At 42.2% G+C, this 48,728-nt stretch carries 46 protein-coding genes and 2 pseudogenes; 31 read left to right on the top strand and 17 right to left on the bottom strand.

The features are described from left to right. Nucleotides 1–227: 227 nt before the first annotated feature. On the top strand, nt 228–713 hold the full coding sequence (locus ACIQXH_RS16865) for a GNAT family N-acetyltransferase (RefSeq protein ID WP_403124845.1): 486 nt from the start codon (nt 228–230) through the stop codon (nt 711–713). A 439-nt stretch (nt 714–1,152) separates the two neighbouring features. Next, on the top strand, nt 1,153–4,062 hold the full coding sequence (locus ACIQXH_RS16860) for a S8 family peptidase (protein ID WP_403124843.1): 2,910 nt from the start codon (nt 1,153–1,155) through the stop codon (nt 4,060–4,062). A 141-nt stretch (nt 4,063–4,203) separates the two neighbouring features. Here the strand turns inward: ACIQXH_RS16860 and ACIQXH_RS16855 are convergent, their stop codons facing one another. The 3 genes from ACIQXH_RS16855 to gltC form a co-directional block, all read right to left on the bottom strand. Then, nucleotides 4,204–4,788, bottom strand: coding sequence for a hypothetical protein (locus ACIQXH_RS16855; protein ID WP_402957055.1), 585 nt, complete (start codon nt 4,786–4,788; stop codon nt 4,204–4,206). A 126-nt stretch (nt 4,789–4,914) separates the two neighbouring features. Beyond that, complete coding sequence (locus ACIQXH_RS16850; protein WP_402987301.1) at nt 4,915–5,436, bottom strand: spore coat protein; 522 nt, start codon at nt 5,434–5,436, stop codon at nt 4,915–4,917. 82 nt (nt 5,437–5,518) lie between these two features. Further along, nucleotides 5,519–6,421: a glutamate biosynthesis transcriptional regulator GltC gene (gltC, locus tag ACIQXH_RS16845; protein ID WP_402875078.1), complete on the bottom strand. Its 903-nt coding sequence runs from the start codon at nt 6,419–6,421 to the stop codon at nt 5,519–5,521. 133 nt (nt 6,422–6,554) lie between these two features. Here gltC and gltB point away from each other — a divergent pair, with 133 nt between their 5' ends. From gltB to ACIQXH_RS16815, 6 genes are all read left to right on the top strand, one after another. Next, complete coding sequence (gene gltB, locus ACIQXH_RS16840; RefSeq protein ID WP_403124839.1) at nt 6,555–11,105, top strand: glutamate synthase large subunit; 4,551 nt, start codon at nt 6,555–6,557, stop codon at nt 11,103–11,105. A gap of 16 nt (nt 11,106–11,121) precedes the next feature. Further along, entirely contained in the window at nt 11,122–12,603 is a 1,482-nt protein-coding gene (gene gltD / locus ACIQXH_RS16835) for a glutamate synthase small subunit (protein WP_403124836.1), read from the top strand. A 574-nt stretch (nt 12,604–13,177) separates the two neighbouring features. Beyond that, complete coding sequence (locus ACIQXH_RS16830; RefSeq protein ID WP_402957065.1) at nt 13,178–13,672, top strand: RNA polymerase sigma factor; 495 nt, start codon at nt 13,178–13,180, stop codon at nt 13,670–13,672. Continuing rightward, on the top strand, nt 13,669–14,217 hold the full coding sequence (locus ACIQXH_RS16825) for a zf-HC2 domain-containing protein (protein WP_403124833.1): 549 nt from the start codon (nt 13,669–13,671) through the stop codon (nt 14,215–14,217). Before ACIQXH_RS16830 ends, ACIQXH_RS16825 begins: the two co-directional genes overlap by 4 nt. Before the next feature lie 2 nt (nt 14,218–14,219). Next, on the top strand, nt 14,220–14,903 hold the full coding sequence (locus ACIQXH_RS16820; RefSeq protein ID WP_402957074.1) for a YfjL-like protein: 684 nt from the start codon (nt 14,220–14,222) through the stop codon (nt 14,901–14,903). A 133-nt stretch (nt 14,904–15,036) separates the two neighbouring features. Beyond that, nucleotides 15,037–15,462, top strand: a complete 426-nt coding sequence (locus ACIQXH_RS16815) for a cytidine deaminase (RefSeq protein ID WP_402875060.1) — start codon at nt 15,037–15,039, stop codon at nt 15,460–15,462. A 56-nt stretch (nt 15,463–15,518) separates the two neighbouring features. Here ACIQXH_RS16815 and ACIQXH_RS16810 read toward each other — a convergent pair whose 3' ends face one another. Together ACIQXH_RS16810 and ACIQXH_RS16805 are read right to left on the bottom strand one after the other, a co-directional pair. After that, entirely contained in the window at nt 15,519–16,154 is a 636-nt protein-coding gene (locus ACIQXH_RS16810) for a FusB/FusC family EF-G-binding protein (protein WP_402957079.1), read from the bottom strand. Nucleotides 16,155–16,291: 137 nt separating this feature from the next. Continuing rightward, nucleotides 16,292–16,551 (bottom strand): annotated as a pseudogene (locus ACIQXH_RS16805) (CD3324 family protein). A 344-nt stretch (nt 16,552–16,895) separates the two neighbouring features. On the opposite strand from ACIQXH_RS16805, the gene ACIQXH_RS16800 reads away from it, so the two are divergent. From ACIQXH_RS16800 to ACIQXH_RS16780, 5 genes are all read left to right on the top strand, one after another. Further along, nucleotides 16,896–17,537 (top strand): SDR family oxidoreductase, encoded by a 642-nt coding sequence (locus tag ACIQXH_RS16800; protein ID WP_402957083.1) that lies wholly within the window; start codon nt 16,896–16,898, stop codon nt 17,535–17,537. A gap of 365 nt (nt 17,538–17,902) precedes the next feature. After that, on the top strand, nt 17,903–19,231 hold the full coding sequence (brnQ, locus tag ACIQXH_RS16795) for a branched-chain amino acid transport system II carrier protein (protein ID WP_402957109.1): 1,329 nt from the start codon (nt 17,903–17,905) through the stop codon (nt 19,229–19,231). Between the two features lie 138 nt (nt 19,232–19,369). Then, nucleotides 19,370–20,233: an ATP-binding protein gene (locus tag ACIQXH_RS16790; protein ID WP_402875246.1), complete on the top strand. Its 864-nt coding sequence runs from the start codon at nt 19,370–19,372 to the stop codon at nt 20,231–20,233. A gap of 15 nt (nt 20,234–20,248) precedes the next feature. Then, the gene (locus ACIQXH_RS16785) at nt 20,249–22,165 is read left to right on the top strand and encodes a vWA domain-containing protein (RefSeq protein WP_403124830.1); all 1,917 of its coding nucleotides are present in this window, start codon (nt 20,249–20,251) and stop codon (nt 22,163–22,165) included. 74 nt (nt 22,166–22,239) lie between these two features. Next, complete coding sequence (locus ACIQXH_RS16780) at nt 22,240–22,536, top strand: spore coat protein (RefSeq protein ID WP_402957133.1); 297 nt, start codon at nt 22,240–22,242, stop codon at nt 22,534–22,536. A 67-nt stretch (nt 22,537–22,603) separates the two neighbouring features. Here ACIQXH_RS16780 and ACIQXH_RS16775 read toward each other — a convergent pair whose 3' ends face one another. Then, complete coding sequence (locus ACIQXH_RS16775; RefSeq protein WP_402875037.1) at nt 22,604–22,723, bottom strand: DUF4023 domain-containing protein; 120 nt, start codon at nt 22,721–22,723, stop codon at nt 22,604–22,606. 175 nt (nt 22,724–22,898) lie between these two features. Here ACIQXH_RS16775 and ACIQXH_RS16770 point away from each other — a divergent pair, with 175 nt between their 5' ends. Then, nucleotides 22,899–23,873: an alpha/beta fold hydrolase gene (locus tag ACIQXH_RS16770; RefSeq protein WP_403124827.1), complete on the top strand. Its 975-nt coding sequence runs from the start codon at nt 22,899–22,901 to the stop codon at nt 23,871–23,873. A gap of 123 nt (nt 23,874–23,996) precedes the next feature. On the opposite strand, the gene ACIQXH_RS16765 is transcribed toward ACIQXH_RS16770, so the two are convergent. Next, nucleotides 23,997–24,710, bottom strand: coding sequence for an endopeptidase (locus tag ACIQXH_RS16765; protein ID WP_403124825.1), 714 nt, complete (start codon nt 24,708–24,710; stop codon nt 23,997–23,999). A 461-nt stretch (nt 24,711–25,171) separates the two neighbouring features. Here ACIQXH_RS16765 and ACIQXH_RS16760 point away from each other — a divergent pair, with 461 nt between their 5' ends. Next, nucleotides 25,172–25,888, top strand: a complete 717-nt coding sequence (locus ACIQXH_RS16760) for a YebC/PmpR family DNA-binding transcriptional regulator (RefSeq protein ID WP_402957663.1) — start codon at nt 25,172–25,174, stop codon at nt 25,886–25,888. A 1,566-nt stretch (nt 25,889–27,454) separates the two neighbouring features. Here ACIQXH_RS16760 and ACIQXH_RS16755 read toward each other — a convergent pair. Next, the gene (locus ACIQXH_RS16755; protein ID WP_403124822.1) at nt 27,455–28,867 is read right to left on the bottom strand and encodes a polysaccharide deacetylase family protein; all 1,413 of its coding nucleotides are present in this window, start codon (nt 28,865–28,867) and stop codon (nt 27,455–27,457) included. 254 nt (nt 28,868–29,121) lie between these two features. Beyond that, a complete protein-coding gene (locus ACIQXH_RS16750; RefSeq protein WP_402875029.1) occupies nt 29,122–29,346 on the bottom strand; it encodes a hypothetical protein in 225 nt (74 codons plus the stop codon). Nucleotides 29,347–29,624: 278 nt separating this feature from the next. On the opposite strand from ACIQXH_RS16750, the gene ACIQXH_RS16745 reads away from it, so the two are divergent. The 3 genes from ACIQXH_RS16745 to ACIQXH_RS16735 all read left to right on the top strand — a co-directional run bounded on the left by ACIQXH_RS16745 (nt 29,625) and on the right by ACIQXH_RS16735 (nt 30,678). Beyond that, nucleotides 29,625–29,798 carry a hypothetical protein gene (locus tag ACIQXH_RS16745; RefSeq protein WP_403080358.1) on the top strand — a complete coding sequence of 58 codons (174 nt, stop codon included), beginning with the start codon at nt 29,625–29,627 and terminating at the stop codon, nt 29,796–29,798. A gap of 30 nt (nt 29,799–29,828) precedes the next feature. Further along, nucleotides 29,829–30,302 (top strand): barstar family protein, encoded by a 474-nt coding sequence (locus ACIQXH_RS16740; protein WP_403124820.1) that lies wholly within the window; start codon nt 29,829–29,831, stop codon nt 30,300–30,302. Between the two features lie 145 nt (nt 30,303–30,447). Then, complete coding sequence (locus ACIQXH_RS16735; protein WP_402957169.1) at nt 30,448–30,678, top strand: DUF3953 domain-containing protein; 231 nt, start codon at nt 30,448–30,450, stop codon at nt 30,676–30,678. A 251-nt stretch (nt 30,679–30,929) separates the two neighbouring features. Here the strand turns inward: ACIQXH_RS16735 and ACIQXH_RS16730 are convergent, their stop codons facing one another. Both ACIQXH_RS16730 and ACIQXH_RS16725 read right to left on the bottom strand, forming a co-directional pair. Continuing rightward, nucleotides 30,930–31,754 carry a hypothetical protein gene (locus tag ACIQXH_RS16730; protein ID WP_403124817.1) on the bottom strand — a complete coding sequence of 275 codons (825 nt, stop codon included), beginning with the start codon at nt 31,752–31,754 and terminating at the stop codon, nt 30,930–30,932. A 140-nt stretch (nt 31,755–31,894) separates the two neighbouring features. Continuing rightward, the gene (locus ACIQXH_RS16725; protein ID WP_403124814.1) at nt 31,895–32,818 is read right to left on the bottom strand and encodes a substrate-binding domain-containing protein; all 924 of its coding nucleotides are present in this window, start codon (nt 32,816–32,818) and stop codon (nt 31,895–31,897) included. 154 nt (nt 32,819–32,972) lie between these two features. Between ACIQXH_RS16725 and modA the strand changes: the two genes are divergently transcribed. The 4 genes from modA to ACIQXH_RS16705 all read left to right on the top strand — a co-directional run bounded on the left by modA (nt 32,973) and on the right by ACIQXH_RS16705 (nt 34,956). Continuing rightward, nucleotides 32,973–33,767 carry a molybdate ABC transporter substrate-binding protein gene (gene modA, locus ACIQXH_RS16720; protein WP_402987247.1) on the top strand — a complete coding sequence of 265 codons (795 nt, stop codon included), beginning with the start codon at nt 32,973–32,975 and terminating at the stop codon, nt 33,765–33,767. Between the two features lie 126 nt (nt 33,768–33,893). Further along, nucleotides 33,894–34,124 (top strand): hypothetical protein, encoded by a 231-nt coding sequence (locus ACIQXH_RS16715; protein ID WP_402957180.1) that lies wholly within the window; start codon nt 33,894–33,896, stop codon nt 34,122–34,124. Then, nucleotides 34,121–34,459 (top strand): hypothetical protein, encoded by a 339-nt coding sequence (locus tag ACIQXH_RS16710; RefSeq protein WP_402957182.1) that lies wholly within the window; start codon nt 34,121–34,123, stop codon nt 34,457–34,459. Before ACIQXH_RS16715 ends, ACIQXH_RS16710 begins: the two co-directional genes overlap by 4 nt. Then, nucleotides 34,456–34,956 carry a hypothetical protein gene (locus ACIQXH_RS16705; RefSeq protein ID WP_402875005.1) on the top strand — a complete coding sequence of 167 codons (501 nt, stop codon included), beginning with the start codon at nt 34,456–34,458 and terminating at the stop codon, nt 34,954–34,956. The genes ACIQXH_RS16710 and ACIQXH_RS16705 overlap by 4 nt, the downstream gene beginning before the upstream one ends. Before the next feature lie 170 nt (nt 34,957–35,126). Here the strand turns inward: ACIQXH_RS16705 and ACIQXH_RS16700 are convergent, their stop codons facing one another. Continuing rightward, nucleotides 35,127–35,825, bottom strand: a complete 699-nt coding sequence (locus ACIQXH_RS16700) for a hypothetical protein (RefSeq protein ID WP_403124812.1) — start codon at nt 35,823–35,825, stop codon at nt 35,127–35,129. A 271-nt stretch (nt 35,826–36,096) separates the two neighbouring features. Here ACIQXH_RS16700 and ACIQXH_RS16695 point away from each other — a divergent pair, with 271 nt between their 5' ends. From ACIQXH_RS16695 to ACIQXH_RS16685, 3 genes are all read left to right on the top strand, one after another. Beyond that, nucleotides 36,097–36,615 (top strand): GrpB family protein, encoded by a 519-nt coding sequence (locus tag ACIQXH_RS16695; RefSeq protein ID WP_402987240.1) that lies wholly within the window; start codon nt 36,097–36,099, stop codon nt 36,613–36,615. Nucleotides 36,616–36,645: 30 nt separating this feature from the next. Next, nucleotides 36,646–36,948 (top strand): ArsR/SmtB family transcription factor, encoded by a 303-nt coding sequence (locus tag ACIQXH_RS16690; protein WP_402874996.1) that lies wholly within the window; start codon nt 36,646–36,648, stop codon nt 36,946–36,948. Nucleotides 36,949–37,045: 97 nt separating this feature from the next. Continuing rightward, nucleotides 37,046–38,059: an LLM class flavin-dependent oxidoreductase gene (locus ACIQXH_RS16685; RefSeq protein ID WP_403124809.1), complete on the top strand. Its 1,014-nt coding sequence runs from the start codon at nt 37,046–37,048 to the stop codon at nt 38,057–38,059. A gap of 956 nt (nt 38,060–39,015) precedes the next feature. Here the strand turns inward: ACIQXH_RS16685 and ACIQXH_RS16680 are convergent. Next, nucleotides 39,016–39,705: a type 1 glutamine amidotransferase domain-containing protein gene (locus ACIQXH_RS16680; RefSeq protein WP_402957190.1), complete on the bottom strand. Its 690-nt coding sequence runs from the start codon at nt 39,703–39,705 to the stop codon at nt 39,016–39,018. Nucleotides 39,706–39,779: 74 nt separating this feature from the next. Here ACIQXH_RS16680 and ACIQXH_RS16675 point away from each other — a divergent pair, with 74 nt between their 5' ends. Then, nucleotides 39,780–40,115 carry a MerR family transcriptional regulator gene (locus ACIQXH_RS16675; RefSeq protein WP_402957192.1) on the top strand — a complete coding sequence of 112 codons (336 nt, stop codon included), beginning with the start codon at nt 39,780–39,782 and terminating at the stop codon, nt 40,113–40,115. A 62-nt stretch (nt 40,116–40,177) separates the two neighbouring features. On the opposite strand, the gene ACIQXH_RS16670 is transcribed toward ACIQXH_RS16675, so the two are convergent. Next, nucleotides 40,178–41,044 carry an SDR family oxidoreductase gene (locus tag ACIQXH_RS16670; protein WP_402957193.1) on the bottom strand — a complete coding sequence of 289 codons (867 nt, stop codon included), beginning with the start codon at nt 41,042–41,044 and terminating at the stop codon, nt 40,178–40,180. A 615-nt stretch (nt 41,045–41,659) separates the two neighbouring features. Continuing rightward, nucleotides 41,660–42,211, bottom strand: a complete 552-nt coding sequence (locus tag ACIQXH_RS16665; protein WP_403080370.1) for a GNAT family N-acetyltransferase — start codon at nt 42,209–42,211, stop codon at nt 41,660–41,662. Nucleotides 42,212–42,361: 150 nt separating this feature from the next. On the opposite strand from ACIQXH_RS16665, the gene ACIQXH_RS16660 reads away from it, so the two are divergent. Both ACIQXH_RS16660 and ACIQXH_RS16655 read left to right on the top strand, forming a co-directional pair. Next, nucleotides 42,362–42,889, top strand: a complete 528-nt coding sequence (locus ACIQXH_RS16660) for an RNA polymerase sigma factor (protein WP_403124806.1) — start codon at nt 42,362–42,364, stop codon at nt 42,887–42,889. After that, the gene (locus tag ACIQXH_RS16655) at nt 42,879–44,468 is read left to right on the top strand and encodes a DUF5643 domain-containing protein (protein ID WP_403124804.1); all 1,590 of its coding nucleotides are present in this window, start codon (nt 42,879–42,881) and stop codon (nt 44,466–44,468) included. Before ACIQXH_RS16660 ends, ACIQXH_RS16655 begins: the two co-directional genes overlap by 11 nt. A 139-nt stretch (nt 44,469–44,607) precedes the next feature. On the opposite strand, the gene ACIQXH_RS16650 is transcribed toward ACIQXH_RS16655, so the two are convergent. Further along, nucleotides 44,608–45,024, bottom strand: coding sequence for a hypothetical protein (locus tag ACIQXH_RS16650; protein ID WP_403124801.1), 417 nt, complete (start codon nt 45,022–45,024; stop codon nt 44,608–44,610). A gap of 512 nt (nt 45,025–45,536) precedes the next feature. Here ACIQXH_RS16650 and ACIQXH_RS16645 point away from each other — a divergent pair. Together ACIQXH_RS16645 and ACIQXH_RS16640 are read left to right on the top strand one after the other, a co-directional pair. After that, nucleotides 45,537–45,663 (top strand): annotated as a pseudogene (locus ACIQXH_RS16645) (winged helix-turn-helix transcriptional regulator); the annotation flags it as partial. A gap of 279 nt (nt 45,664–45,942) precedes the next feature. Further along, nucleotides 45,943–47,043, top strand: a complete 1,101-nt coding sequence (locus ACIQXH_RS16640) for a metallophosphoesterase (protein WP_402957204.1) — start codon at nt 45,943–45,945, stop codon at nt 47,041–47,043. A 119-nt stretch (nt 47,044–47,162) separates the two neighbouring features. Here the strand turns inward: ACIQXH_RS16640 and ACIQXH_RS16635 are convergent, their stop codons facing one another. Beyond that, nucleotides 47,163–47,723 (bottom strand): TetR/AcrR family transcriptional regulator, encoded by a 561-nt coding sequence (locus ACIQXH_RS16635; RefSeq protein WP_403124799.1) that lies wholly within the window; start codon nt 47,721–47,723, stop codon nt 47,163–47,165. 151 nt (nt 47,724–47,874) lie between these two features. On the opposite strand from ACIQXH_RS16635, the gene ACIQXH_RS16630 reads away from it, so the two are divergent. Next, nucleotides 47,875–48,633 (top strand): SDR family oxidoreductase, encoded by a 759-nt coding sequence (locus ACIQXH_RS16630; RefSeq protein WP_403124797.1) that lies wholly within the window; start codon nt 47,875–47,877, stop codon nt 48,631–48,633. The last annotated feature ends 95 nt before the right edge of the window (nt 48,634–48,728 follow it).

Below are 48,728 nucleotides of genomic sequence, written 5' to 3'. Positions count from 1 at the left end.
TGTGATGTATCTCCAATCCTATCTTTTCTTTATACAAATAAAAGTACCCTATAGAGAGACTTTTTTAAAGTGTCTACTCTATAGGGTACATTTTACATATTGGCCGGGGCAGCTCTTTTTTTGTGTTGCCCTGGAAAGGGACATTCGTCGATTTATAAATATTAGGACCATATTGTGATATGTATTTTTATGGTAATATGTAATGAAAAACCAAGGAGCAATCAACTATGGAAAAAGTTCATGACGTGGAGTTAAAACATTTTTCGAATGAATATTTGGATGTATTAAATTCCTTTGAACTTCCTGAAGAACAAGGGCAGTTCACAGCATTACCAAGCAAGATTTTAGAGGTGAAAGAAGGACAACATCGTATTGTTATTTTATGTGAGGATGAGCCTGTAGGCTTCTTTCTATTACATTCAACGGAACGAGTTAAGGCGTACTCGGATAATCCGAAAGCGATGCTCTTAACTGCATTATCTGTTAACCATGCAAAGCAAGGAAATGGTTATGCTAAACAAGCGATGCTCTTACTAAGTGATTTTGTTAAATCAGAATTTCCTTACTGTGATGAAATCGTTTTAGTTGTTAATCATAAAAATGTTCCTGCTCAGCGACTGTATGCAAAAGTAGGTTTTACTGATACAGGTAAGAGAAAAACCGGTCCGATTGGTGAACAGTTTGTCTTGCATTTATCGGTGAAGAATACGTAACTCTTCTAACTTTCGAGAGCTAACCTGTAATAGAGAGATAGAATGAATCGGTCAATAATCGAGCGTTTTAATTGAATCGGAAAAAAAGGGATCTTCGCTGAAGATTCTTTTTTTTTTGCTAATGATGGTTGATTATGTACCTAAGAACAAGGCTTCCCAAAACGCAGATGAAGAAAGTGGAAGAAGCAAGATTCGAGATTCGGACACATATGGGTGACATGGGCGGAATCCTAAGTGAATGGGGAAGAAATAGTAGGAAAACCCTGTTCTTATAAAAAGCAGAATAGCTAGATTCAAAGATACGTATTAGTGCAAAATGCCTGTTTATTCCTTGGAGTCTACCATTCTCAAGTTATTGCCAAAAAAATGGTTGATAATATTTAACAGTGTGATAATTTGGTATAGTAAAGCATTTTTAGCAATTTTAGGAGGGTAACTATTGAACGTTAAAAAGGTAAGTCGATTTACGGTATGTGTACTTATATTTTCACTTGTTTTTGGCATGTTGATTCCACAAAGATCCCAGGCTGCGACAGATTCATCAAAAATCATACAAGCAGCACCTTCCATTAAAAGTGGGGAAACGGTTGAAGGCAATTTTGACAAGCCTGAGACCCATTGGCTCCAGATCACCCCAACGAAAGATGATACTAATCAGTTTTCCCATGTTGAGTTCGATGTAGAATCGGACGATTATCTTAATATTTCAGTCTATCCTACTTTGGAAAAAGCAGAGAAAGATGAAACGTATGATAACTACCGGGCAACTAGTGGCCCTGAAGAAAAGGCCGTCATCGACTTCCCGTTCGGTTGGGAAGGAAGCTATTATGTGAAAATAGAGTATTTCGGTGAAGTGGATGAAGAGGGACTATCATTACCGGAAGCGGAGAATAAGACGGCTTACAAAATACATGCACAATCCGTTAAATTGCCTCCTTCCGCAACATCGGACGAACTTGGAATGGATTCATGCCCAGTGGAATTAAGCGCTGTAGGAAAATCCACGGGTAAAAACCTATTGAGTGAAATTCGCAAGTTCAGAGATGGAGTTCTTTCCAAGTCAGAGGAAGGACGCGCCCTATCTTCCTTGTATTATAAGGCTGCACCATTCTTGGTCCTTGATATGGCCGGCAGCAAGAGCAAAAGAGACAATGTATACAACAATCTAGTAATCCTTCAACCTCTAATTGCGGACCTTAATGAAAATGGGGAAAGCAGTACGGCAGTCATTTCAAATAAACAGCAACAAGCGATTAAAGAATTGTTCGATGTGACGGTCGATGCCGTCCCAGCTTCACTGAAAAAAGAAATGAACGGCATTGCGGATAAGATCGGCATCAATAACCTTGCAGGCGAGCGCGTTGTCGATATCGCAAGCAAAGCGGGTTATAAGCTACCGGCTTCCAAAAGCATCACGAGCAAGTATATCGTCAAGATGAAACCGGGTAAAAAATTGACTTCGGTTCAAACCAAGGTACAAAGCTATGGAACGTTCTCGACCTTCAAAAAACAAGATGTCATCCTCGATGATACATATGTGGTGGAGTTAAAGGGAACGGGCAAGATGAGTGCAACAGCCCTTACACAGGTTGAAAACCTCTCGGATGTAGAGTATATCGAGCCGGTTAAAACGTATAAAGCCCTTTCGAATGATATTCAATCACCGTATCAATGGTCTTTGAACAATGACGGGCGTGAAGTAAGTAAAAAAGGCGCTGACATCCATAATGACGAATTGCAGAAACTTATTAAGAATCGCAATCTGAAAGAGACATTGGTTGCGGTAATCGATACAGGCGTCGATAATACGCTCGCGGATCTAAAAGACAAAGTCAATATGGGACAAGGCAAGAACTTCATCGATCCGAAAGTGGACGCGATCGATGATAATGGACATGGTACACATGTTTCAGGCATCATCGCAGCCCAGTCGAATAATGGATATTCCATGGAGGGAATCAATCCATTGGCCAAAATCCTTCCTGTCAAGGTCCTTGATTCTTCAGGAGCAGGGGACACGGAAAAAATTGCAGCCGGAATCATTTATGCGGCAGACAAGGGAGCAAAGGTCATTAACTTAAGTTTGGGCGGGTCTTATAGCCGGACCATCGAGTATGCCCTGAATTACGCAGCATCCAAAGGTGTCGTGATCGTGGCCGCAAGCGGGAATGAAGCCAGCATGCTTTCTTATCCGGCTTCTTCTAAATATGTAATATCCGTCGGGGCAACCAATGCCTATGATATCGTTTCGGATTATTCCAACTTTGGGCCGACACTTGATTTGGTGGCACCTGGAACAGGTATCCCAAGTCTTATGCCAAACGGAAATGTCACGTTAATGGATGGGACATCGATGGCAACACCACATGTAGCAGCAGTTGCCGCGTTATTACTATCCGGTAATCCAGGATTGAAAATAAATGACGTACGCACCATCCTTCATGAAACATCCGATTACATTGCCTTCAAGGAAGAAGACAATGAAGGAATGGATCAGGATTATACAGATGAAGGAGAGCCGATAGCACCAGCCGTCGACAGGGATTATGTTTCAGGATTTGGAAGGCTGAATGGCTTTAGTGCACTTAGTAAAGTGGACCTGAAAGCTGCAGTGAACCCGATCCTTGATAATCAAACGAAGCTGACAGGAACGGCAAAAGCAGGTTCAAAAGTGGAAGTGAAAAACGGAAGCAAAACAATCGGAACAGCGGTGACTTCAGCCAAAGGTACGTTCAGCGTCGCCATTCCAGCTCAAAAGGCCGATCAACGCCTAAACGTCGTAATTTCGGATTCTTCTAAAGTCGCTGTCTCTTCAATCAAGCTGTTTGTGAAGAAGGGGGAAACTCCTAAAGCACCTACTGTGAAGACAGTAAGTGACAAAGATACGTTTGTAACGGGAAAAGCAACGGCGGGAATCGCGATTTCCATCAAGAATAGCGCCAAAAAAGTAATCGGCAAAGGCAACGCAGACAGCAAAGGGAATTACAAAGTAAAAATCAGTAAACAAAAAGCAGGGACAAAACTTTCCATAACAGCTACAGACGCGGCGAAACGGGAAAGTAAAGCAGCGAAAGTGACTGTGTTGGACAAAACGGCACCAAGTGCACCAAAAGTCGACAAAGTAACGGACAAATCAAAAAAAGTAACCGGTAAAGCGGAAGCGGGATCGACGGTTACGGTCAAGTACAAAGATAAGAAAATCGGATCGGCCAAAGCTGATAAAAAAGGGAAATTCACCGTGAAAATCAGCAAGAAAAAAGCAGGTTCGACCTTGTCTGTCACAGCAAAAGATAAAGCGGGCAATACAGGCAAAGCTACGAAAGTGACTGTGAAGAAATATAAAAAGTAAAATGTTAACTGAAACGGCATGTCCCCTTGTTTGAAATAACTAACAAGGGACATGCCGTTTTTTTCTTGAACCTCTAATAGGATGACGACAAAAAAGCCTATCAAAATAGTTTTGATAGGCTTTCATTATGTACACGATAAACTAGAAGTTAATAGAAAGAGAATCTTTCAATTCCTGTAACAGTTCAGGGTGCTTCGCAATCGAAATATAGGTTTTTTCCTGATCTTCCTTTGACTTGTTCGATAAGTCCGTCTTCACTAACATGACTTGCCCATCTTCAAAGAAAAATACACTAAATTTGTTGTTTTCGTCCTTGAATAATTCAAAAAAATATGTGGTTTCTTCTAAGGTGGCCATGGAGTAATCTAGTAGTTCCGCTGCGTCATTATTCTTTTTCACTTCAATCTTATCCATTTTGTCAATGAAGGTCCTGATATCTTTTTGTTCTGTCATGACTTTATGATAGTCTTCAGGATCAAGACTGGGATCATTCTGATTTGAAAGTAGTGCGGAAAGCTTTTTATAGCTTTCTTGATTCGGTATGTCTAGCTTGACGGATTTCGTATTCTCTTCGGTTTTTTCGTCAGGCTGTTTTTTTTCTTCCGTTTTGTTCTCTGTCGTATTTTCGGTTTGTTCTTTAGTTACGGTTTCCTCATTTTCTGAAGCACAGGCACTTAAGAATAGAGAAAGGCCGATACAAAAGAAAATCATTTTAAACAATCTCATGGTTTAATCCCCTCCGGCTTATCATTCTACCATATAAAGGTTTATATTACATATTTATCTTATTTGGTGTTTAGGGAAAATAAAAAGGTAAGTGGAGGCGATCGATTTCCACTTACCTTTTTCCGTTCATAATTGGGACAAAGCTTTTTTGGCCGTCTTCACGTCGTTTTGGAGAAGCTGGTTGAAATCATAAGCTGGATAGAGATCTCTTTCATATAGATAGTTGAAAATTCTTGCGTGATTATCGATGGCCCCATTTAATTGCTTTTTAAAGACCTTCCGTAGTGAAGGGGTGGCCGTTTCAGTTATGGCAGTCGCATAATTTTTGATGGAGGATTTGGCCAGCCCGAGTAGATCCCCGGCAGCCATTGCCGATGCATCATCTCTTATTTCATCCCCTTGCATTATTTCTCCCATACGATCGTCCTCTTCCCGATTGGCATCAGGCGTTAACGGATAAAACTGCAACAACTCCATGATGTTTTGCGTAAGCGAATTGATCATGTGTTTGTAGTGTGTTTTTAAAACCGGGTCTTTTATTTCTGGATAGGCTTTTTTTAATTTCATAAGGGCATTGGACTGTGAAGCTACCAATTCATGAAGCTCAAGTGTTTCATGCCAAGCAAGATGTGAATGTGTGGGTGTCATGTTAATACCTCCTGAACATATTGTCTCGATACAGTATTCAAGAGGTGGGCATTTCGGAAGTTATCCCATTATTGAGAATATATCATTGGTATTGCTCCAACCTTGCAAAGAATTTTTTAACAAACTCGTAAAATACCTTTTCTGATGGGGCAAGTTCTCGATTTCTTGGAGAGATGATACCGACTGTCCGTTTGACTGAAGGTGTTTCAATGGGAATTTTGACGGTCATCCTCGGAACGATTTCATAGAAGGTGCTATCAGGCAGGAGGCTGACCCCGATTCCAGCGGACACAAGCCCTTTTATGGAATCCATGTCTTCCCCTTCCGAAGCGATGTTCGGCGTGAAACCGGCCTGCTTACAAGCCTCGATGGCAAGGGTGTTCAAGACGTAACCTTTGGGGAACAGCACGAAAGGATCATTCCGCAGGTCGCTTAGGCGCAGGCTCTTTCTTTCAGCCAGCGGATGGGTGATGGGAAGTAGGGCAGACACGTTTTCGGTGAATAAGATATGGCCGTCGATATCAGGATCTTTCGTAGGGACCGGCCCTAGGAAGGCCAAGCCGATTTCACGGTTTTTCACGGCATCCATTAAGTAGGAGTAGGAACCTTGTTTCAAATGAAATGAGATGTTCGGCTGTTCATCTTTAAAAGCGGAAATGACAGTCGGCAACAAATAGGTGGAGAGGCTTGTCGGGAACCCGATTTTGATCATCCCATGCTCCGGATCCAGGAATTCCTCGATTTGATATTTGGCATATTCGATGGACTTTATCGCCGTTTTGGCATGAACCAGGAATATTCGTCCAATCGGTGTTAATTGAATGTTCCGGCCGATTTTTTCGAATAACGTGACGCCGAGTTCTTCTTCCAGTCTAGCAATCTGGCGACTGATGGCCGATTGGGCAATATGTAGGTGTTCGGCGGCTTCAGAGACGTGTTCCCTCTCCGCAACCTCGACGAAATAACGCAATTGACGTAGTTCCATTTACTCATCTCCTTCCACCTATCTCAAAGTGAGATAGATTTTGGCTTAATTATATATTGTTTATATTGATTTGAAAACCTAGAATAATATGTAAGTGACATAACGGTGTAAGAAATAAGAGGGGGGAAAACGTATGACATACAATCAAATACCAAAAGCACAAGGTCTTTACCGTCCGGAATTTGAACATGATGCATGTGGGATCGGTTTATACGCTCATTTAAAGGGGCTAGCTACACATGATATCGTCAAGCAAGGACTGCAGATGCTGTGCCAATTAGACCACCGCGGTGGACAAGGGAGCGATCCTCTAACAGGGGATGGAGCAGGATTGATGGTGCAAATTCCTGATAAGTATTTCAAGCTGACTTGCCCGGAAATGAATTTGCCGGCAAAAGGACGCTATGGTGTGGGCATGCTCTTTTTTTCCAACGATGATGCTGAACGAAATGAGATTGAAGCGCGTCTGAATTCATTAATCGAACAAGAGGGTCAAACGCTTCTAGGCTGGAGAACGGTTCCTGTGGATGCAGGGAAATTAGGGGACGTCGGCAAAGAAACATGCCCGACGATCCGACAGGTGTTCATCGGGGCAAGTGATGACGTTACAGAAGACTTGGCTTTCGAGCGCAAATTATTCATCATCAGGAAACAGGCTGAAAACTGGGCGAGGGAACGTGGAAACCGTTTTTATTTTGCGAGTCTTTCCAGCGCGACGATCGTTTACAAGGGATTGCTGACACCGGAACAAGTCGATGCATTTTATCTTGATTTGCAGCATGAAGATTTTTTGTCCGCTTTCGCTTTAGTGCATTCCCGCTTTAGTACCAACACATTCCCTAGCTGGGAACGGGCCCATCCAAACCGCTACTTGATCCATAATGGGGAGATCAATACGCTTCGGGGCAATGTCAACTGGATGAAAGCGCGTGAACAGCAGTTCGTTTCGGAAGCTTTCGGGGATGATTTACAAAAGGTCCTTCCTATCTTGGATACGGATGGAAGCGACTCATCCATTTTGGATAACGCCCTTGAATTCTTCGTCCTGGCAGGCCGCAAGCCGGCGCATGCAGCGATGATGCTGATTCCTGAACCATGGACGGAAAATCCGCATATGACCAAGGAAAAGAAAGCCTTTTACGAATACCACAGCATGTTGATGGAGCCTTGGGATGGCCCGACGGCGATTTCGTTCACGAATGGGAAACAAATCGGGGCGATCCTAGACCGTAACGGATTAAGACCTGCCCGTTATTATGTGACCAAAGATGACTACATCATTTTCTCCTCTGAAGTCGGGGTAATCGAAGTCGAGCCGGAAAATGTATTATATAAAGAGCGTTTAAGCCCAGGCAGGATGCTTTTACTTGATTTAGAGGAAGGCCGCATCATCTCGGATGAAGAAATCAAATCCGAAATGGCGAACGAACAACCGTATCAAAAGTGGCTGGACGAACAGATTGTGCAGTTGACGGACGAAGATCAGCCGGTCGATGTGGAACCTCTATCCGATTTGGTTTTCCGTCAGAAAGCGTTCGGCTATACGTATGAAGACGTACAAAAATATTTGTTGCCGGTCATTAAGGAAGGAAAAGATCCACTTGGCTCGATGGGGAACGATATTCCGTTGGCGGTATTGGCCGATGGTCCGCAATCGCTTTTCAATTACTTCAAGCAATCCTTTGCCCAGGTGACCAACCCACCAATCGATTCGCTTCGTGAACAAATCGTTACGTCAACGATGACGTTTCTAGGGGCAGAAGGCGACTTACTGAATCCGAATGAAAAGAATAGCCATCGCATTCAATTGGATACACCGGTATTGACGCCAGGCCATATGAATCAGCTTAAAGAAAATAACTACCCGGAATTCAAAAGTAGGGTCATCGAGACTTTATTTTCTGAAGATTTGGAACTTGGATTAAATCGAATATGCCGGGAAGCGGAACAAGCGATAACGGAAGGCATCAGCCTCTTGATTTTATCCGATAAGAACATGAGCGAAGACCGTGCTGCGATTCCTCCATTATTGGCGGCCAGTGCCCTTCACCAAGAGCTTATTCGTCATGGGAACCGGACGAAGGTCAGCATCATCGTCGAAACCGGAGAGGCAAGGGAGGTCCATCACTTTGCCGCTTTGATTGGATATGGGGTGGATGCCATTTATCCGTATCTTGCTTTTGAAACGTATAAGCAGGCAGTCGCAGACGGCAGTTTAACGATCAGTTACGAGAAAACGGTCAGCAAATATGTGAAAGCCGTGACGGAAGGCATTGTCAAGATCATGTCGAAGATGGGAATTTCCACGGTCCAAAGTTACCGTGGTGCCCAAATTTTCGAAGCGGTCGGAATTAGTGCGAATGTGATTGAACGCTATTTCAGCGGTACAGCGTCACAGCTTAGTGGGATTGAACTGGAAACCATTGCAGAAGAAGCATTGATCCGTCACCAACGGGCTGTCGTCGACCTTTCCAACCAGACGCTTGAAGAGGGCAGTGATTTTCAATATCGGGCAAATGGTCAGCATCATGCGTTCAACCCGAAAACGATTCATACGTTGCAATGGGCGTGCCGAAAAGGTGATTACAGCCTATTTAAGCAATATTCCCAGTTGGCGAATGAAGAGCGACTTGGATTTTTGCGGAATTTATTCTCATTCAATCAAAAGAACCAAAGTATCTCAATAGATGAAGTGGAATCCGTGGAATCCATTGTGCGCCGCTTCAAAACAGGGGCCATGTCATTTGGGTCGTTAAGTCAGGAAGCCCATGAAACATTGGCGATTGCGATGAACCGTTTAGGCGGAAAAAGTAATAGTGGAGAAGGCGGGGAACATCCGAATCGGTATGAAATCGATGAAAACGGTGATAGCCGCCGCAGTGGAATCAAGCAGATTGCATCCGGTCGTTTTGGTGTGAAAAGCCATTATCTCGTGAATGCCGATGAGCTTCAAATTAAGATGGCACAAGGAGCGAAACCGGGTGAAGGCGGGCAATTGCCTGGGAATAAGGTATACCCTTGGGTGGCGGAAGTTCGTGGATCCACGCCAGGTGTCGGCCTGATTTCACCACCGCCCCATCATGATATTTATTCGATTGAAGATTTGGCGCAATTGATCCATGATTTGAAGAATGCCAATCGTGAGGCTAGGATCAGCGTCAAGCTGGTATCGAAAGCGGGAGTCGGTACGATTGCTGCGGGTGTCGCCAAAGGGGCAGCCGATGTGATCGTCATCAGCGGGTATGACGGTGGAACGGGTGCCTCGCCTAAAACGAGCATCAAGCATACTGGTCTTCCGTGGGAGCTAGGCCTTGCCGAAGCCCATCAGACCTTGATGCTGAACGGTCTACGTAGTCGAGTCGTCCTTGAAACGGACGGAAAGCTGATGACTGGCCGTGACGTGGTCATGGCGGCGATCCTTGGTGCCGAAGAGTTCGGTTTCGCAACCGCTCCACTAGTCGTACTTGGTTGTGTGATGATGCGCGCGTGCCACTTGGATACATGTCCAGTAGGTGTAGCTACACAAAACCCTGAGCTACGGAGCAAATTTGCCGGAGATCCGGATCATGTCGTGAATTTCATGCGTTTCATTGCAGAGGAAGTTCGTGAAACGATGGCTGAATTAGGGTTCAAAACGGTTGACGAAATGGTTGGCCGTACGGATGTTCTACAGGTGAGCGAGCGGGCCAAGGCTCATTGGAAAACGAAACACCTGGACTTATCGACCCTTCTTTTCCAACCGGAAGGAATCCGTACGTTCCAGCATCCGCAAAATCATAAAATTGAAGAATCCTTGGATGTCAGGGAAATCCTCCCTGCTGTACAGCCTGCCCTTGAGGACCAAACTCAAGTGGACGCAAGTTTCCCAATCACAAACGTGAATCGCGTGGTTGGAACGATCGTCGGTAGTGAAGTTTCCAAACGATATGGTGAGGAAGGACTGCCGGAAGATACGATCACCCTTCGCTTCACGGGATCAGCCGGTCAAAGCTTCGGTGCCTTCATACCGAAGGGGATGTCGATGTATTTGACAGGTGATGTCAATGACTATATCGGTAAAGGATTATCCGGAGGGAAATTGGTCGTCACATCTCCACCTGGAAATCAGATGGAAGCGGGCGATAATGTGATTGCCGGGAATATTGCCCTATATGGTGCCACAAGCGGGGAAGCATACATCAACGGACGTGCCGGTGAGCGTTTTGCGGTCCGGAATAGCGGTGTACATGTCGTCGTCGAGGGAATTGGCGACCATGGTTGCGAGTATATGACAGGCGGTCGTGTCGTGATTCTGGGGGATGTCGGGAAAAACTTTGCAGCCGGTATGTCAGGCGGTATTGCCTATGTACTTGCAGACGAAGTGGAAGCATTCAAAGCCTTGTGTAACCCAGAAATGATCGAATTCGAAACGCTTGACGACATAAAAGATATTAATGAAGTAAAAGAATTGATTTCGAACCACCTGCATTATACAGAGAGTGCGAAAGCCTCCTATGTGCTGGAGAACTGGAACGATCTTGTGAAAAGGTTCGTTAAAGTCATTCCGAAGGATTACAAGCGGATGATGAATAGCATCGAGGAACATAAGCAAGCTGGTCTAACGAAAGAAGAAGCCTTCATGAGTGCGTTTCAGGCCAATGCGATCCAAGGTAAAAAATCCACCAAACAAGCTGTGATGCTGTAAGGAAGGGGAGAGTCAAATGGGAAAAGCAACAGGATTTATGGAATATCCGCGTGAAAAGCCAAGTGAACGGAATCCTCTAACAAGGTTAAGGGACTGGAGAGAATACTCCACTTCTTTCTCGGACGAAAAACTAAGCAGGCAGGGAGCACGGTGCATGGACTGTGCCACCCCTTTCTGTCATGTGGGCATGGAATTGAACCGGGTCACAACGGGTTGTCCGATTAACAATCTGATTCCGGAGTGGAATGATTTAGTGTACCGTGGCAGATGGAAGGAAGCGTTGGAGCGTTTAATGAAGACGAATAACTTCCCTGAGTTCACGGGCCGTGTCTGCCCGGCTCCTTGCGAAGGGTCGTGTACGGTAGCGATTAACGACCCGGCCGTTGCCATCAAAAGCATCGAACGCTCCATCATTGACAAGGGCTTCGAAAATGGCTGGATCACACCGCGCATTCCACAACAGCGGACCGGGAAGAAAATTGCCATCATCGGTTCCGGTCCTGCCGGATTGGCAAGTGCCGATCAGTTAAACCAAGCAGGCCATTCGGTAACGGTGTATGAGCGTTCTGACCGTGCCGGCGGTTTATTGACATATGGAATCCCGAACATGAAGCTGGAGAAAGATGTCGTCGCACGCCGGATCACTTTATTGAATCAAGAAGGCATCGATTTCGTCCTGAATACGGAAGTCGGGAAGGACATCACAAAAGAGGAACTGCAAAACCAATACGATGCCGTCATCCTCTGCACAGGTGCCCAGAAGCAACGCGAACTGGATATCGAAGGCCGTGAAGCAAAAGGCATTCACCTAGCGATGGATTACTTAACAACGGCGACGAAAAGCTTATTGGACTCCAACTTCGAAGATGGCAAGTTTTTAAATACGAAGGGCAAGGATGTCATCGTCATCGGTGGCGGCGATACAGGCGCCGATTGCGTTGCGACGGCCCTTCGCCAAGGATGTAACAGTGTCGTGCAATTCGGGAAACACCCAATCCTGCCGACTGCTCGTACGTCGGATAACATGTGGCCAGCCTATCCAAACGTATTTTCACTTGAGTATGCGTACGAAGAAGCGGAAGCGAAATTTGGCTCCGATCCACGTCAATACTCGATTCAAACGAAAAAGATCGTGGCTGATGAACAAGGCAACGTAAAGGAACTGCATACGATCCAAATGGAAAAAATTAAAGGGGAAGATGGCATCTATCTCTTTAAAGAAATTCCGGGCACGGAGAAAGTATGGCCGGCCCAATTCGTCTTCATTGCCATCGGATTCGAAGGAACAGAGCAACCGCTCCTCACTCAATTCGGAGTGGATACGGTCAATCAAAAGATCGATGCCGCCTATGGTGACTATAGAACGAATGTCGAAGGCGTTTTTGCTGCCGGAGATTCGAGAAGAGGGCAAAGCCTGATCGTCTGGGCCATCAATGAAGGCCGTGAAGTAGCGAGGGAAGTGAACAGCTACTTGATGGGTGCCACGGTATTGGCGTAAGAAGTGCGGTTTCTAGCACTTCTTTTAGACTGTAGCCACACTTGATGAAAAATGTGTTTGTTTATATGTGGTTTGTACAATCTGGACGTTGATTTCCACTTCAGGCACTCGCTTTCCGCGGGCGGTCGGGGAGCCTCCTCGGCTTCGCCTGCGGTGTCTCTCCTAGACGCGCATTTCCCGCAGGAGTCTCGTACCTTCCGTTCCAATCCACTTTGCATGATCATTCTATATATCCGAAGCGTAAAGAAACGATTGAGTATGTTTCGCGGGCAAAAGAGTATGGATTGGATTACTTTAAGGAACTTTTAAATAAACAGGCGATGTTCTTTTGTCGATAAACTGTAAGAAGTGCTGTTTCTAGCACTTCTTTTTTTTAGGTTTTTTTCTTTAATCTTAATGTACAGGTTTTATAAGGTCATTTAGTCTACTCATCTATAAGGCTGTTAACTATTTTTCGCTTAACTATATAGTAAAATTACAAAATGAACCTAAAATATGGTGATTTTTAAAAAAGTTGTAACGAAACATGTAACCGAGGTATTAATACTAGGAAAGGCAAGAGAGAGAGGGCGTTATGAAGAAGCTTGAAGAAGAATACGAAGAAATCCAACCAAAAATTTATGCGTTTTTTTATGCCAAGACAGGAAATCAGGCAACTGCTCAAGATCTTTGCCACGACACCTTTTATGAGGCGTGTAAAAACATCGCATCATATAATGGCGATTCCACCTTATCAACTTGGATATTTTCGATTGCAAATAATCTATTGAAAAAGTATTACCGCAAAAACAAATATCAGCTTGACTTAATGAAAAAACTTTCCATGGTGCCCGAAACCGAAATCCATTCATTAGAAGAGCTAGCAGAAATTAAGGAGGATACGAAAAATCTTTTGTATCATATTTCAAAGTTGGAGGATTCAGCGAGAGAGATTGTACTACTGCGTATATACGGAGAGCTGAGTTTTGCAGATATTGGCGCATTAATCGGTAAATCTGAAAATTATGCGCGAGTATCCTTTCACCGTCTGAAATTGAGGATTCAAAAAACAATGGAGGAGACTTTATGAACACAAGATGTTCGGTGACACAAGATTTACTACCTTTATACGAAGAGGAATTATTACAACTGAAAACTCAACGGTTTGTTGAGGAGCATTTGCAAAGTTGCCAAGAATGTCGGCAGATAGCAGAACAATCACAGATTCCATTGCCCGCGGAAGTAATACCCGGCGGTGCTTCTAAAAAAATGATGCGGAATATAACCTTGAAATTGACGACAATACAGATTTTCTTTGTAGCCATTGCCTTTATATTGGCAATGAGTACGACCATTATGAATGACAATAGTGGCTTTATTCTGACCTACGCCATTTTAGGTGCGGTCACGTATCTGTTTTACCGATCAGTCCTCATTGCCATCCTGCTTGCGGGTATACCGAATTTTATATGGAATTGCCTGTTATATATGACGGATTGGTTCGGCGAGTTTTATGCTCAAAGTTTTTCGGAAGCTCTTCTAATAGCACTGACTTCCTTAATTGTCCACCTGCTGTTAACTTTTATCGGAATCATTATCGGCTTTTGCATTCTTAAAATAAGAGAGGAAAATTAATTATGAAAAAGAAAATGATATACAGCGTGATTGCCATTTCATTAATTGCCGCCATAGTGTTCGCTTATATGCAAATGAGCGGAAATAAAACTGGTAAATACAAAGCAAAGGAGAGTCTGGAAGAGTTTTTAGAACAAACTTATCCCGACATGGACTACGAAATCAAGCGGTCGGTAGGGTATGGATGGACCGATGAAACGTATGAGTTTAATGTAGTGGTAAAGGATTCGGCAGCAGTTGAAACCACCTATCGCTTCTATGTCTCCGGTATCGAACCGTATGAAGTTTATAGTGATACAATCCATGAATCCAAGATAGAGAAAGATGCATCCAAAAAGCTAAATGCGGAGGCAGAACAGTATATTCTAGCGCTCCTCCAGGAAAAAATCCCGCAAGTCGATTCTGTGGATACGGATGTGGAAGTATACAACAAAGTTGCCGAGGAATGGACACCACAGATGAAAACGCCAAAGCCGATTCACATTATGCTGGAAATTGAAAAAGGCGATTTAACAAAAGAACAGATGGTGCAGCAGTGCAAGATTATACAGGAGTTATTGAATGACGAATCGATCGATTATTATACTACCGAGGTGGGATATCGAAGTATGGTGAACGGAGAAGAAAATTATGAGTACGTCAGTTTTACTCCAGGCAAGGAATTGACAATAAATGATTTGAATTAAAAACGAATAAGCCTTTCACTTAAATAATTTCTATGGACCGCATCGTTTGTTAGCCGTAACTGCCAAGTTCGGTGTAGATTGATAAGTCAGGTGTGTCTAGAGCTAGTCGTTTTTTAGAAAAGGGGAATGCTGTATGATGACCTATCCTTTACAAGAATCCGATTATCCAGTAATCGAGGCTGCAAGGGAAAAGATCAAAGCGCTGTACGAGGAAGATAAGCACCATGTAGGGGCAGCGTTGAAGACAAAGTCGGGTAAAATTGTAGCTGCGGTACATATGGAAGCATATGTCGGCCGTATCACGGTGTGTGCTGAAGCCGTTGCGATTGGAAAGGCGATATCGGAAGGGGAAAAAGAGTTTGATACGATCGTGGCTGTGAAGCATCCCTATTCCGATGAAATCAATAGAGAGTTAAAGGTGGTCAGTCCTTGTGGGATGTGCCGGGAACTGATCTCGGATTATGCAGAGGATTGTTTTGTGATCATAGAGGTGGATGGGGAAACGGTTAAAACGAAAATCAGCGAATTGATCCCTCTGAAATATACAAGGGGTTCGTAAAACAAGAGGCACATTCAAAAGGCAATCCTTCATACCGAAGGGTTGCCTTTATTCCTTTATTTGATCCGAGAAATGAAGTCATCCAATTTATCCAATGTGGTGATATTCTGGTTGCATTTCATACTATCGTTACAAATATAGTTCCCTTTTTTAATGAATGTGCCCTGAACGGTCCCTTTTGTTTCAGACATGAACATCCCGACTTCCTCAAAACGGCTGCATATCGCGCAGATTCCTTTTTTATGGGAAGGTTTGAATGTCCCATGCAGTCCAACCAGCTTATTATGCCGGGGGGCGATGATGAATTTCTTTCCTGAGCCAGTATCGTCCCATCCCAAGTAAGAAATCCCTCTTAAATCGATGGTTTCCATTTTGGGGGCCTTTAATTTCTTCGCCTTAGGAAATAACTTCTTGACCGTTTGTTCCGTTACTTCTTTAAAAGGGATGACATAGGGTTTGAGTTCCAAGAGAAAGGCTTCAGCATGGGCAGGATCCTTGATGGTGTCGATGGGGTCCAAAAGTTGCTTGTGCTTGTCGTCCAGTTCATTGAATAATTTCAGCACTCTTTCTTTTGCAACGGACTTGACTGTATGAACGACATCTTTATCGTTGGCCGTTGCGTGTCCATTTATCAGTATCTGCGTTTGTAATTTGATGAAGTTATATTGTTCACTTTTGATAAAGGGTTCCATTTCCCCACTCCTGTTCATGTTCCTGTTGCTTTCATTTTACAGAATCGGCTTTTTGAATGAAAGGTGGAAAATGTTTAGGAAACAAATTTGGCATAGAAATAGCACTGATCTCTTTCATCAGTGCTGCGAGACAAGCTCTATTTGGAATAAATGATTTTTTTAATGGTTTCCGTTGAGAGAAAATGTTCTTCTGCTAATTGATGGATAGCGGTCCCGGTTTTAAAGGCATATTTAATCGAGGCATTTCGCTCATCGATCAATTTCCGGGATCCAGAACGTGTTCCCCATTATGCGTTTGATCAGGTTTGGGAATATAGATGGTTTCCCCTTGCACATACTTTTGAATTTCCTGAATCAATGCCTCGGGTAAAACGGCTGTTGCTTTTACATACGTCATTTCTGCCAGCTCCTTATTTTTTGTTGCGAATGAAATAAGGGGCAAAGCCTGTTTAGATAGAAATGATAAAAGATGGGCGATGTTCGTTTATTTTATTTCCACCCCATGCAAAGTATCGCCTCCACTATCAGGCTTTGCATGAGACGCTGCAGAAGGTGGCAAAACACGTTTCATTGCCATCATTACACCTCCTTATCGAATTCCCTTTATTATAAAATATCTCAAGCACATTGCAAGGAAATTCCATTTTCATCCTTGCGTTATGCTGATTGTTTGCTGTTGCGCACCGTTCATGAAATAATTGGATGAGAAAACCAATTATCCAGTATGGGGGCTGATTTTATATGAAAGTATTCGTAGTTGGAGCAAATGGGCAGATCGGGAAAAAGGTAGTTACGTTATTGAAAGAAAGTGAACATAGTGTACGGGCCATGATTCGAAAAGAGGAACAGAAGAAATCATTTGAAGAAATCGGAGTCGAATCAGTAATCGTCAGCTTGACGGGAACGGTGGAAGAGATTTCAGAAGCGGCGAAAGGGTGCGACGCCATCGTGTTTGCAGCAGGTTCCGGGGGCAACACAGGGGCTGATCAAACCTTATTGGTAGATCTTGACGGCGCAGTCAAGACAATCGAAGCGGCTGAAAATTTACAGGTGAAGCGGTTTATCATGGTCAGCGCTTTTCAGGCAAACAACCGGGAAAACTGGAGCGAAGCCATTAAACCGTATTATGTGGCCAAGCACTATGCCGATCGAGCACTGTTGCATAGTGATTTAACGTATACAATCATCCGGCCGGGCGGTCTCGTGAACGAACCGGGAACAGGCCAGGTGACGGCTGCCGAGAAACTGGAAAGGGGCACGATCCCGCGGGAGGATGTGGCCAAGACAATTGTGGCTGCCTTAACCGAGGAACATACCTATAACCGTTCCTTTGATTTGATTGCAGGGGAAACTCCAATTGCTGAAGCGTTGAATTCCATATAAGATAGGAAGAACGAATGAGCAGGGCCATCCCAAATGGATGGCCCTGCTTTTGCGTTTATCAGGCCAGCTCTGGTTAACCAAACAAAAACATTATCGGCTACTGAAATAACGTTATTTTAGGCTACAGAGTTCTTTTTCTTTGTGTCGAAAGACCTACTATCATGCATGAAACTATTTTTATTTAGATAATAAGAAACACTAAAATGATTTTTCGGAATAATTACTAAAATAGTTTTTGACAAACGTACCACTGCATTTTATAGTTAGGAGTGTTGTGTTGTGGGTTTGTACGAATCGTGTACTTTGAATCGCAGGCACTTCTCTTATCTAATGATTAGGAGAATTAGAACATTGGAGGTTTCGTAATGTCACAGAAAGCACCACTTTCTTTTACATTGGTTACAGGTTTAATGCTATTTGCTTTGTTTTTTGGGGCAGGTAATTTGATTTTTCCTGCCATGCTTGGTCAATCCTCTGGGACCAACTTATGGTCGGCTAACCTTGGATTCATCCTTACCGGAGTTGGATTGCCTTTTATCGGAATCCTGGCATTTGGTATTTCAGGTAAAAATGATGTGCAGTCACTGGTAAGCCGGGCGCATCCTATGTTCGGTTTGATTTTCACAATCGTTCTTTATCTATCACTTGGACCATTATTCGCTCTTCCGCGAACTGGAAGCGTATCTTATGAAATAGGAATTAAGCCATTCCTTCCAGATGGAGTCGGTTTTTTACCTTTGTTGGTCTTCACCATCATCTACTTTGGCGTTGCTTGTCTCTTATCTATTAATCCCTCAAAAGTTTTGGATATTGTCGGAAAAATATTAACTCCATTATTATTAATTTTCATTGCCATCCTGATCATTGTGGCGATCATAAACCCAATGGGGAACATTCAAGCTCCTATAGCAGACTATTCTGGCAATTCATTCTTTAAAGGATTCAAAGAGGGCTATTTAACAATGGATACCCTGGCATCCTTTGCTTTTGGTATCATTGTGATCAACACCATCAAGGATAGGGGCATCACTTCCAAGAAGGAAATTCTGAAGTTCTGTACTAAAGCCGGTTTGATTGCCGCCTTCCTGTTAATGATCGTTTATACGTCATTAACATATGTAGGGGCAACTAGTGTGGAATTGCTTGGCCAGTTAGGGAATGGCGGAGACGTTCTTGCCCAAGTATCGAACCACTTTTTCGGTTCTGGAGGTGCCGTGTTATTAGGCCTGATTGTGATTGCCGCTTGTTTAACGACGAGCATCGGCCTGATTACGGCATGTTCTACTTACTTTAACAAGTTGTGGCCATCTGTATCCTATAAAATTTATGTGGTCATTTTTTCTGCATTCAGTGCAGCGGTGGCCAATGTCGGCCTAAGCAACTTAATCGAGTATACGGTGCCGGTATTGACGGCGCTCTATCCAGTTGCCATCGTCATCATCGCGTTGACATTTTTACATCCCCTTTTCAAAGGGAGATCGGAAGTGTATTTGGGAAGTCTTTTCCTTACCTTGATTTTCGGGATTTATGATGGACTCATTGCTTTCGGGATACCAAAGAACCCGGTTACTGAATTTTTGACTGACTACCTGCCATTATTCAGTGTAGGGGTAGGTTGGGTCATTCCTGCCATCGTTGGTGGGATAATCGGCTATATCGTAAGCCTGATAAAAGGGCAACCGGTAACGAATTAGAATGTAAGGCTAGAAATGATACGATTATGAATGAAAGGAGCTGTCTTTTTTGACGGCTCCTTTTTGATTAAATGCAGATGTTTGTCTTTACTGGAAAAGAACTTTAGAATGAGGAAAAAGGAGTGGAGTGAGATCGTGATGAATACGTTGCCAGAAGAAATAGCGAATATTTTACATACGAATAAGAAAAAACCTGTGCAATTTCAGGAGCTGATTTCCAAAGGTGGATATTTGCCACCCGAGATGGATTTGATGGTCGATGCGATTTCAGCGTTGAGCATGGGGAAAAACATTTTGTTAAAAGGTCCCACAGGGGCAGGGAAGACGAAGTTTGCGGAGACGTTATCCCATTTATTCAACCAGCCGATGTTCAGTGTCAACTGTTCGGTCGATTTGGATGCTGAGAGCTTGTTGGGCTTCAAGACTTTATCCTATAACGAGGGCAAACAGGAGATTGAATTCGTTCCGGGACCCGTGACAAATGCGATGAATCACGGAACTTTCCTCTATATTGATGAAATCAACATGGCGAAGCCTGAAACGTTGCCGTTGATCAATGGGGTGCTTGATTATAGAAGGACGATCACGAATCCATTTACGAATGAAATCGTCACGGCAAAAGAGGACTTCAATGTGATTGCGGCCATCAATGAAGGCTATGTAGGTACAGTGCCGTTGAATGAAGCGCTGAAAAACCGGTTCATCGTGATTGAGGTTCCCTATATTGAAGGAGAGCAGCTTAAGCAATTGATCGAAACCAATACGAAACTGAAGGATGCACGGACCATTGAGCTGTTCGTCAAGCTATCGGGTGATTTGATTCATGCCGTGAATCAAGGGAAAGTGGCTGAGGATGCAGCATCGATACGGGCACTGCTTGATGCGTGTGATTTAAGTGTACTAATCCCACCTAAGCGGGCGATTCTTCGTTCAATTGTGGATAAGCTTGATGAGGAACGGGAGCGGGAATTTGTGAAGAACTTGGCCGACACATTATTCTAACTAGGAGAATGCCGCATGAAGTATATTCGATTCAACGATTCAATTATTGATACGGCGCTTTTTTTGCAGCTTCAGGATTTATCGACGGTTTTATCCGGTATTCCTGAACTGGAATTTGAATACAACTATGGATCTTTCCTTGATTCTGTAAACAGTAAAGTCACGGCGAGCCATTTTTGGGAAAACGGCAACCAAGAGGTAAAGGCTGTAGGATTGAAGACGGATGTACTTCTCAGGACGATTGGGACCCTTCATCATTCGAGCGTGAAGGATTTACAGTCCTATCGGGAAGTCATCGAGGAAAGCGGGCTTCCAAAGTTTTCGGCAGAGCTGTTTACCTTATTCGAAGATGTACGACTTGAAGAATTGATCAAAAAAGAGCGCCCGGGAACAAAGAAGTGGTTTTCTATACGCGAGGCGTATCTTACGCAATACTTTGAAACGCAATCGGCTGCGAACGTAACGAGGAGCTTTGCACTTGATGAACTGTTCTGCCTGATTTATTTACTGCTTCATTCCGATCGTCCGGATCCGATTTTTCCACGAGCCAACGAACGCCAGGTGGAGGCATTGGAAAAAATCAAACCGTTGATTTATATGGTGTTTGAAGCAAGGAAAACGAGTGATATCACGAGGATATGCGAACAAATCGTCTTCCGTTTGAATGAAGAGTATCAAGATAGCATGAATGAGTATTTCATCTTCCCGGTCGCGAATGTGGAACAGTATACGGCCAACACGCTTTTTGATGAACTGACGCGAAACGACGAGTTAGCGAATGATGACACAGAAGATGTGGATGAAGAGAATAGCGAGTTCATCGATGAAAAGTTCTCGACATGGCACCGGGAGAATAAGAATGGCGAGAACCCTTCCACCTTCCTTCAGTTTGAATTGGAGCAGGGGACGAAAACGAGCATGCTGGGTGGCGGTGCACGGGAAGCGGAAGATGCTGACCAGGCGTTGGCCTCGATTCAAGGCTCTTCCGGTGAAAGTAAAGAAAAGGACTACAAGCAACAGGAGACACTCGAGAAAAAGCAAACGAAACCCGGGAAAAGCGGTGATTATCCTTTTGGCGAGGATAATAAAGATGCCGTCATGATAACCAAAGAGGCGAGGGCGTCAACAATCGATGAGGAAAAACGGTATCGAGAGTTCGTGGCCGACATCGAACCTTTCAAGCGGAAGCTTTCCAGTACCATCGAAAAGACGCTTGAAAATAAGAAGAATGCACCAAGAAGGGACCTGGCATTCGGAAGGTTATCCAAGAAGTTGCTGCCTCTCGTGCTGGATGAAAATCCGCGGGTCTTTTATAAAAAGAACCAGGAGTCCAAGGAAATCGATGCCGTGTTCACACTTCTTGTCGATTGCTCGGCTTCGATGCACAATAAAATGGATGAAACGAAGCGTGGCATTGTCCTCTTTCATGAAGTGCTGAAGAAATTGAAAATCCCCCATTCAATCGTCGGATTTTGGGAAGACGCCAATGATGTGAAAGAAGGGTACCAACCGAACTATTTTCACGTGATTCACTCCCATTCCGATTCTCTTTACCAGAACGCCGGCGCGAAGATCATGCAGCTTGAACCTGAGGAAGATAATCGGGATGGTTACAGCATCCGCGTCGCGACTAAGGAATTGGAAAGAAGGCGGGAGAAGAATCGCTTTCTGCTCGTCTTCTCCGATGGCGAACCGGCTGCTGCACAGTACGACCAGAATGGAATCGTCGATACGCATCTTGCCGTATCCGAAGCGCGGAAAAAGGGAATCGATGTCATTGGCATGTTTCTAGCGGATGGAAGCATCGAGGAAAGTGAAGAACTGACGATGAAAAACATCTATGGCAAAGAAAGGCTGATGGTTCCCACTGTATCTGAATTGCCAGAGCACTTTACCCCGCTGTTGAAGAAACTGTTATTAAAGACCATTTGACGCCTGGAATTTTTGAGCACGCTTCTGTCTATTCATCATATTCTAGACTGTAACCTAGATGAGGAGTGACAGAGATGTACTACACAAGACAGAACTTTGGCGGATATGGAAACTTCGGGGGATTCCCGGGAGTTGGAGGATATGGTGTTCCAGGAGGATTTGGTCAACCAGTTGGGTATCCGATGTTTGGTGGCATGGGTGGTCATCCGGGAATGGGCTTTCCAGGAGGATTTCCGATGCACCACGGTTATGGCGGACAGAATAGCTTTCCCATGCAGATGCCAGGTGGCATGGGCGGACATGGAGGAGCCTTTCATCCATACCCGATGCATGGCGGCATGGGCCAAGGCGGCGGATATCAGCAATATTGAAACAGGAAAAAGAGCTAGTGGAGGTCCTTGTATGACCTCTTCTAGCTCTTTTTGTTTGGACTTTTGATCAATGCTGTTTGTTCGGCAACCTTTTCTCTGGGTGGCCATTCCCTTGACGGCGTTTATTATCCGCTTCTTTTTTTTGCTGTTCCTTGATCTTCTCAACAAATTCCTCAGAACGTTCCATGCATACAACCTCCTCCGTTATATTCTTTTTTACTATAACCAGAACGACTACGATTCATGAGGAAATCGAGCCGGAATTTACCCTGTGTAGCGAGAACATCCAAAACTTAACAAATTATCCTGTATCCTTTTATGAACCTGGAGCGTCATTTATATAGAAGGGAAAGGGGATGAACATGAAAAAGAGAAATAGGACGCTCAGGGTCATACGGTCAATCCTATTATTTGTTGTAGCCATATCCTTGGCTTGGATCGCTTTCCATACGGTCATGAAGGCCTATGAACAAAAGAAACATCCGGCATGGGGGCAAATGGTGGAAGTGGATGGAAAGGAGATGCATGTGTATACCAAAGGAGAGGGGGAGCATACGATTGTTCTATTAAGCGGTTTAGGAACGGCGGCGCCTGTCTTGGATTACGAACCATTGATTGACGAGATGGCAAAGGATAATAAAATCGTCGTAGTGGAGCCATTTGGCTATGGTTGGAGTGAGCTGACAGATAAGGAGAGGACCGTGGAAAATATCGTGGAGGAAATACGAACGGCCCTGAAGAAATCAAAGATAGAAGGTCCATACATATTGATGCCCCACTCCCTATCCGGAATCTATAGCATGTACTATGCCCATGAATATCCAAACGAGATCAAGGCCATTATCGGAGTGGATTTCACGTTACCGAAGGCATTAGAGTATTTTGAGGAGCCAGCTCCTAGCATGCCTGCCTATCTGAAGTATGTTGCACCCACTGGATTGGCACGAATAGCCTCTTACGTGAGCGCGGAAAATGTCCTGCCGATTGCGGATGAGGGTATATATTCAGAAGAAAATCTAGACATGACCAAAACGATTACGGCTTGGAAAGTGTACAACCGAAATATTGTCGATGAAGCAAATGCGATAGAGGAGAATGTGAAAAAGACGAAGGAGATGTCCTTCCCTTCAAACATGCCACTCCTGATCTTTGCTGCCAAAAGAGATAAGGTAACCGAAGATGGTAAAACGAACGAGACGTTTTATCGATCACAATTGGGGGAGAACCCTTTAAATGAACTCGTGGTCTTAGAAGGCCATCACTATCTTCATTGGACGCGCTATAAGGAAATGGGTGAACACGTTCGTCATTTCACCGAACAATTAGTAAGCCGGTAAAGGGAACTGCTGAAATCTCAGAGATTGGATGGGGAATCACCTTAAAGGAACATGGAGAAGGATTTATGAAAAAGCCACCTATCCTGTATAAGTGGCTTCCTGATCATTATATGGCATAACCCGTTATTTTTCTAAACTCCACAATCCATACGGGTTGTAAAAAGGATGGTCTTCCTCGTACCTGAAGTCTTGACGGCTAGTCAATGTAAAGGTGGGGGCATCCGATTTTATCCGGAAATCCTGGCCATTTGTGAAGGTAGGTCTTTCCCCAAGGTTATAAAAGTTGAAGGTGCTCAGTAACGTCACCGCATCTTTTGGGCTCATCGTGTTGAGCGTGACGACATCGGGAAGGCCGAATGCCTTCATTCCGAACGAACCATAGTGGTCTTCCTCACCAATGATGGTGACAAAGTGGGCATATACCGGGATGACATCCGGGTTCTTCTGTAAAGTTTGCCAGGCTTCCTTCGTATGAGCCATGCCCGCCGTTTCGATTTTTACAGCCATGCCACCCGCTTTAAGCAAGGCAGACCCAGCATCAATCAGGTTTATGACGGCCTCAAAGTCAGATACTTCCGCAATGATATAGACCGTGAAGGTATGATGATCGATTTCGGTCAACAGACTTTCAGGAAATGCCCCTTTACTGGCATAATCGAAGGCCTCTTTCAAATGAGGTTCATACTCATACACTTCGATAGGAAATGTAATATTCTTTTCTTTGTTATGCAAAACGTGTCCAGCCAACAGGTATCCATCGCTTTGCGTAGCCACCGCCTGAATCAATTCCGTGCGGTTCTTCCACACTCCAGGTATCCCGATAATAATTTCCGTCATGACGCACCTCGACTTTCTTTTTTTTACTATACTACGTCTTCAGCCGGTTTGTCTTATTGTATAATAGTGGAAAAGGGGCGATTCTTTTGAAAAATTACACCTCGATCTGTTTGCTTTTATTCAGTTCCAGCATTTTTTTGGGGTTAGCGTTAAGGAGTGTTTCGGAATACCCCATGCTTATCGGCGTGAGTATAGGGACGGTCTTCCTGATTCTGGCCATGATTACTGTAGGGATAAGAAACAGAAGGCAGACCTGATACTTTTTCTAGTGGAAAATTCATAGTGTGTAGGACTTTTTCAAATTAATGCAATTGATGTATAATATAAGCGAGTGACGGTATGTGATATTTTTACTAGAATATAATTTGTAGATTTACTCGTGAATCTATGGAAAAATGGTAATGGAATTTACCATATCAATCGATTTTTGTTTATCCAATGATGAAAGAGAGTGGAATATAATGGGTCGTAAGTGGAATAATATCAAGGAAAAAAAAGCGTCCAAAGATGCGAATACTAGCCGTATTTATGCAAAATTCGGACGTGAAATCTATGTGGTAGCCAAACAAGGTGAACCTGATCCGGAATCGAATCAGGCTTTACGTGTCGTATTGGAACGTGCGAAAACGTACAATGTACCAAGAGCGATCATTGACCGTGCAATCGAGAAGGCAAAAGGCGGTTCTGAAGAGAACTATGATGAACTTCGCTATGAAGGCTTCGGACCTAATGGATCCATGGTGATTGTGGACGCACTGACAAACAACGTTAACCGTACTGCTTCTGATGTACGTGCCGCTTTCGGTAAAAATGGAGGAAACATGGGGGTCAGCGGATCTGTTGCCTATATGTTCGATGCCACGGCCGTTTTCGGGATAGAAGGAAAGAATTCCGAAGAAGTACTAGAATTATTGATGGAAGCGGACGTTGATGTTCGTGATATCATCGATGAAGAAGATTCGGTTATCGTGTATGCGGAACCTGATCAATTCCATGCTGTACAACGAGCATTCAAAGATGTAGGCATCACGGATTTCACGGTTGCCGAGCTTACCATGCTTGCACAAAATGACCTAACACTTCCTGCTGATGCACAAGAGCAATTCGAAAAAATGATTGACGCATTAGAGGACTTAGAAGACGTTCAACAAGTTTATCACAATGTGGATCTTGGTTGATCATATAGAAAAGCGGGCCTGTGAGATATAATCACAGGCCTTAAACTGTAGGCACACTCGATTAAAATCGAGTGTGCCTACAGTTTTTTTTGTTTCAAAATGGAAAGACACCATTTTTTCCACCGGATAAAATTTGATAAGGGTGAAACCAAAGAAAGTACAAAAAGTCCTGAGAGAAGTTATTATGTGAAAGATGAACGGACACACACAGATAGCCTATTCATTCTACACGGCTGCGACCGGAAGGATCTATACGGGGAATAACCGGCCTGATTTACCTACAAAGGAGATGAAAATTCGCTGAAATATGAAATTACATAAAAATTTCAATCAATTGATTAAGTGCCTTTTTAGTATAGGAAATATATGGGTAATAAGTTGTTTTAATATATTAGTATTTTATGCCTCTATATTTGACAGGGGTATTATGTTATTTCACTAGTATTACTTTTTGGTATCGTACTTTCACCGATATCTATTAAAACAAAGAGCTCTGCATATGCTGATGAATTACCAACAGAAGTTGAAAAGGGAAAAATCCTATCAGTTTTAGAGATTATCCAAAATGGGATAGCAGAAGAGGATAATAAAATATTATTAGACTTAGTAATGGATTATCTAGCACTGAAATTGATAATCTTAAACTAGCACTAGCAGATATTTCTGTTGAAGAGTTAAATGGGATTACAAATGAGTCAAAGTTTCTTGAAAAAGAAATTCTTAAACAAGATGATATAATACAAATTGAGGAACTTACAGCTGAGGCCAAGGGGCGCCATGCTGCTCCACCAACTGCACTTAAAAAAACGCTTAAAGTTATTTTTGGAACAATTGTTGGTATGACAATAGCAACTACTATTGTTCAAGATATGTACAAGTTGGGTGCCAATAAAGCTTGCCATAAATGGGGAAACAATCGACCTAAGGTTAAAAGTGCCTGTAAAACTCTAGGATACTGGTAAAATGATCGAAACTAAGGGGTGAACTTTTATGTTTAACGTACCTGAATTTTCGAGGGTGAAAAAATTAAAATTAGCTACACATTCATTACTTATATGTGTTCTATTAAGTTTAATCAGTTTAATCATTAATGATGTATTTTCTCTAGTGGTACATGAAAGAATTAATGTAAACCTATTCTTTATCCCTATTATTATGGTTTTTTGGGTTTTAATCGCTATAAATAAACCTACTTATCAAAAGTAAAAAGAGAATCTAGCTTACCTAAACGGATACCTATAGATTGGACACTTAGAAAAGAGTGTTTCTTCTATAGGTATTTTTTTAGAGAAGGCCAAGGTACGGGTTAAGGTAGCCTTAAAAATATTAGAGACAGCAAAGGCGCCTATACTGTGAAAATCTATTCTTTCTCAAGCTGCTCAATTTTGGTTGTTGTAGAAAAATATCATATATCTATAGATCATTGTGGTCTTGGGATCGGCGTGTCCCAGGCTTTGTTGAATTCTACATAAAGCGGTTTTGTTCGAGTATCGTATGAAGTACTTTCGGTTTAGCCCCTTTTTACAGAAAAGAGCCTGTTTTGATGACAAAACAGGCTCTTCACATTTATTCTTTTACTTTGATTCCATATCGTTTACGGTCTTGTTTCACTTTTTCAAGTTCGGACACGGTAACGAGTTGGTAGCCTTGCTGGTCCAGCTGTTTGATGATTTCGTCAGCCGCTTGGGCGCTGGTTTTGTAAATGTCGTGCATGAGGATGATCTTCCCGTCTTCCGCTTTGTTCATGACTTTGCGGACCACTTTCTTCTTGTTCCGGAGCTTCCAGTCTTCCGGGTCTATTTCCCAGAGTGCGACATCCATATCGCCTATATGTTTGCGGACCTTATCGTTTATTGCACCATATGGCGGACGGATAAGGGATGGCTCGTAACCACTGGCTTTTAGGACGGCAAGTTGTGTTTTGTTAATTTGACTCTTGATCTTTTTCTTGTTTAGGCGTGTCAGTTGCGGATGATCCCAGGAATGGTTCCCGATTTCATTACCTTGTGCAATCATTTTTTGCAAGACCTCTGGATAGTGCTCGACACGGCTTCCTAATACGAAGAAGGTCGCATGTGCTTGATGTTTGTTCAAGGACTTCAGGATGGCCGTCGTATTGTCAGGGTGAGGTCCGTCATCGAATGTGAGGGCGATCACCTTTTGGGATGGATCGATCCAATCATTCTTTGGAGGAAGCTTGGCGACAATATGCTTGGGCTGCCTTTCCTTCACGCGATCTTGATTCATGTCCTTGTTTTGATATGTATCTAGCAAGCTATCTTTGAATAACTCTTTTTTGATAGCGATGGATTGTATGGTGGATGAATCTCCGTCTTTTTTCGGTTTCATATAGAAAACCAGCGTGTTTTTCAATACGGAAAATGAATCAAAATTGTCCATTTTCGGATCTGTCATTTTCTTGATCATGTCTTCGGTAAGTGTTTTGTCTTTCTTATCACTTAACTCTTCAAAGGCAATGTCGGATAAGACCGATAAATAATCAGTATCAGAATAAAAAATGTCATCTAAAGAGAGGATTTCTTGAGAGGGAATATCATATGTGAAAATGTTATATTCCGATTGTTTTTTACCTGCAATTTGTTGATATTTATCGAAGGAAATCGTGATGGTCTGTTTGCTGAAATGAAGGATTTCATAAGTGATGTTCAACTCAGAAGAAGCTTCTCCATCGACAGCCTTCCATTTCTTTTGATACTCCTTTATTTCTTTATGAATATAGGATTCTAGCTGCTCATCGATTGACTCTTGATGGAATATCGGCCTGCTTACTGAAAATCCACCTTTTGTATAATCGTTAACATCCGTTTGAATATCCGCATCCGGATAATTTTCATCTATGGAATAAGCGGAAACTGTATGCTTATTTTTCAACAGTTTAATAGCCAATCCGGACAAGCCCAAAACCACAGTTAGACATAAAAGAGAAATAAATACTTTTTTATAATTTGATTTGCTCATGATGCTTTCCCACCTCGTGATAATTCTACTATAATATAACTACAAAAGCCTTAAAAGTTTGTAAAATAATTCATTTTTTATAGGGTGAATTTTCCCTGGTGGTTTTTAACTAAGATATGACCTTCCTTGTGCCTATAGAAGTGGTATTTATTATCAAAAGTAATGGGACCGTTTCATGAAAAGCGGAGGTTGAAGTGTATCGTGGTGGAAGAAATGAACGTCCATGTTGATTTCTGTTTCTAAGCGGAAAAAGATTAGAGAGTTTTGGATTCATCGGCAGGCGAATGAAGCTTCATTTGATCGAGTTCAATCCTTAACTTCTCTGTTTCTATCAGATAGTTTTCGTGTTTGAGTTTTTCGAGTTCTATTTCGTCTTTAAGCATTTTATGCTTAATTTTCGCTTGTTCCTGAAAATGGTTTGTCACGATCGCGATAATAGGAATAGAGAATATCATGACAACGGTTATTGTGCCAACCATAATGTGCCCTCCCCTCAAGTGGAATTTTATGTCTTCTCTATATTATACAACTGTGGTTACATTTAGGAAGCGGTTTTGAAATAATTGGTTATTCCTTCGGAGGGAATAGGCGGAATGGCCAAGGGAAGGGAGCGGTTAAAATAAAAACTACGGAAATATCAGAGCGAAAATCAAAAGGTTTACTGGCCCTTGCCATCATACTGGAATCCGTGTTTTTCTTCGTTTTTTTTACCGGAATTCTTTCTAACCTGCATGTCTATATAGGTGCTGCTACTGGCTTGGTGATTGGGTTTGTCAGTTTATTGATCAGCGCCTATTTACTAGCGAAAAAATCATATGGTGCCATCTCGCTATGCATCCTATTCTTTTCTGTATTGATCACTTTTTTCACGTTCGTTGCTTATTTTTTACCCGAAGCAGGCTATCCACCACCCATTCGTTTGTTCTTTTAATTTTATTGATTCTTTAGCGAGGTGATGACCGTGGAACTTTGGAAAAGTCTTCTTTTAAATGGTGCTGTTAAGCTATTTCAGAGGACAGAATTATTGGATGCATGTATTTCAGATATTTCTCGTGAAGGTTTCGAAATCCATGTAATGGATTGTTCAAAGTGGGATTTGGAAAGTTACCATAATGACTTGGCATCGATACTCCAATTTCCTGATTATTACGGAAAGAATTTGGATGCCTTTCATGACTGTTTATCAGATATGGCCCCAGAAGGAAGAGGGATGGTCTTGGTGTTTAAGAACTACGATTTATTCGCAAATAAGGAACCGGAAGTTGCTTATCGATTGTTGGATATCGTTCAAACAAACGCTTGGCGATTTTTACTGGAGGACATTAAATTACTAGCTTTTGTCCAATCGAATGACGCGACAATCGAATTCCCGCGTTTAGGCGGCATGCCTGCTGAATGGAATAATGAAGAATGGCTGAATGTAAATAGAGGCTAGTATTTTGGAGAAGGTTGCTGCGGCAGCCTTTTTTATTTGGCCCCAGCACGTCAGTAAACTAAAGAAACGTTCAATGTCCTCATAAATGAAAAGATGATAAATGGTATGATTAAGAAATCATACATAAATAGGAGGAATTAATTCCTTGAAAGTAGTAAAAATCATCTTAGCAGCCATGGTTATTAGTCTAGCCACTTATAGTCTAAAAACTGAAACCGATTTAATGCCATATTATATGTTTTTCTTAGGCGCTCTGATATTGGTGACAGGGATAGCCGAACTTCAAAAAGACAAAAAAGGCTTTAAGGGACACCTGAGCATCGGGATTGCTTTCTTTGTTTTCTTGGTTTCCATCCAGAGTTTTTTCATGGGCTAACAGGTAGGCAGCCTATTTTGAAAGAACAATAAATGATAGAAGGGCATGTTTTGATCGGTTTCAAAACATGCTTTTTCTATTGATTTGAATCAGAGGGGGAGACGATGGTCAGTTTGAAATGATCTTCACGTACATTCCTTTTTTGGCTTTTCGTTTAGCGCTTTCGTTCATCGTTTTAATAGTTTCTGATAAGGTAGAAGCAGATTCCATATAGTTCATCCGTTATTAACACCTGGGGAACGCCTCACTTATCATGTCATGTCCATCCTGTTCACTTCATCCGTCAAACCCATCTTCAGCATTTCGGTTTTCACACATTCTTTCAATTCATCGTCTTCTTGTATGAGGTAGAAGTATTGCAAGTTTCGGATGGTTGCTAATTTGGTTGCCTCATCACTTCTATCAAAAAATTTCCCCAAGTCTTTTAGATTGATCGTTGAATCTCTGTTCATGGAAAACGTCTCCTGATTAGGACGGTCATCGCTTACAACCCCTAATGTATCAAAAGTAGGGAGGGAGGCCACTTTTTTTCTTTGCTCACGTACAGTGACTTCGACATATTCGTATAAATCATCAAGGGGTTTACGGTTGAGTTCTTGTTGGATCCTGTTGCAAACGTAGGCACTTTGCGCTGAAAACTCCGGATCCGCGGTTGCTTCTTTAGTGATCCAATCCAAAAATTCCTGATATTCTTCTATGTTTGAATAACCTAATAGGTTTTCGATCACCGAGGCATCATTCAAGGTCAGAATTACATCTATGAATTCTGCAAGATTTCTAGCTATGATTTTTACGTGATTTCCGAAATTCATGGGGCTCACGCAAACGATGAAGGCCTCGTCTAATTGTTGCACCCTGCCAAAATCGGTGAGGAATCCATAGTGAATCCCATCAGCCCCAATGCTTGCGAATGGGATGACATCATAGGGCGTGACATCGTAGGAATAATCATCATCTTGTAAGAATAGGGATAACTGATCGAATAAGCTGTGTCCCTCCTTTTGTAAATCTTGATCTAATTTAGTCAATGCCTGAAGAGCATCGGGGAATTCTTTGTATTTTCCTAGAACATTCACGTTCAAAGCCTCCTATAAAAGAAATAGTGTTCCTACTATATTCACTATCCTTCGTCATCAAGCCTGCTTTTACAGAGGAAAAATTATTAATGATTGGAAGGCATGCCAAACGGGAAGGCTCCTCAAAGAGTCCTCCCCGTTTAAAATGTTTCACAAATGATCGAACCCGTCCTGGATATGTCGTAATCACCCAATGCGTTGATTTCGGACTGAAAGGGTTTCGATGTTAATATCTCCTTAACCATCGTTAGAAGCTGGTCATTTTTCGGAGTCTTTAGAATGACCAAATCGTACCGTTCGGTTATTAATGGAACGAAGTCCACCCCGACGATTTTGGCCGCCTTTTCGATACCAATCCCAACATCCGCCAACCCTGCCGAGACAGCCGAGGCCACACTCAGATGATTGGTTTCTTCGTGTTCATAGCCCTTTAGGCTTTGAGCGGATATCTGATGGAGTCTAAGCTGCTCATCAAGCAGGATACGGGCGCCGGACCCTCTTTCCCGATTGATGATCGTCAAGTCCTGATTCAAGTCAGACCATGTGTGGAGATGGAGCGGGTTGCCCTTTTGGACGTAAAAACCTGCTTTCCTTGAAACAAGGTTGATTAACATATAGGGATATCCAACCAAAATTTTCTTTATGTAAGGCAGGTTATATTCTCCTGTATCTCCGTCAAACATATGCATGCTGGCAATATCCGCTTCGCCGTTGTACATCGAGATCAGACCGTTCAAACTGCCGGTGTTGGACCGTAGCGTTTTATAAGGTGAATCCTTTTCGATATATTGACCAAGAATATCTAGCACCATATCCTGTCCGCTTATGACAAGGTTATGCGATTCCTTCAATTGCGCTTTTTGATTTTCGGTAACCGGAACTGGGGTGGATGGGGACTTATGACCTTGAATGTAGTCGTCCAAGTCTTTTGCATCCATTCTCATCTGCCTGCCGACCCGGAAGATGGGTAGCTCGCCTTTTTTAACCAAATCATAGATCGTTAGTTTGGATACCTTTAATAATTGTGATACTTCTTCGATCGTATAGGATAGCTCTTTCGACATGATGTGCATCCCTCCAACTTTATTGTATCCTAGTGGCTTACATAAATAAATTACAAGAGGGAAAAATTAAGTATTACATTTTATCCTTTTTATTATTATAATTAGTTATAACTAGTTATAACTAATTATAACTAGAAAGAAAGGAAGATCGATTTTGAAGAAATTATATCTTATTATCTCGATTATGTTTGTCATGATAATCGGAGCTGGATGTTCATCGGATGAAAACACAGAAACGAAAAAACAGGAAGCAACGAAGCAAGTCGATTTGACCATTTCGGCAGCTGCAAGTTTGCAGGATGCCTTGAACGACATTAAAGCAAGTTTTGAAAAAGAAACGCCAAATGTGAATGTGAACTTTAATTTTGGAGCGTCAGGAGCACTACAACAACAAATTTCCAAAGGAGCACCTGTCGACCTATTTTTCTCAGCGGCAGAAGATAAATTCGATACGTTAGTCGATGAGGGGCTTATCGATGAAAAACAAGGCACCGACCTAGTCGGCAATGAGCTTGTGTTGGTGGTTTCAAAGGAATCGGATAAAGAAATCAAAACGTTGGAAGACATCACGAAAGCTACTAAAATTTCAATTGGTACTCCTGAATCTGTTCCCGCAGGTCAGTATGCGTTGCAAACGCTGGAAAACAGCGGTCTTTGGAAAGAGGTTGAAGAGAACGTGATCTATGCCAAAGATGTTCGCCAAGTGCTTACATATGTGGAAACGGAGAACGTCGATGCAGGCATGGTGTATAAAACGGATGCGCTGACTTCATCGAAAGTGGATATCGTCACAACGGCTGGGGAAGATTTGCATGACCCAATCATCTATCCAGCAGGTGTGATCAAGGATAGTTCACACCCAAAAGAAGCCCAGTTATTTTATGACTATCTTCAAACGGAAGAGGCCATGAAGATCTTTGAAGAATACGGATTTACGGATGTAAAATGATGAAGGGACTGCCGGTTAGGCGGTCTTTTTTTGTGTTATCATCCAATTTTAATCCTTATTTAGAAACTTTTTCATGTTCGAATCGTATATAATGGGGTCACAGATTGTGATGGATAGGAGAATTGGATGGCTTATATAAGAAAACATGCTTACTTGAAATTCACCCTGTTCTTTATTGGCATTTTTGCTATGAAGGTATATTGGGATTTTAAAGAGGAGCATGAATTCCATTGGATGGAAAACTTATTTGATTCATTGTTTTACGTTACATTTTATACCTTTATGATGTGGCTATGGGCAGATAATAGTGATAAGAAAGGGAGCAAAGAAAACGAAGTAGGGGGAGGTACATCATGAGTGAGGGGATGGATTATCTTATCACCGGGATTTTGGTCATCGCATTCACATGCGGATTTGCCATGCAGCTTCAACAGTTATTACTGCTTAGAAAACATAACGAAACGATACAAAAAAGGGTGTTATATGGATCCTATTTGCGTTGCATCGCTTACGCCGGGTTTTTATCGACCTATATCTTGAATATCCTGATAGGTGCACAGCTTGTCCCGAATGCGTTTTTTACAGAAAATAACACGAGCTTGGGGTGTATACTTTTTCTTGTGGTTTTAGTGGTTGCTACTTTGGTAGTGGGTCCTAATAAATCAGAGCGTTTAAAGAAGGAGAAATTATGAAAAGGAAAAGAAAAATTATTATTGTACTGACCCTGCTTGTAGCCATTGTTATTATGATATCCGTGACTCCTCCGCTAGCAAAAAAGGTGAAGAGCAGTCCCATGCATGTTTTGTATACATATAACGTCACGAAATCCTTTTCGGAACATACGGATAAGACGGTTGAAGTGGCATCCGTGCCGTCAGGAGAAGTGAAGAAGAAAATGAATGGGGTGTATCATACGGATGTAAAGATTGAGGGAGCACCTCTAGATATTGAAAGTGTTGTGGCCGAAAGCTTAAATGAGCCGAGGGAGTACGGAGGGGAAAGTACACTGATTGGTCCAGATAAAGGATTTAAGGTGCGTAAATTTTATCGGACGAAGAATTACGATAAAGGAGAATACACTGTGACACGGACCAATAGAATCACGGGCAAGGAGAAGGAGTACACAGGAATTTATTATGAACCGAGTATTCAGGATCCCGTTATTAATTGGTCACGTGATTATAAGTGACGATCATTTGTCAATAAGAGAAGGCCGGACGATTCCTTTTTAGAGGAATCGTTTATTTAAGCTTCTGTTAAAGATTTGCATGAAGGTGGCTACTGACGCGGAAACTTACCTAGTGTGAGCCCGAATTGACTCCCATTAATCAATTCGGGCTTTTTAAAATATGTAAAATTTCACCTTGAATAAAGGTCATTGATGAATTCAGTGTCTTTATTATTAAAGAATTCGTCTATTTCTTCTGCAGATGGCTTTCGTTGAACCGCAAAAGGGATTTGCTTCTTTTGAATCATTTCATCTATCTTCTTGATCGTAGGAAGATTTCCTTCCAAAATGCCTTCCCACATATCGATTTTCTTCCCATCTTTAAAATGGAGGATATACCTACCATTAAAGTATCGTTGGTGAGGAGTCTTTGTGGTAGATGTAATGGAATAGTCGATGACAACGCCTTCTACATCCTCCCAGGAATACTCCGCTTCCTTTAAACTCCAGAACGATGCAAACTGAATCTTTTCGTCACTTACCACGAGGGCATGTGTCACGCCTAAATAAAGAAAGGGCAAAGAAATGAGGAGGGGCAATCCTGCTAATGTCATAATAAATTGAGCGCCCTTTTTGAATGACTGAAAGGATTTTTCGTGGATGCCTTGTTTAATCGTAAAATAGATTCCCCACGTGGTGAGGCCATATACGACTGCACATATGAAATATACCCAATAGGAACTAGCGGGCGTTCCGTAAAACAGGACATCTCCCGTATCATGTATCTGCCTGTTGATCCAATAGAAAAGAAAGAACCACAGTGAAGAAAATAGGATGAACAGTAAGGAAAAGCGCCACCACACTACTTTCTCGGATGTATTTTTTGCCACAATTACTCCCCCAGTCGATCGATTATGATTACTAAACTATATCACAAAAATGGTAAAAAGAACCATATCAGTTTGTGTGTATGATCAAGAAGTGGGGAGGATGGCACTTGGTTAATTCCTTATATTGGATAATAGAAAGGGTTTTTACCGGTCGGTCAAGAATATATAACATAAGAGTATAGTGCTAGTGTGAATGAATGAAGCGGAGCGAAAGAGGTGAGTGCGGTAATAAATCGTTTAAGAGAAATCGTGTAAGAAGAAGGTGGTTCGTATGAGGAAAGTGGAGGTTGTCTCTCATCAGGAGAAGTGGCCGCACATGTTTCAGGATGAATGCGAAAAGTTACTAAAGATCTTTGTGAACGATATTTTGAACATCCATCATATTGGGAGTACAGCCATCCCTACAATTCATGCCAAACCGGTCATCGATATGGTGGTTGAAGTGAAGTGGTTGAATCGAGTGGATGAGTATAATGCGGATATGGATAGGATCGGGTATGAAGCCATGGGTGAGTATGGAATCGCCCATCGACGTTTTTTCGTGAAAGGTGGGGACAAGAGGACTCATCATGTTCATGTCTTTCAACGGGGCAATGAAGAAATTACCCGTCACGTACGATTCAGGGATTATATGATTGCCCATCCAGAAGAAGCGCATAAGTACAGCCAACTCAAGAAAAGGTTAGCGAAGGTGTTCCCGAATGAGATGGCTGAATACATAGAAGGAAAGAACAAGTATATACAAGAGATCGATAAGCGGGCAAAAAAGTGGGCCAATCCGCCTGATTGACATATCTACTTAAATAGATATAATGAACCCATGGATCATTTACTCATTTTTAAAGCATTATCTAATGAAAAAAGACAGTTAATCTTACAGTGGTTAAAAAATCCTGAAGAAAACTTTATTCATCAACAACATGATGGACAGTTCAATGATGGCGTGTGCGTCGGGAGTATCCAGGAAAAATCGGGTCTCGCACAATCGGTCATCTCCAGTTACCTTGATATGATGCAAAAGGCAGGGCTCTTGGAATCCAAACGGATTGGTAAGTGGACCTATTATCGCCGTAATGAGCAAGTCATCAAGGAATTAGGGGAGTTCATCAAAAAAGAGTTATAGGTAGAATTTCGCGGAAACTCTGCCTATTTTTTTACCATATCATATCTACATATTTAGATATGTTGAAATGAAATTGTTGGAAGAAGGGATAACACACATGAAAAACACGAATAAACAACTTCAAGACCTTTCTTTATCCGTTTTGGATTTAGTGACGGTTTTACAAGGAAAAGTGCCTGCGGATTCCTTTCACAATGGACTTGATCTGGCTAGAAAAGTAGAGGACTTTGGCTACGAACGATATTGGTTGGCAGAGCACCATAATAGCCCAGGTGTCGCAAGTTCGGCCACTTCGCTATTAATCGGTTATATCGCCGGCGGTACAACCAAAATCAGAGTCGGTTCTGGAGGAATCATGCTACCGAACCATGTACCGCTAGTGGTCGCTGAACAATTCGGGACGCTGGAATCACTTTATCCGGGCAGAATTGATTTAGGCTTGGGACGAGCACCGGGAACGGATCAAATAACAGCACGGGCCCTACGACGGAATGTCGGTGGCTCCGGGGAAGACTTTCCTTCCAATATAGTCGAGTTGCAAAACTATTTAAGCACGAATAAATCCGGTCCAGTCCGGGCGTTTCCTGGAGAAGGCACGAATGTCCCTCTATGGATACTCGGATCGAGTCTATTCAGTGCAAGACTTGCCGGCATGATGGGCTTGCCATATGCGTTTGCGAGCCACTTTGCTCCATCGTATTTAAAGGACGCGCTAAAGCTCTATAAAGATTCCTTCCAACCATCTGAACAGTTAAAGGAACCCTATGCAATCGCCTGCGTGAATGTAGTGGCAGCCGATACTACTGAAGCAGCCGAACGCTTAGCAACCTCCCTGAAATTGTTCTTCCTAAACGTGATCAGGGGAGGGCAGGAACTGCTGAAACCGCCTGTCGATAACCTGGATACGTACTGGAGTCCATACGAAAAAGCCGCCGTCAATCAGATGTTGGAGTACACATTCATCGGCGATTCCACTAAAATCAGCCATGAACTACAAGCATTTTTGGATGAAACGCAAGTGAACGAAATCATGGTCTGCTCACATATTTACGATCACGAAGCACGTGTTCGTTCGTACGAAATCATGTCGCAAATCGTTAAAACTAAATGACGACCTACCCCCGGGTGCACCTGCATCCGGGGGTTTTTCTGTGTTGATGGAGCTTTGGTAGGGGCGGCGTTTGACCGATAAATAGTGGGATTTGACCGATAAACCACGGATATTGACCGATAAATGCTGCAACTTGACCGATAAACCATCGAAATGGGCCGATATGAAGAAGGTTTATCGAAAAATAGCAAAAAACTCATCAACAAAAGAGACCTAAACTTTGTTGATGAGTCCGATATCGCCGAAAACCCCTCATAATGCGTAATAATCACTGAAAATGCACCTTTTATTATATTGATATAGTAAAAATAACAAACGTATTAAATTAATGGTCGTTATTAAGAACAAAAATAAAAAGTATAGATGCATAAACATGCATGAAATCAACCGAACTGTTTTCTTTGTTTCAGTTTTTCGACTAGTACAGTGTGTGGGTGAATACCGAATTAGGTAAATAAGGTACTACTTGTCCATTTTCTTGTGTAAATACCAAAGGCAAGGATTGGACTCCTAATATCATTCGTTTTGGTCACAGATTTATATAATTTACCTAAACATACAAAAATAACCATATTTATCATACTATAAATATGAGTGCAATATCTCGAAGATTTTCGAAAAAAGTCATGTTTATTAAAATGCAGAGTAGTGTGTGTGCTTTAATAGTAGGGCTGAGTTGAGATCTAACAAAATAGCATGTATCCCGCCCTAAGGAGAACTACTTAAAAGGCGTTCAAGCTCTTAAAAACGAAGGATTTATTTAGAAGGTAAATGTAATTTAATTTGGACAAACAACCTTGAACAAGCAATCTCTACATCCAATAAAAAAAGAAGAAGCAACCCATGTTCCATCTGGTTACTTCTTCTTTTATAGAAAATGCGAATACATCTATGTCAGTTGTCAGAATAGTGGCTGACACAGGGACGTGATGCAGTTGGATTCGAATACCCTACTATTATTGTGCGGATTTTAATAGTTCTATGACCTTTTTCGCAACGGCCGCGCCTGATGCTGGATTTTGTCCAGTGACAACGCGATTATCAGCTACAGCAAATGCTGCCCAGTCATCGCCCTTCACGTAATTGGCTCCTCTATTGACAAGCTCATCTTCTGTTAAGAATGGAACCGCTTTGTCTAGTCCAAGTGCGATTTCTTCCGTATTTGCAAAGCCTGCAACCTTTTTCTCAGCAATTAAATAGTTACCTTCTGCATTTTTAATATTTAATAAGCCTACAGAACCATGGCATACAGCTGAGACGATTCCGCCATTCTCATGGATTGCACTAGCGATACTTTGTAACTTTTCATCTTCAGGGAAATCCCACATTACCCCGTGCCCACCTGTATAATAAATGGCATCATAATCTTTAGGATTAATCTCATCTGCCGATAAAGTAGTGCCTAGTTTCGTTAAGAATTCATTGTTTGAATAATAGTTCCAATCCAATTCAGTCATTTGATCGGCTTCCAAGCTGTGTGGATCAATCGGTGTAAACCCACCTTTAGGACTAACGTAATCGATTTTATAGCCTTCTTTTTCCACCTCGTCCACGAAGTGAACGGCTTCTCCCAACCATAATCCTGTTGCACGTTCCTGATTTGGATATTTAGAAACATTAGTGACTACTACTAAGATATTTTTCATTATACATTCTCCTTTTTGTTTGATAGTATTTACCTTAAAGGTTAAACCATACTTTAAGTCAAGGAGGAAGCATTTTGTATTCCATTCAAGAAGCTAGCCGGTTAGCTCAGGTTCCTTCAAGCACTATTCGATATTATGAAAAGATAAACGTACTTCCTCCTATTAAAAGAAATAAACAAGGCCATCGTACATTCGATGATAAAGACATAGAAATCCTTAATTTAATAAGATGTTTCCGAAATCTAGGCATGTCGATTGAAGAGATACGAGTCAGCATGTCATCCATACAATTAGAACATGAAGATATAAACACTAAAGAAATTTTGTTTCAGCATAAGAAAAAATTAGAGGAGCAAATTGGTATTTTGAATGCTTATATTCATGAAATCGAGAAAAAAATAGTTAATTAAAAGTGCTCCTTGAAAAAACGACCGAAGGCTTTGTGCCCCGGTCGTTTTTAAATCTTGGTGGATTAAGATGACATCGTAATTCCGCCATTGATATGAATGCATTGTCCTGTAATGTAGGCACCTTCATTCGATGCGAGTAAAACGTAGGCTCCGGCGTGGTCGGCCGGTTGACCTGGGCGGCCGAGTGGTGCCTCGGTGCCGAATTCAGCTACGGATTTTTCATCGAATGTCGCTGGAATAAGTGGAGTCCAGATTGGGCCTGGCGCTACCATGTTGACACGGATTCCTTTGCTTGCCACATTCTGTGCGAGGCTTCGAGTGAATCCGACGATTGCACCTTTTGTCGCAGTGTAATCCATCAATGTCGCGTGTCCTCTATAAGGGTTGATGGATGTCGTGTTGATGACCGAATTGCCTTGTTTCATATGTGGAACCGCATATTTGCTCATGTAAAATACGGAATAGATATTGGTGCGGAACGTTTTGTCCCATTGCTCGCCCGTAATATCTTCGATTTTCTCGGTCGGATATTGTACGGCTGCATTATTCACGAGGATATCCAACTTTCCGAATTCATCCAATGTTTTCTGGACTAATTCCTTACAATTCGATTCCACGGAAACATCAGCAGGAAGTAGTAGGCATCGCACGCCTTCCGCTTCAATCAGTTTCTTCGTTTCCTCTGCATCGCTATGTTCGTTCAAATAGTTTACGACCACATGGGCACCTTCTTTTGCATACGCGATGGCGACCGCACGTCCGATACCGCTATCTCCACCTGTAATCAAGGCGACTTGATCTTTTAATTTACCGCTTCCTACATAGTCCGTTGGTTGAATCGGAAGTGGATTCATCTCTGATTCAATTCCAGGCTGTTTGGACTGTGTTTGTCCCGGTTGTCCGTTTTTTTGCTGTTCATAGATATTCAAAAAAATCTCCTCCTCCAAAATAGTAATCTACTAATACTTTAGCCACGATGGAGGGCGGTTAAACATATAATTCCCAACGGATTAACAGGAAAACGGTTACAAATATCATTGCTGTTTTTTCCTTCTATATAGGGGACGACAAACAAAAAAATGTTTCGATTCCCTGTCTGTCCCTGTTATATGACAAGGGTTTAAAGGGTAATGCGTTATTGAGAACGGAAATACACTCCTTTCTCCCATTTCCAGCTGTTTTTCCAGTTCATTAAAGAAAGTGGAAGAAAGCCGATTGAAGGCTTTTCTCCACTATACTCCCTGAAAAATCATGAAGAGCACGAAAACTACGTTCACGGCTATCAAAATCTTACCAAAGGGATTTTTTATGGCCAAAATAGAAAATACAAGCGCTGCCAAGAAAGATCCAAGAGCGAGTTTTGGTGGGAAATAGGCAAAATCTAATAGACTTACCATAGGAAAATATAAAAGGAACATACTAACCAAAATAAAAATCATCGAAAAAAGCAAGGCCATCGACAGATAAATAAAAGTCCTGATTTTCCTCATGTGTCGTTTCTCACTCGTACTATTCACCATTTTCCCCTCCTGATATAACGTGACTTACACCCTCTTCTTCTCCCACTCTTCGGCCAACATCCCATACACGATATGATCCACATAATGGTCATATAACCATTCGGCTTGTCTGATACAGCCTTCATTTACGTACCCCAATCGTTCGGGAATGCTTCTGCTTTTTTTATTGGCGACCGCCGCCCTGATTTCCACCTTGTTCAGGTGCAACTCGTTGAAAGCATAGTCGGTCAATGCCTTGGCCACTTTGGTCATCACTCCATTCCCTTGAAATTCTTCTCCCAGCCAATATCCGATATAGGCTGTTTTGTTTGCCCAATTGATCTGGTTGTACCCGGCTACACCGGCAATTTCCCCCTGATATAAAATGACCGTTGTCATGCTCGCATTATGAGCAAACCCGTTCAAGCAGTGTTGAATATAGGATATTGTATCCTCAATCTTGGTTGTCCTATCCAACCATGGCAGCCATTCTCGTAAATAATTTCTTGATAGGTCCGTTAGTTGGAGAATTTTCTTGGCATCCTTCATTTCTAGCATCTTCAAAGAAACTTCTTCATCAATCTTATGTATAAACATCTCTTTACCTCCTACTTATTTCCTTATTATTGAACTATTTTACTATAAAATGGAGGCAAGGTTGAAAGAAATTTATGAATGAGGGAACTTTATCCATATTTAGATGCTCTACTTATAAAAGGGGAAATTGGAAAGGAGAGACTAGCATTTGTGATCACATCGATTTCGGAAAATAAGGTATTGGAGAAAATTAAGAAACAAGATATGAGCGCTGTGATAGATTGGTTTACTACTAGACAATCAAAGTTTTATAAACTGGGGTGGTCGTATCTGAAGAACCATCAGGATGTGGAGAATGTTTTTCACAATACAATCATGAAGGTGCATGCCAAGATCGGCCAGTTGAAGGAAGACCGATCGTTTGAATCATGGGTCACTTCGATATTCATCAATGAGTGCCGGGCCATTTATCGGAAAAGGAAGCCTAGTGAAATGGAATTCTCACAAGATATGGGGGCGGCTTCTCACTTTCAGGATGAGTTGGAAATGTTGGATGACCTGGACCGCCTGGATGAAAAGTATCGGGAAATGATCATGTTACGGTACCTTCAAGGCTATTCGCAAAAGGAAATCGCCACCATTTTTAAACTACCGGTCGGGACCGTTAAATCCAGAATATATAGAGGACTTTTGATGCTGAGAAAAATAATCGAAGGCGGTGACGGAGATGAAGTGTAAAGACGTACAAGCCGATTTACTGGATTATCTGGAAGGCGTTCTAGATGAGATGAGAACAAAAGAGATAGAAGAACACATACAGGAATGTGAAGGCTGCCGAATGGAAATGAACGGGTTGAAACAGGTGATTGCGAGCCTTGAGTCAGGAAATGATCGCATAGTAGTTCCGGAGGATTTCATGACTGGGGTTCGTGCTAGGATTTCCACCACGCAAAAAGGCAGGCGCACGTTTATACCCAACCATCGTCTTCGGGTGATGATGGGCATGGCCGCCGCGTTATTCTTACTGGTATTCATGGGGACGGCGGTAGCGACGAATGGCTTTGGAAGTGTGAGGGATTGGTGGAAGGATTCAACCAACAAGCAAACTGAGCAGGTGGAAAGCTATATCGAGCAGGGGCTTGGAGAGAAGTTGAACCTTGTGGCTGAAAGTAATGGGGTGAAGGTGACCATTACGAATGTGGTGGCCGATGACATCCAGACGCTGATTTATTATGAAGTGGAAGATAGAAAGAAGGAGAACAAATATGGCATCAATTTCACTGAAGGGCTGAAAATCGCTAATCAAGATCGAGATTGGGACAAGGAAGATGATTCTACGTTTTCACCCATCAATAGTAGTTCGGCCCTCTATTCGGAAAAGGATTATTTGTATAAAGGCGAACTTGGCGCGTTACCGATGTCCGCTGAGGAAGGAACGATTCAACTGGAGCTTACTAAGCTTGAGAAAATGATAAATCAATCATCAGAAGGAGAAGGTTCTGAAGGGATTCCTGGGGGAAGCAATGAGTTCATTGAAGGGAAATGGCAGTTTGACATTCCTGTGAAGAAGCATCCAGCCCTCGTATATGCGATTAAAAAGGAAACGAAGATCGAAGGCAATCCCGTTATATTCGATAAAGTGACGATCGCCCCGACTGCGACAATCTTATCCTATCGCTACCGGAACGATAATGATGAGAAAAACATGGAGTACCTTCAAATGGCCAGTATCGAAAGTGATGGAAAGTTTGTTTATCCAGTAATGGGTGGCGGTGGTGGGGGTGGAAGCATGGATGGCTGGGAATCAACGGACGCTACATTTGAATCCCTATATTTCGATCATCCAAAGGAAATCCGTGTTCATATGGGTCCTGCTTCATTCTTTGTAGAGGATTCAGCCCGGTTCGCAATTGACCCTTCAAAAGAACTTCCACAAACAATTGAATATCTAGGGAATGACATTTCCATCGATTCAATAAAGGTCGGAAAGCCTACTGAAGTCGTGATGACCGAAGAACTTCAACCCAAGCGGAAATACGAAACGCTCCATTATCATTTCTATGATAAAGATGGGCAAGGGTCATCAGGCGATATCAGGGATGGCTACTACAGAGATAAAGAGGGGCAAACATATAAAGCGAGTGAGAATTTCCACCGGATAAATGAATGGGAGCAACCGAGATTCTTCTCGACCGATCATCAGATTGAGCTATCAACGGATGATGAAAAGGAACCTTTTGTCCCCATCGGGATAGAAATTGAGGGATATTCCATCACGACCTTTTACGACCAAGTGATTGAGATTCCGTTGGAGTGAAGTCGCAAGTGAAAGTCTGATACGCTGTCAAATCGTATCAGACTTTTATATTTACAGATTTCCCTTTTATATTATGGCTATGTTAAAGTTATTGTTTGATTTAAAAAAGCACATAAAAACCTTTAATAAAGACATTGATTTATTCTTCGACCAAAGCTCTGTTAGTGAAGTAAGAAATAACGAAGCCAACTAATCCAAGTAATATTTGGATGATGCTTAATATCAGAAATTGTCCTGTTGGTAAGTACCATTCTCCCACCAACCTAGTTGATATAATGGTACAGAAGAAAAGCAAAGCACCCATAGTTAAGGTCATTATAAATATTATTTTTTCTTTCTTTATAAATCCCCAAATGGAAGCAAAGGCATTTCCCATTCCAAAAATAATCATTCCAAATGAAGCTAGGCTCGCCCAACTATTAAATGGCAATTTACCTATCCACTCAGGTGGGAATGTATCGAAAACTCCTCTTCCTAAAAGCATTGACACACCCATATAAAAAGCTCCTAAAGACAACAATAAATTGTAAAAATTCAAAATGTTTTTTAGTAACATACTTTTAATCCCCTTTCATTCCCACTTTAAATGAACGGCTTTGTTTCTCCGCTAACAATTTTCGTTATCATTCGCTTGGTGAATACTAATACCATACATTAAATCTCCAAAATTTCCCACCAAAACTTATCAATGATTATCAAAAAAGAGAACCCGTTACTTTAAGCGAGGTACCCTTTATGTATCTACCACAGCTTTAGCTTAAAATTAAACCAGTTGAAGATCGCTTCAAATTTTATAAATAATATAGGCTGTGTTAAAGTTTTTGGTTGATTTTGAAAAACTCATAATCATTTGTTGTTTCCTGTTTATAATTTATGACATAGGGGTAAGTCACTTGCCTAAATACCTTTTCACCGGTAGAGAAATCGGATTACAAAACGGCATTTGGGTAATTAATTTCCAGTTGATTGGTATATCCCATTCTTCTTTCACTTTGTCATCGATTAGTGGATTATAATGTTGTAAAGATGCCCCTAATCCTGCTTCTTTTAAAGCTGTCCATATTTAAGCTTGAGGACCAAGATATAATCGAACGGGTTGTGTACCCACAAGTCCCACCGAAAGTAGAGTATTCACTCACTGAATATGGTAAAACGCTTGAGCCCGTAATGAAGTTTTTTGCATGAATGGGGATGAAGTCAAAGATTGACTATTACTTGAGGGCCATCTAAATAAGTAATGTACTATAGAAAACCCATGACAATTGGTATGGGTTTTCTACTTTGAATCTTTAATAATGAGATTTCATCTCACCAAGCGTACGCTTCTCGCAATCTAGTTAAAAACATTTAAAAGGAATTTTGTAGCCATTTGATGTATGATTCTTACAATTATAATGAAAGCGGAAATTAGCTCATTTGCAGAGATAATAAAAGAAAAAAGGAGATTGAAAAATAGAACGTTAGGAGAATTCATATGCTCATCCTTATTCTGATCATCGCCTTGCTGCTTTATGGCGGTCTCGTCTATTATATCGGGTGGCGGGGATATCGCTGGCTCCGTCCGGAATCATCAAGCCGACGTTTCAAGATACTTTATAGCCTCGTCCTCGTGCTGGCAGCCAGTTCACTTATTGTCGGCCGCATGTCTGGGCTCACCTTTATAAATATTGTGGGTGCTTATTGGATGGCATGCTTTTATTTGCTGTTACTGCTAGTTCCCCTTGCCCATATTACGGTTATCCTCTTGCGCCTCACTCGGCTACCAAGGCACATAACACATAAATGGGCGGGCATCGTCACGATAGGCTTGGTTGTTTTTTTTCTAGTATACGGGACATATAACGCATACAGCCCCGTTGTTCGCAACTATGATATCAAGATGGAAAAAGGCTCCTCGACTCTTGATAGCCTTCATATTGCGATGGCGGCAGATACACACTTTGGTCTGCTGTCAGGTAAAAACCACGCGGAGCGTTTGGTTAAGGAAATGAACGCGCTCCAACCAGATATCATCCTGTTGCCAGGCGATCTCTTCGATGACGATATTCAGCCTTTCCTTGATCAAAAAATCGATCAGACATTATCCAAGCTCCATGCCCCGTACGGAGTCTATGCATCGCTTGGGAATCACGATAGGCATGATGGTACGATAAAGGAACTAATCGAAGCTTTGGAACAGGGCGGAATCACTATCCTCTATGATGAGATCGTAGACGTTCAAGGGCAATTCACGCTCGTCGGGCGCAAAGACCGAATCGATCACGACAGGCGACCATTAGACTCACTGATGAATGGTGTGAACCTTACAAGACCTACTATATTACTGGACCATCAACCATATGAACTTGATAAAGCACAGCAGGCAGGCGTTGACTTGATGCTGTCAGGTCATACCCATGGCGGGCAGGTCTTCCCAGGCAACCTCATTACTGATGCCATTTATGAAAATGATCGGGGCTACTTGCAAAAGGGACAGATGCATTCGATTGTAACGTCCGGTTTTGGTTTTTGGGGTCCGCCTATCCGGATTGGTACACGCTCCGAAGTCGTTTCGATTCAAATCCAGTTCGAATAGGATAATTTCAGCAAACGCAAATCTTGTTTTTAGCAAAAGGAACCCAGTAACTGAATTCATGGTTACTGGGTTTTCTATTGTGTGAAATCATCTCGTAAAGTTACAGGTAATTCGTCCATTTATCGATTATTCTTGTTCATACGAAGTAATTGTTCGCTTAAATATTCAGGCGTTTCCTTGAATCCCCTGGATACCCATTCGATGACCATCCCCAAGATGGCGTTGGCCTGATAACTTGCCGTATAATCTGAATGAAAGTCATCTGCATTCAGGATGTTTTCCTCGATGGAATCCTTTAAATAAACGCGGATGATGTCAAATAACGTATAGTAATACATCAGTGGCGCCTTTCTGTTGAAAACAATGGAATAAAAGGTATCGAACGTCTTTACATGATGAAAGATACGGACCATATGTGGTTCTAAATTCGCAATATGATTGTTTGTTAAATGAAAGGGCTCATAATAGGCTTTCTTCAAATCAATCGTGATTTCTTCAAAGTACATTTCAAACAACTCCGGTACATCCTGAAAATGTAAATAAAACGTGCCCCGGTTCACGTTTGCTTCTCTGCAAAGTTCCGCAATCGAGATCTTTTCCAGTGGTTTTTCCTCAAGCAAGGTCAATAAGGCCGTTTGCAAATTCTTCTTTGTTTTGATCACCCGTAAATCTTTTTTCATTGTATTTCTCCTTTAACGGACACATCATCCTAAATCTGTCTATTTATGAACACATTCTACCATTTTTGTCGATTGTACATATTCATTCTTTTCATTATAATTTTTATTGAACAAGTGTTCAATAAAAATGGTGTGTAAGGGGGAGTATTTAATGAAATTACAAGATAAAATAGCAATCGTCACAGGTGCAGCGTCAGGTATGGGGAAAGCCATTGCGGAAGGTTATGCAACTGAAGGGGCGAAAGTAGTGGTTTCGGATATGAACTTAGAAGGTGCTAAAGCTGTTGCTGAAGCGATCGTGGCTGAAGGCGGAACGGCATTCGCTATCGATACGAATGTAACGAAGGCTGAAGATTTAGAGCGCTTATTCGATGAAACGGTAAAAACATACGGCAAACTGGATATTTTAGTGAATAATGCTGGCATCATGGACGGCATGGAGCCTGTCAACGAAATTTCAGATGACCGTTGGGATATGATCTTTGCCGTAAACACGACAGCTGTCATGAAATCCATGCGCATCGCGACAAAACTATTCCTAGAGCAAGGGCACGGAGTCATCGTGAATAACATTTCTGCGGGCGGCCTACATGGCGGACGAGCAGGTGCAGCTTACACAGCTTCTAAACATGCGGTGGTCGGTTTAACTAAAAACACGGCATTCATGTTCGCTGACAAAAACATTCGTTGCAATGGCATCGCACCAGGTGCTGTCTTGACGAACATCACTTCATCGATGACTAGCGTTTCTGAAGTGGGTGTAGCTCGTCAAGGGTTGGGAATGGCCCTTAACCCGCGTGTCGGCCAAGCAGAAGAAATTGCTAAATTGGCTATCTTCTTAGGATCCGAAGATGCTAGCTTCATCAATGGACAAGTCGTTACAGCTGATGGCGGTTGGACAACTTATTAATCCAAACCTTATATTGAAGATTTTAATTTGATACGGTATACCTAAAAGCACCTCAAAACCTAGCGGTTTTGAGGTGCTTTTTTATTTCATAAATA

Source organism: Peribacillus sp. NPDC097225, assembly GCF_044761955.1.
In the GTDB taxonomy this organism is placed as follows: Bacteria; Bacillota; Bacilli; order Bacillales; family DSM-1321; genus Peribacillus.
This window is presented reverse-complemented; position numbering and strand designations above follow the sequence as displayed.

Excerpts from the sequence above, each read along its gene's own strand:
- ACIQXH_RS16790 (WP_402875246.1), top strand. The coding sequence starts at position 19,370 with ATGAATACGTTGCCAGAAGAAATAGCGAATATTTTACATACGAATAAG.
- ACIQXH_RS16710 (WP_402957182.1), top strand. The coding sequence starts at position 34,121 with ATGAGTGAGGGGATGGATTATCTTATCACCGGGATTTTGGTCATCGCA.
- ACIQXH_RS16680 (WP_402957190.1), bottom strand. The coding sequence starts at position 39,705 with ATGAAAAATATCTTAGTAGTAGTCACTAATGTTTCTAAATATCCAAAT.
- ACIQXH_RS16685 (WP_403124809.1), top strand. The coding sequence starts at position 37,046 with ATGAAAAACACGAATAAACAACTTCAAGACCTTTCTTTATCCGTTTTG.
- ACIQXH_RS16765 (WP_403124825.1), bottom strand. The coding sequence starts at position 24,710 with ATGACGGAAATTATTATCGGGATACCTGGAGTGTGGAAGAACCGCACG.
- ACIQXH_RS16715 (WP_402957180.1), top strand. The coding sequence starts at position 33,894 with ATGGCTTATATAAGAAAACATGCTTACTTGAAATTCACCCTGTTCTTT.
- ACIQXH_RS16785 (WP_403124830.1), top strand. The coding sequence starts at position 20,249 with ATGAAGTATATTCGATTCAACGATTCAATTATTGATACGGCGCTTTTT.
- gltC (WP_402875078.1), bottom strand. The coding sequence starts at position 6,421 with ATGGAACTACGTCAATTGCGTTATTTCGTCGAGGTTGCGGAGAGGGAA.
- ACIQXH_RS16820 (WP_402957074.1), top strand. The coding sequence starts at position 14,220 with ATGAAAAAGAAAATGATATACAGCGTGATTGCCATTTCATTAATTGCC.
- ACIQXH_RS16830 (WP_402957065.1), top strand. The coding sequence starts at position 13,178 with ATGAAGAAGCTTGAAGAAGAATACGAAGAAATCCAACCAAAAATTTAT.
- ACIQXH_RS16635 (WP_403124799.1), bottom strand. The coding sequence starts at position 47,723 with ATGAAAAAAGATTTACGGGTGATCAAAACAAAGAAGAATTTGCAAACG.
- ACIQXH_RS16760 (WP_402957663.1), top strand. The coding sequence starts at position 25,172 with ATGGGTCGTAAGTGGAATAATATCAAGGAAAAAAAAGCGTCCAAAGAT.
- ACIQXH_RS16640 (WP_402957204.1), top strand. The coding sequence starts at position 45,943 with ATGCTCATCCTTATTCTGATCATCGCCTTGCTGCTTTATGGCGGTCTC.
- ACIQXH_RS16650 (WP_403124801.1), bottom strand. The coding sequence starts at position 45,024 with ATGTTACTAAAAAACATTTTGAATTTTTACAATTTATTGTTGTCTTTA.
- ACIQXH_RS16800 (WP_402957083.1), top strand. The coding sequence starts at position 16,896 with ATGAAAGTATTCGTAGTTGGAGCAAATGGGCAGATCGGGAAAAAGGTA.
- ACIQXH_RS16865 (WP_403124845.1), top strand. The coding sequence starts at position 228 with ATGGAAAAAGTTCATGACGTGGAGTTAAAACATTTTTCGAATGAATAT.
- ACIQXH_RS16725 (WP_403124814.1), bottom strand. The coding sequence starts at position 32,818 with ATGTCGAAAGAGCTATCCTATACGATCGAAGAAGTATCACAATTATTA.
- ACIQXH_RS16775 (WP_402875037.1), bottom strand. The coding sequence starts at position 22,723 with ATGGAACGTTCTGAGGAATTTGTTGAGAAGATCAAGGAACAGCAAAAA.
- ACIQXH_RS16705 (WP_402875005.1), top strand. The coding sequence starts at position 34,456 with ATGAAAAGGAAAAGAAAAATTATTATTGTACTGACCCTGCTTGTAGCC.
- ACIQXH_RS16690 (WP_402874996.1), top strand. The coding sequence starts at position 36,646 with ATGGATCATTTACTCATTTTTAAAGCATTATCTAATGAAAAAAGACAG.
- ACIQXH_RS16695 (WP_402987240.1), top strand. The coding sequence starts at position 36,097 with ATGAGGAAAGTGGAGGTTGTCTCTCATCAGGAGAAGTGGCCGCACATG.
- ACIQXH_RS16655 (WP_403124804.1), top strand. The coding sequence starts at position 42,879 with ATGAAGTGTAAAGACGTACAAGCCGATTTACTGGATTATCTGGAAGGC.
- ACIQXH_RS16825 (WP_403124833.1), top strand. The coding sequence starts at position 13,669 with ATGAACACAAGATGTTCGGTGACACAAGATTTACTACCTTTATACGAA.
- ACIQXH_RS16630 (WP_403124797.1), top strand. The coding sequence starts at position 47,875 with ATGAAATTACAAGATAAAATAGCAATCGTCACAGGTGCAGCGTCAGGT.
- ACIQXH_RS16770 (WP_403124827.1), top strand. The coding sequence starts at position 22,899 with ATGAAAAAGAGAAATAGGACGCTCAGGGTCATACGGTCAATCCTATTA.
- ACIQXH_RS16780 (WP_402957133.1), top strand. The coding sequence starts at position 22,240 with ATGTACTACACAAGACAGAACTTTGGCGGATATGGAAACTTCGGGGGA.
- gltD (WP_403124836.1), top strand. The coding sequence starts at position 11,122 with ATGGGAAAAGCAACAGGATTTATGGAATATCCGCGTGAAAAGCCAAGT.
- ACIQXH_RS16665 (WP_403080370.1), bottom strand. The coding sequence starts at position 42,211 with ATGTTTATACATAAGATTGATGAAGAAGTTTCTTTGAAGATGCTAGAA.
- brnQ (WP_402957109.1), top strand. The coding sequence starts at position 17,903 with ATGTCACAGAAAGCACCACTTTCTTTTACATTGGTTACAGGTTTAATG.
- gltB (WP_403124839.1), top strand. The coding sequence starts at position 6,555 with ATGACATACAATCAAATACCAAAAGCACAAGGTCTTTACCGTCCGGAA.
- ACIQXH_RS16815 (WP_402875060.1), top strand. The coding sequence starts at position 15,037 with ATGATGACCTATCCTTTACAAGAATCCGATTATCCAGTAATCGAGGCT.
- ACIQXH_RS16850 (WP_402987301.1), bottom strand. The coding sequence starts at position 5,436 with ATGACACCCACACATTCACATCTTGCTTGGCATGAAACACTTGAGCTT.
- ACIQXH_RS16755 (WP_403124822.1), bottom strand. The coding sequence starts at position 28,867 with ATGAGCAAATCAAATTATAAAAAAGTATTTATTTCTCTTTTATGTCTA.
- ACIQXH_RS16855 (WP_402957055.1), bottom strand. The coding sequence starts at position 4,788 with ATGAGATTGTTTAAAATGATTTTCTTTTGTATCGGCCTTTCTCTATTC.
- ACIQXH_RS16810 (WP_402957079.1), bottom strand. The coding sequence starts at position 16,154 with ATGGAACCCTTTATCAAAAGTGAACAATATAACTTCATCAAATTACAA.
- ACIQXH_RS16750 (WP_402875029.1), bottom strand. The coding sequence starts at position 29,346 with ATGGTTGGCACAATAACCGTTGTCATGATATTCTCTATTCCTATTATC.